Source organism: Mesorhizobium sp. M9A.F.Ca.ET.002.03.1.2 (genome assembly GCF_003952365.1).
In the GTDB taxonomy this organism is placed as follows: Bacteria; Pseudomonadota; Alphaproteobacteria; order Rhizobiales; family Rhizobiaceae; genus Mesorhizobium.
The window spans coordinates 2,764,006-2,821,676 of sequence record NZ_CP034443.1 but is presented as its reverse complement, the minus strand read 5'-3'; the positions used below and the strand labels follow the sequence as shown (position 1 = coordinate 2,821,676).

Annotated in this window: 42 protein-coding genes and 14 pseudogenes (2 of these 56 only partly in view); 21 read left to right on the top strand and 35 right to left on the bottom strand. The window is 59.0% G+C overall.

Going from position 1 to position 57,671, the window contains the following annotated elements:
* The 3 genes from sctV to EJ066_RS13720 all read left to right on the top strand — a co-directional run.
* A protein-coding gene (sctV, locus tag EJ066_RS13730) for a type III secretion system export apparatus subunit SctV (RefSeq protein WP_029354834.1) crosses the window boundary here: on the top strand, window positions 1-297 show its end. The gene continues 1,767 nt to the left of window position 1, outside the view; 297 of the gene's 2,064 nt are visible here — the last part of the coding sequence; its start codon lies beyond the left edge, outside the window; its stop codon occupies window positions 295-297.
* A 53-nt stretch (window positions 298-350) separates the two neighbouring features.
* Complete coding sequence (locus EJ066_RS13725; protein ID WP_101918715.1) at window positions 351-884, top strand: tetratricopeptide repeat protein; 534 nt, start codon at window positions 351-353, stop codon at window positions 882-884.
* Window positions 885-1,350: 466 nt separating this feature from the next.
* Entirely contained in the window at window positions 1,351-1,821 is a 471-nt protein-coding gene (locus EJ066_RS13720) for a MucR family transcriptional regulator (RefSeq protein ID WP_029354830.1), read from the top strand.
* A 222-nt stretch (window positions 1,822-2,043) separates the two neighbouring features.
* On the opposite strand, the gene EJ066_RS13715 is transcribed toward EJ066_RS13720, so the two are convergent.
* A complete protein-coding gene (locus EJ066_RS13715; protein ID WP_008874821.1) occupies window positions 2,044-2,256 on the bottom strand; it encodes a cold-shock protein in 213 nt (70 codons plus the stop codon).
* 1,689 nt (window positions 2,257-3,945) lie between these two features.
* Between EJ066_RS13715 and EJ066_RS13710 the strand changes: the two are divergent.
* The 3 genes and pseudogenes from EJ066_RS13710 to EJ066_RS13700 form a co-directional block, all read left to right on the top strand.
* A pseudogene (locus EJ066_RS13710) lies at window positions 3,946-5,250 on the top strand (pitrilysin family protein); the annotation flags it as partial.
* A 9-nt stretch (window positions 5,251-5,259) separates the two neighbouring features.
* The gene (locus EJ066_RS13705; protein ID WP_348629325.1) at window positions 5,260-6,525 is read left to right on the top strand and encodes a pitrilysin family protein; all 1,266 of its coding nucleotides are present in this window, start codon (window positions 5,260-5,262) and stop codon (window positions 6,523-6,525) included.
* A gap of 405 nt (window positions 6,526-6,930) precedes the next feature.
* On the top strand, window positions 6,931-8,406 hold the full coding sequence (locus tag EJ066_RS13700; protein WP_126043866.1) for an NAD-dependent succinate-semialdehyde dehydrogenase: 1,476 nt from the start codon (window positions 6,931-6,933) through the stop codon (window positions 8,404-8,406).
* Window positions 8,407-9,190: 784 nt separating this feature from the next.
* Here EJ066_RS13700 and EJ066_RS13695 read toward each other — a convergent pair.
* Window positions 9,191-9,706 carry a DUF2285 domain-containing protein gene (locus EJ066_RS13695; protein ID WP_245329899.1) on the bottom strand — a complete coding sequence of 172 codons (516 nt, stop codon included), beginning with the start codon at window positions 9,704-9,706 and terminating at the stop codon, window positions 9,191-9,193.
* Between the two features lie 938 nt (window positions 9,707-10,644).
* Between EJ066_RS13695 and EJ066_RS13690 the strand changes: the two are divergent.
* Both EJ066_RS13690 and EJ066_RS32425 read left to right on the top strand, forming a co-directional pair.
* Window positions 10,645-10,995 (top strand): annotated as a pseudogene (locus EJ066_RS13690) (transposase); the annotation flags it as partial.
* A 1,216-nt stretch (window positions 10,996-12,211) separates the two neighbouring features.
* A complete protein-coding gene (locus EJ066_RS32425) occupies window positions 12,212-12,334 on the top strand; it encodes a hypothetical protein (RefSeq protein WP_281035459.1) in 123 nt (40 codons plus the stop codon).
* Here the strand turns inward: EJ066_RS32425 and EJ066_RS31970 are convergent.
* From EJ066_RS31970 to EJ066_RS31965, 3 genes and pseudogenes are all read right to left on the bottom strand, one after another.
* On the bottom strand, window positions 12,297-12,929 hold the full coding sequence (locus tag EJ066_RS31970) for a hypothetical protein (protein ID WP_245455152.1): 633 nt from the start codon (window positions 12,927-12,929) through the stop codon (window positions 12,297-12,299). The two genes, EJ066_RS32425 and EJ066_RS31970, sit on opposite strands and share 38 nt — an antisense overlap.
* A gap of 189 nt (window positions 12,930-13,118) precedes the next feature.
* Window positions 13,119-13,434: pseudogene (locus EJ066_RS13675) on the bottom strand (ATP-binding protein); the annotation flags it as partial.
* Window positions 13,367-13,638, bottom strand: a pseudogene (locus EJ066_RS31965) (IS21 family transposase); the annotation flags it as partial. The pseudogenes EJ066_RS13675 and EJ066_RS31965, both read right to left, overlap by 68 nt.
* Window positions 13,639-14,154: 516 nt before the next feature.
* Between EJ066_RS31965 and EJ066_RS32420 the strand changes: the two are divergent.
* Window positions 14,155-14,277, top strand: a complete 123-nt coding sequence (locus EJ066_RS32420) for a hypothetical protein (protein ID WP_281035459.1) — start codon at window positions 14,155-14,157, stop codon at window positions 14,275-14,277.
* On the opposite strand, the gene EJ066_RS31960 is transcribed toward EJ066_RS32420, so the two are convergent.
* From EJ066_RS31960 to istA, 3 genes and pseudogenes are all read right to left on the bottom strand, one after another.
* Window positions 14,240-14,788, bottom strand: coding sequence for a hypothetical protein (locus EJ066_RS31960; protein WP_245455151.1), 549 nt, complete (start codon window positions 14,786-14,788; stop codon window positions 14,240-14,242). The genes EJ066_RS32420 and EJ066_RS31960 overlap by 38 nt on opposite strands.
* 276 nt (window positions 14,789-15,064) lie before the next feature.
* Window positions 15,065-15,353: pseudogene (locus tag EJ066_RS13660) on the bottom strand (ATP-binding protein); the annotation flags it as partial.
* A pseudogene (gene istA / locus EJ066_RS13655) lies at window positions 15,313-16,875 on the bottom strand (IS21 family transposase). The pseudogenes EJ066_RS13660 and istA, both read right to left, overlap by 41 nt.
* Before the next feature lie 343 nt (window positions 16,876-17,218).
* On the opposite strand from istA, the gene EJ066_RS13650 reads away from it, so the two are divergent.
* The gene (locus tag EJ066_RS13650) at window positions 17,219-17,899 is read left to right on the top strand and encodes a tyrosine-type recombinase/integrase (RefSeq protein WP_126038523.1); all 681 of its coding nucleotides are present in this window, start codon (window positions 17,219-17,221) and stop codon (window positions 17,897-17,899) included.
* 196 nt (window positions 17,900-18,095) lie between these two features.
* On the opposite strand, the gene EJ066_RS13645 is transcribed toward EJ066_RS13650, so the two are convergent.
* From EJ066_RS13645 to EJ066_RS13625, 6 genes and pseudogenes are all read right to left on the bottom strand, one after another.
* A complete protein-coding gene (locus EJ066_RS13645; RefSeq protein WP_126038520.1) occupies window positions 18,096-19,412 on the bottom strand; it encodes a HipA domain-containing protein in 1,317 nt (438 codons plus the stop codon).
* Window positions 19,402-19,740, bottom strand: a complete 339-nt coding sequence (locus tag EJ066_RS13640) for a helix-turn-helix transcriptional regulator (protein ID WP_245455150.1) — start codon at window positions 19,738-19,740, stop codon at window positions 19,402-19,404. The genes EJ066_RS13645 and EJ066_RS13640 overlap by 11 nt, the downstream gene beginning before the upstream one ends.
* Window positions 19,741-20,802: 1,062 nt before the next feature.
* Window positions 20,803-21,579: pseudogene (locus EJ066_RS13635) on the bottom strand (omptin family outer membrane protease).
* Entirely contained in the window at window positions 21,464-21,763 is a 300-nt protein-coding gene (locus EJ066_RS31955) for a hypothetical protein (RefSeq protein WP_245455262.1), read from the bottom strand. The pseudogene EJ066_RS13635 and the gene EJ066_RS31955 overlap by 116 nt, the downstream one beginning before the upstream one ends.
* A 136-nt stretch (window positions 21,764-21,899) precedes the next feature.
* Window positions 21,900-22,100 carry a hypothetical protein gene (locus tag EJ066_RS13630; RefSeq protein ID WP_236387758.1) on the bottom strand — a complete coding sequence of 67 codons (201 nt, stop codon included), beginning with the start codon at window positions 22,098-22,100 and terminating at the stop codon, window positions 21,900-21,902.
* A gap of 130 nt (window positions 22,101-22,230) precedes the next feature.
* A complete protein-coding gene (locus EJ066_RS13625; protein ID WP_091595874.1) occupies window positions 22,231-23,235 on the bottom strand; it encodes a magnesium transporter CorA family protein in 1,005 nt (334 codons plus the stop codon).
* A gap of 40 nt (window positions 23,236-23,275) precedes the next feature.
* On the opposite strand from EJ066_RS13625, the pseudogene EJ066_RS13620 reads away from it, so the two are divergent.
* The 9 genes and pseudogenes from EJ066_RS13620 to EJ066_RS13590 all read left to right on the top strand — a co-directional run.
* Window positions 23,276-24,012: pseudogene (locus EJ066_RS13620) on the top strand (KUP/HAK/KT family potassium transporter); the annotation flags it as partial.
* A gap of 124 nt (window positions 24,013-24,136) precedes the next feature.
* Window positions 24,137-25,373, top strand: a pseudogene (locus EJ066_RS13615) (IS256 family transposase).
* Between the two features lie 60 nt (window positions 25,374-25,433).
* Window positions 25,434-25,765, top strand: a pseudogene (locus EJ066_RS13610) (insulinase family protein); the annotation flags it as partial.
* An 82-nt stretch (window positions 25,766-25,847) separates the two neighbouring features.
* Window positions 25,848-26,186 (top strand): insulinase family protein, encoded by a 339-nt coding sequence (locus EJ066_RS32585; RefSeq protein ID WP_348629324.1) that lies wholly within the window; start codon window positions 25,848-25,850, stop codon window positions 26,184-26,186.
* Window positions 26,186-26,641 carry an insulinase family protein gene (locus EJ066_RS32580; RefSeq protein ID WP_348629320.1) on the top strand — a complete coding sequence of 152 codons (456 nt, stop codon included), beginning with the start codon at window positions 26,186-26,188 and terminating at the stop codon, window positions 26,639-26,641. Before EJ066_RS32585 ends, EJ066_RS32580 begins: the two co-directional genes overlap by 1 nt.
* A 268-nt stretch (window positions 26,642-26,909) precedes the next feature.
* Window positions 26,910-28,747, top strand: a pseudogene (locus EJ066_RS13600) (HipA domain-containing protein).
* Window positions 28,748-28,948: 201 nt separating this feature from the next.
* Window positions 28,949-29,005 (top strand): annotated as a pseudogene (locus EJ066_RS32575) (hypothetical protein); the annotation flags it as partial.
* A 19-nt stretch (window positions 29,006-29,024) separates the two neighbouring features.
* Window positions 29,025-29,522: a helix-turn-helix domain-containing protein gene (locus EJ066_RS13595; protein WP_245455149.1), complete on the top strand. Its 498-nt coding sequence runs from the start codon at window positions 29,025-29,027 to the stop codon at window positions 29,520-29,522.
* Between the two features lie 714 nt (window positions 29,523-30,236).
* Window positions 30,237-31,689, top strand: a pseudogene (locus EJ066_RS13590) (NAD-dependent succinate-semialdehyde dehydrogenase).
* On the opposite strand, the pseudogene EJ066_RS13585 reads toward EJ066_RS13590, so the two are convergent.
* A pseudogene (locus EJ066_RS13585) lies at window positions 31,686-32,007 on the bottom strand (hypothetical protein); the annotation flags it as partial. The pseudogenes EJ066_RS13590 and EJ066_RS13585 overlap by 4 nt on opposite strands.
* Window positions 32,008-32,765: 758 nt before the next feature.
* Here EJ066_RS13585 and EJ066_RS13575 point away from each other — a divergent pair.
* Window positions 32,766-33,914: a TlpA disulfide reductase family protein gene (locus EJ066_RS13575; RefSeq protein WP_126038514.1), complete on the top strand. Its 1,149-nt coding sequence runs from the start codon at window positions 32,766-32,768 to the stop codon at window positions 33,912-33,914.
* 400 nt (window positions 33,915-34,314) lie between these two features.
* On the opposite strand, the gene EJ066_RS31365 is transcribed toward EJ066_RS13575, so the two are convergent.
* From EJ066_RS31365 to EJ066_RS13560, 3 genes are all read right to left on the bottom strand, one after another.
* Window positions 34,315-34,455: a hypothetical protein gene (locus EJ066_RS31365; RefSeq protein WP_164783577.1), complete on the bottom strand. Its 141-nt coding sequence runs from the start codon at window positions 34,453-34,455 to the stop codon at window positions 34,315-34,317.
* A gap of 204 nt (window positions 34,456-34,659) precedes the next feature.
* Window positions 34,660-35,412 carry a DsbA family protein gene (locus tag EJ066_RS13565; protein ID WP_245455205.1) on the bottom strand — a complete coding sequence of 251 codons (753 nt, stop codon included), beginning with the start codon at window positions 35,410-35,412 and terminating at the stop codon, window positions 34,660-34,662.
* Window positions 35,413-36,248: 836 nt separating this feature from the next.
* Window positions 36,249-37,115, bottom strand: a complete 867-nt coding sequence (locus EJ066_RS13560) for a sulfotransferase domain-containing protein (RefSeq protein ID WP_126038507.1) — start codon at window positions 37,113-37,115, stop codon at window positions 36,249-36,251.
* Window positions 37,116-37,842: 727 nt separating this feature from the next.
* Here EJ066_RS13560 and EJ066_RS13555 point away from each other — a divergent pair.
* The gene (locus EJ066_RS13555; RefSeq protein WP_164891752.1) at window positions 37,843-38,631 is read left to right on the top strand and encodes a MurR/RpiR family transcriptional regulator; all 789 of its coding nucleotides are present in this window, start codon (window positions 37,843-37,845) and stop codon (window positions 38,629-38,631) included.
* 578 nt (window positions 38,632-39,209) lie between these two features.
* Here the strand turns inward: EJ066_RS13555 and EJ066_RS13550 are convergent.
* The 17 genes from EJ066_RS13550 to EJ066_RS13465 all read right to left on the bottom strand — a co-directional run.
* Window positions 39,210-39,749: a hypothetical protein gene (locus EJ066_RS13550; protein WP_051695334.1), complete on the bottom strand. Its 540-nt coding sequence runs from the start codon at window positions 39,747-39,749 to the stop codon at window positions 39,210-39,212.
* Window positions 39,746-40,426 carry a methyltransferase gene (locus EJ066_RS13545; protein WP_029354798.1) on the bottom strand — a complete coding sequence of 227 codons (681 nt, stop codon included), beginning with the start codon at window positions 40,424-40,426 and terminating at the stop codon, window positions 39,746-39,748. The genes EJ066_RS13550 and EJ066_RS13545 overlap by 4 nt, the downstream gene beginning before the upstream one ends.
* A gap of 630 nt (window positions 40,427-41,056) precedes the next feature.
* On the bottom strand, window positions 41,057-41,497 hold the full coding sequence (locus tag EJ066_RS13540) for a nucleoside-diphosphate kinase (RefSeq protein WP_245455148.1): 441 nt from the start codon (window positions 41,495-41,497) through the stop codon (window positions 41,057-41,059).
* Entirely contained in the window at window positions 41,391-42,272 is an 882-nt protein-coding gene (locus EJ066_RS13535) for an aspartate kinase (protein ID WP_245455147.1), read from the bottom strand. The genes EJ066_RS13540 and EJ066_RS13535 overlap by 107 nt, the downstream gene beginning before the upstream one ends.
* An 18-nt stretch (window positions 42,273-42,290) precedes the next feature.
* Window positions 42,291-43,577: a DegT/DnrJ/EryC1/StrS family aminotransferase gene (locus EJ066_RS13530; RefSeq protein ID WP_095521241.1), complete on the bottom strand. Its 1,287-nt coding sequence runs from the start codon at window positions 43,575-43,577 to the stop codon at window positions 42,291-42,293.
* Between the two features lie 1,025 nt (window positions 43,578-44,602).
* Window positions 44,603-45,322 carry a GntR family transcriptional regulator gene (locus EJ066_RS13525; RefSeq protein ID WP_029354792.1) on the bottom strand — a complete coding sequence of 240 codons (720 nt, stop codon included), beginning with the start codon at window positions 45,320-45,322 and terminating at the stop codon, window positions 44,603-44,605.
* 225 nt (window positions 45,323-45,547) lie between these two features.
* Complete coding sequence (locus tag EJ066_RS13520; RefSeq protein ID WP_126038502.1) at window positions 45,548-46,699, bottom strand: IS256 family transposase; 1,152 nt, start codon at window positions 46,697-46,699, stop codon at window positions 45,548-45,550.
* Window positions 46,700-48,225: 1,526 nt separating this feature from the next.
* Window positions 48,226-48,921 carry an HAD-IA family hydrolase gene (locus EJ066_RS13510; protein WP_091597848.1) on the bottom strand — a complete coding sequence of 232 codons (696 nt, stop codon included), beginning with the start codon at window positions 48,919-48,921 and terminating at the stop codon, window positions 48,226-48,228.
* A complete protein-coding gene (locus EJ066_RS13505) occupies window positions 48,918-49,700 on the bottom strand; it encodes a metallophosphoesterase (protein WP_029354781.1) in 783 nt (260 codons plus the stop codon). Before EJ066_RS13505 ends, EJ066_RS13510 begins: the two co-directional genes overlap by 4 nt.
* A gap of 573 nt (window positions 49,701-50,273) precedes the next feature.
* A complete protein-coding gene (locus EJ066_RS13500) occupies window positions 50,274-51,005 on the bottom strand; it encodes an HAD family hydrolase (protein WP_051695327.1) in 732 nt (243 codons plus the stop codon).
* Window positions 51,002-51,811 (bottom strand): phosphodiesterase, encoded by an 810-nt coding sequence (locus EJ066_RS13495; protein ID WP_091597850.1) that lies wholly within the window; start codon window positions 51,809-51,811, stop codon window positions 51,002-51,004. Before EJ066_RS13495 ends, EJ066_RS13500 begins: the two co-directional genes overlap by 4 nt.
* A 61-nt stretch (window positions 51,812-51,872) precedes the next feature.
* Window positions 51,873-53,123 carry an ABC transporter substrate-binding protein gene (locus EJ066_RS13490; protein ID WP_029354776.1) on the bottom strand — a complete coding sequence of 417 codons (1,251 nt, stop codon included), beginning with the start codon at window positions 53,121-53,123 and terminating at the stop codon, window positions 51,873-51,875.
* Window positions 53,124-53,166: 43 nt separating this feature from the next.
* Window positions 53,167-54,000 (bottom strand): carbohydrate ABC transporter permease, encoded by an 834-nt coding sequence (locus EJ066_RS13485; protein ID WP_029354774.1) that lies wholly within the window; start codon window positions 53,998-54,000, stop codon window positions 53,167-53,169.
* Window positions 54,000-54,848, bottom strand: coding sequence for a sugar ABC transporter permease (locus EJ066_RS13480; RefSeq protein WP_245455146.1), 849 nt, complete (start codon window positions 54,846-54,848; stop codon window positions 54,000-54,002). Before EJ066_RS13480 ends, EJ066_RS13485 begins: the two co-directional genes overlap by 1 nt.
* Before the next feature lie 103 nt (window positions 54,849-54,951).
* On the bottom strand, window positions 54,952-56,100 hold the full coding sequence (locus EJ066_RS13475; protein ID WP_126038499.1) for an ABC transporter ATP-binding protein: 1,149 nt from the start codon (window positions 56,098-56,100) through the stop codon (window positions 54,952-54,954).
* A gap of 74 nt (window positions 56,101-56,174) precedes the next feature.
* Window positions 56,175-56,999: a MurR/RpiR family transcriptional regulator gene (locus tag EJ066_RS13470; RefSeq protein ID WP_051695325.1), complete on the bottom strand. Its 825-nt coding sequence runs from the start codon at window positions 56,997-56,999 to the stop codon at window positions 56,175-56,177.
* A gap of 149 nt (window positions 57,000-57,148) precedes the next feature.
* Window positions 57,149-57,671 carry the end of a sulfatase-like hydrolase/transferase gene (locus tag EJ066_RS13465; RefSeq protein ID WP_245455204.1) on the bottom strand. The gene runs 902 nt beyond the window's last position, so 523 of the gene's 1,425 nt are visible here — the last part of the coding sequence; its start codon lies beyond the right edge, outside the window — the gene reads right to left on this strand; it ends in the stop codon at window positions 57,149-57,151.

Genomic DNA, 57,671 nt, shown 5'->3' with positions numbered 1-57,671 from the left:
GTGATGCGTGGCGCGGTTCGAGATTCGGATGCAGGCCCCTATCTCGCACTGGAGGATCGGCAAAGCGAAGCGATGCTATCACAGATACGTCAGGTCCTTTCGAACACAGAACCGGGTCAAACCCGCCCTATTCTGTTGACGTCAATGGATGTCCGACGTTTCGTCCGCGGCTTTCTGACGCGAAACGGGATCGATCTCGCCGTGCTGTCTTATCAAGACCTCGCCTCCGACTTTACAATTCGCCCGGCAGGATCCGTCAAACTCCCGCACGGATCGAACAGCGGATTGTTAGAGTAGTTCCACCTTTCCTAACTGAACGCGACCCGCCTCCCTGATAACCGAGAGATAATATGAAATTTGTTAGAAATACAGTTTCTCCATCGCCTATGTTTCTGCGCCGGAGCTCACTTCTTTTTGCCGTACTCGCCATTCTGCCTTTGGGCGGTTGCGCCAGCTGGCAAAAGCCCGCTCTTTCCGTGCAGGAGACATCTTCCCCAGAGTTGCTCAGCGCCGATCAAATCGATCCGGCTATGCGCGAACGCATTTTGCGCGAAGTTGGTCAGGATGTTCAAGAGCGGGCTTTGCGGGATGAGGTGAAGCAGCACCCGGACAATGTTGATGCGGCGATACGGCTTACAAAAGCCTTGGTGGCCCAGAAGCGCCCGCACGAAGCGGTTGAGGTGCTCGACAGCGTCTTGGTTGCAGCCCCAGCAAACGTACGTGCATTGAATGCGAAGGGCGTGATCTTGGACATTGAGGGGCGGCATGACGCGGCACAGGCCCTGTATCGGCGAGCTCTCGAAACCGAGCCAGGGAATCAGATGGTGCAGCATAACTTCAATCTGTCGCTTGCCTTAACGGCAAGTCCGAACAGCCAAGGTTAGCACGATCGCAATAGGTGGGCACAGCGCATGTGCAGCCTATTCCCCGGCTCGAGACGCGCTCGGCTCCCATCATAGATGGCCTCTGAAGAGAGCCATATCTGCGCAAAGCTGTTGCTCCAGATCTGGCCGGCAGAGGTCGGCAGGAGAGCCGGATGACATCTCTCGGCCACCCGCAAGGCCATCCGCCTCGCTTCGTTGCCAGAGCGCCTTCGTGGTTGCCACGCGAGATACGCTCAGGATGGATTTGATTAATTCACGCGCGAATGCCTGCCTCTAACTTGGGGCAGGCGCGACCGCTCCCATAATGCAATACGCTGCCTCTAGGCCGATGGACGATGACGGGATACGTCCCCGAGACTTCAATGGTGGGGAGCAGCGCACCCGTCGATCCATTTGCTTTCAGCGGCAACCGCCACTATGTAGCGACACTTCGCCCGACTGTGTTTCAAGCTGCCCGGAGAAGTTTATGACAGAAGAAGCCCACAACACCGACATCCTCATCGAGCTCACTGCCGATGTTGTATCAGCCTACGTCTCCAACAACCCCGTCCCGGCGGGGGAGCTTCCTGCCCTGATCGCCCAAGTGCACGGGGCTCTAAAAGGCACGGCCGGACTAATACCGGCAGAAGAGCCTGTGCCTGTGAAAAAACCTGCTGTCCCGATCAAAAAGTCGATCGAACCGGACTACATCATTAGCCTTGAAGACGGCAAGAAATTCAAATCGCTAAAGCGCCATCTGTCGACGCACTATGGTCTGACCCCGGACGAATATCGCGCCAAATGGGGTCTGCCGTCGGATTATCCGATGGTGGCGCCGAACTACGCCGCTACGCGCTCCGCCTTGGCCAAGACCATAGGACTCGGCCGCAAACCGAAAGAGCCGGAAGCCCCGGTGCCGGCGCCGGCGAAACGGACCCGCAAAAAGGTCGCAGCCTAAATCCGTATCAACAGTCGTTCGGGACGCGCGGCAGCCGTAGGCCCAATCTGCGCGGAATCAAAAGGCGGGGACGAGCCCCGCCTTTCCCGTCCAAGAGCCTCATTCCAGAGGAATTCGCGACGGCTCCAGCAATCGCTGCCGCGGCATTACCTGGTTGCATGCTCCGGCCGTGTTTCGAGCCGGTCAATGCGTCCGGAGTATGCCGCATCCTTGCCGCACGCGTTAGCCAGCCTTGCTGAGGCTGCCTGCAGAGGACTTGCCGGTGCGGCGATCCTGTTCGACCTCGTAGTTTATCTTCTGGCCCTCATTAAGGGTCGACAGGCCCGCTCGTTCAACAGCGGAAATGTGGACAAAGACATCCTGACCGCCGTTGTCGGGCTGAATAAAACCAAAACCCTTGGTGCTGTTGAACCACTTCACCGTTCCAGTCGCCATATATCCATTCCTTTGTAACAAGTCGCAACTTAGGCAGGCCATTCACGCCAGCCTGATTTGTACACGAGACTTTAGGCGCAGCAAAATCGGAAAATTGCAAGGCCCACTCGACCGCCTGATCTCCAGCAGCACCTGCCACACACGCGAGGCGCGTGCCAGACGAGGCGTATGCCAGACGTTTCGTCGTGCGCTGTCGCTCAAACGTCGACAGAAACAATGACCCAACCCTGCAAACTCGGCACATCTTGTGGACGTGCTTGGGTCGCTGCTCGACCGCAATACCCGCTCCCGACCGATATCGTCGGCCAAAATGACGACGTTTTTGTCATCAGACCGAAAGATCAGGCGCGCAGCGACACTGCACACTCAAACCGAGACCCGCGAACCTCGATTAGCTTCGGCCTGCTACGAAGCGCGGTTGCCTGCTTCTGAGGCGGGCCATTGTCGGTTTGAATCAACTGTCGGGTTCGGAACCCCAGACTGTCGGCAAGTTGACAATGCGCGTTCAGACGGCACAAACCACCCGATCGATTGTGAGCGAGATGGTTTGGCAGATTGAGCAAGGGCGGGACTCAGCTATGCCGCCCAGGCTGCTGACAAGGCCAAAGCAGCGTAGGTGCGGAGTGAAATCCAAGGTCCACATGGGTCGTCGCGCGTCCCGTGCGCCTGGGAAGGCGCCGGCCCGGCCAAGCTTTTCCCAGATCGTCCGGATGACGCAAGCTTCGCTGAGCGTCAATGAACGTTCGGGCGATGACCAAAGGCGTCGTGCGTTGCAATCTGGACTGTCCAGGATATCAGGAGTTCCATGGCCTCAGCCCGCTTGGCTGGCCACACTTGAAGCTCCAACATACCGGCTGGCACAGGCCAATTGGACTCTGCGCTGCCCTCAATGCGCTGGTGGCACGGTCAATGCTTGTCTATCGATCCGGCCGCCCATGCGTGATGCTGTCGGTCGACGTTCGCAAACCAGACCCTCGGCGAACCCAGCGAAGGGGCTCGCCGGTACGACGAGGGACCTTACCTCTTTATGCGCGGCATCATTGTCGAGGATGACATGTTGCCTTACACGTCGTCCCCTCGCGCTCGGGGCTTTGAGGGGCGGATGAAGTCCTGATGGCGGTGGCACTGCTGCATGTTTGCGTAAGACCCATCAGTCACGATCGCGTTGTCCTTCGATGTCGCGGTGCTGATAGGCGGGCAGATCGGTGTGCGCGGCGCCCGCCAAAGGATCGTCGTCACGCCGGAGGAGGCGAGCGCCGTAGCCGGCGCGCCGGCGAAAGGCGCTTTCTGTCGGATGCCCGACAATGTCGGATATCGCAAGTATCAAGGTTGGATCAAACCTTGCAAATCGGGGCTTTCTTACTTGGCACGGCGCATGCTCAGGTATCCGCAAACACCCAATGGATAACGAGCAGACTTCCCATGGCCTCACCAAAATACTGCCGAACGTTCCCCGGACGCATCCAAAGATGAGGCCCGCGTCAGGCCCGGCAACACGCTGACGGCTCATCTGGCTCGGCGTCGCGTGCCGATCCACTTTCTCCCAATAGGCGTCGGGAGACATAGAGCCTTCAAAATGAGGAACAAATCACTTTGCCAGGAACCCAGCCCATAATCCCACTCTCCCTATCAGAACTACCAAGCAAGCCCCGCACTCACGGGCTTCGCAGGACGTCCGTTGCGACCGAGTTGGGCGGCGCGAGGACGGCTCCGATCCCCGTCGCATGGGAGGACGGCAAGGCGACGGATTTCGTGCTCGACAACGGCATGGAGGTGGTCGTCATTCCCAACCACCGGGCGCCGATCGTCACCCACATGGTGTGGTACAAGATCGGCAGCGCCGACGAGCCGCCGGGCAAATCCGGCATTGCCCATTTTTTCGAGCATCTGATGTTCAAGGCGACGACCAACCATGCGGCCGGCGAATTCGACCGCGCAGTGTTCGAGATCGGCGGCTCGCAAAATGCCTTCACCTCCTCCGACTACACCGCCTTCTATCAGACAGTGGCGCCGTCGGCGCTCGAGCTGATGATGAGCTTCGAGGCCGACCGAATGCGAAACCTCATCCTCACCGACGATGTCGTCAAGACCGAGCGCGACGTGGTCATCGAGGAGCGCCGCTCAAGCACCGACACCAACCCGCAGGACGTGCTCCATGAGGAGATCGACGCGACGCTGTGGCAGAACCAGCCCTATCGCATCCCGATCATCGGCTGGATGCAGGAGATCGAGCAGCTGAACCGCGTCGACGCCACCGCCTTCTATGAAAAATACTACTGGCCCAACAACTCCGTGCTGATCGTGGCCGGCGATGTCGAGCCGGAGACGGTGAAGGTGCTGGCCGAGAAGACCTATGGCAAGGTGGCGCGCGGGCCCGACCTGCCGCCGCGCATCCGGCCGGTTGAGCCCGAGCAGAACACCAGGCGCACCGTCACGCTCTCCGACGCCCGCGTCAGCGTGCCCAGTTTTTCGACGCAGTGGGTGGTGCCGTCTTACCATACCGCCAAGCCGGGCGAGGCCGAAGCGCTCGACCTGCTGTCCGAAATTCTCGGCGGCGGTAACCGCAGCCGGCTCTACCAGGCGCTCGCTGTCCAGCAAGGTATCGCTTCCAGCGCCTGCGCCTATTTCCAGGGCACCATGCTCGACGACACCAGGTTCGCCATCTATGGCGCGCCGCGCGGCGATGCCAAGCTGGCCGATCTCGAAGCGGCGGCCGCTGCCGAAGTCGCTCGCATTGCCAAGGATGGTGTCAGCAGCGAGGAACTGGGCAAGGCCAAGGAGCGCTTTGTGCGCGATATGATCTTTGCCGAAGACGACCAGGACGACCTCGCCTGCATATACGGCTCGACGCTGGCCACCGGCGGCACCGTGAAAGATGTCGAGGAACGGCCGTCTCGCATCCGCAGGGTTACCGCCGCGCAAATCAAAGCAGTTGCCGCCCGCTATCTCGCGTTCGACCGTTCGACCACGGGCTATCTCTTGCCCAAGACGGAGAATGAAGAGATGACGCTCGGCGCTCAGCCCCATGCTGCGATGAACATCCAGGAGGTGAAGTCCGAAAAGGGCATGATCGCCTGGCTGGTGGAGGACCACACAGTGGAAATCGTCAACATCGGCTTTGCCTTCAACGGCGGCATCACGCAGGACCCGGTCGGGAAGGAGGGGATGGCCAATCTGATGGCCGGCCTGTTCATCGAAGGCGCCGGTAATTACGACAGCGATGCCTTCCAGATGAAGCTCGACGATGCCGGCGCCGAGATGGGTTTGGAGGCGCAAAGACACTACATCTGCGGATCGGTGTGCATGCTTCCCAAACAGCAGGACGCCGCGTTCGGCCTGCTTCGGCTCGCACTCAACGCGCCGCGCTTCGACCAGGGGCCGATCGATCGCGTCCGCGCCGAGATTGTCTCCGACATCGTCGGCAGCGAGCGCGACCCTGACGCAATCGCTCAGCGCAGATGGCTGCGCGCGATCTATGGCACGCATCCTTTTTCGAGGCCGGGAGAAGGCACAAAAGAGAGCCTCGCCGGCATCACGCCGTCCGACCTCCTCGCCTTCCACAAGGCGATTTTCGCTCGCGACGGGCTCCATATTGCCGTGGTCGGTGACATTGATGCAAACACGCTGAGGGAAAGGCTCGACCAGCTGTTTGGTGACTTGCCTGAGCAACAAACCCTCGCCCCCGTCGCCGATGTCGTACCGAAGCTCGGCCAACTGGTGGAGGAGAACTGCGACCTGCCGCAGACTTCGCTGCGATTGGCCTGGCCTGGCGTGAAGCGTAGCGCGCCGGATCACTTCGCCACCGTGCTGATGAATGACATCCTCGGCGGCTCGGGCATGACTTCCCGCCTTTTCGAGGAGGTGCGCGAAAAACGCGGCCTTGCCTATCACGTCAGCTCTGAACTGACCCTTGACAAGCTTCTGGTTACGACAGAGACACGCTCGGACTGCGCCGCCCAAACGCTGAGCATCGTGCGAGATGTGGTAAAGCAGATGGCGCAGCAAGGACCGACCGGGGCCGAGCTCAAGGCGGCGAAGAAGCACCTGATCGGCACCTATGCCATTGACCGTCTGGGCTCGACCAGCTCGATTGCAGACCGGCTCCTGGATTTGCAGATTCACAAGGCCGACGTCGACTACAACCAGCGTCGCGCCCGCAGCATCGGTCGGGTGACGCTCAAACAGGTCAAGGCGGCGGCCAAGAAGCTGCTTTCGGCCGAGCCCGCCATTTTGGTGGTCGGCCCGCCGCTGGGCGGCAAGGATGAGTAAAGAAACTCATCTCGCCTTCCTTCTTCCTTGGGGCTTCTCGTGGGAAGAGCGAATATGGAGGCCGGTGGGCCAAGCAGATCATGCAGACCCGCGGAGTCGTTTCGCGGGCCTTGCGCGGCATTGGCGGTCCAGGGGCCTCTCGCCGAAACGGCGCTCCTCAGCATGTATGCCGCCTTTTGCAGAATACACTCGCACGCCACCAGCAGGCAGCGGGTGGACGAAGCAAACATCCGGCTGCTCAATCCATCAACTGATGAACCGCGGGCACTCAAACTAACGGAACTGTTGTCGTATGTTTGGTCTACCAGCTGCTTTGCCGAGGCCCTAGGACGAACCCGCTGGTGCAGAATACACACCGACGGCCTGTCGACCTGGATGTTCGCTGCGTTGAGGAGGAATCCGGTATTGCCCCTGTGCCTGCCGATGATCCGCCGTCTGAAATCCCCGCACCTGTTTGGAGCCATCGACCGCCTGCCGGCACTTGGCAGACCGGTTGGCAATAAGACGTTCGAGGTCGTCAATCCGTCGACCGGCGAAGTTTTGGCAGAGCTTCCTGATATGGGCGTGGAGGAGACACGTGCTGCGGTAGACAAGGCCTATGTTGCGCAGTCGGGGTGGGCCGCGTTGACTGCCCGAGAGCGTAGCGACGTTCTTTGGCGATGGCATCAGCTGATCATCGACCAGGCAGGCGATCTCGCCGCGATTCTGACTGCGGAAATGGGCAAGCCGCTTGCCGAAGCCATGTCAGAGGTATCGCATGCGGCGGCGTATCTGCAATGGTATGCCGAGGAGGCCAATCGCGTCTATGGCGAGACGATCTCGGCACCCTCGACAGACCGCCGAATGCTAGTGATCAAGCAGCCCATCGGCGTTGTTGGCACGATCACGCCATGGAATTTCCCGGCCTCCATGGTGGCGCGCAAAATCTCGCCGGCCTTGGCTGCGGGCTGCACGATCGTGCTCAAGCCCGCTGAACAGACGCCGCTCGTGGCTGGCGCAATGTTCGCCCTTGCCCATCAGGCCGGCTTTCCCGATGGCGTGGTCAACCTGATCTATGCGTCCGAAGGTGATCGCGTCGGCCGTGAACTCTGCACCAATTCCAAGATCCGCAAGATCAGCTTCACCGGTTCGACCGAGGTCGGGCGGCTGCTGATGCGTCAGTGCTCTGACCAGATCAAGAAGGTTAGCCTTGAGCTCGGCGGCAACGCACCTTTCATCATCTTCGATGATGCCGACATCGACGCTGCTGTTGACGGTGCGATCCAGGCGAAGTTTCGCAATGCCGGCCAGACCTGCGTTTCGGCGAACCGTATTTACGTCCAATCGAGCGTTCACGATGAGTTCGTCAAGAAATTCGTGGAGAAAGTCCGGCACTTGTCGGTTGGCGACGGATTCGGTGCCGGAGTAGACATCGGACCGCTCATCGACAGGCATGCTCTGGCCAAGATCGAGTCTCACATCGCAGATGCCATTGCGAAAGGCGGCACAATACGATGTGGGGGCCAACGTATCGGCAAGAATGGCACGTTTTTCGAACCCACGGTCCTCACCGAGATTTCCAGCGTCATGGCAGTCGCGCAAGAGGAGACATTCGGGCCGCTGGCGCCGATCATTCGCTTCAACGATGCGGACCAGGTCGTGCGCGAGGCCAATGACACGATCTACGGCCTCGCCGCATACTTCTATGCCTCAAACCTGAAGCGGGTCTGGCGTGTGGCAGAGGCTCTGGAATATGGCATGGTTGGCATCAACACGGGACGCATGTCCTCGGAGGCGGCACCGTTTGGCGGTATCAAACAATCCGGCATCGGGCGGGAGGGTTCCCGCCATGGCCTCGAGGACTATCTGGAAATGAAATATCTTTGCATGGGCGGGATTTGAAACCTGCTGCACTGTCTCTCCGCCCACCGGGGGGCGGCCTGCGGTCAATGCCGCCACCTAATTTGAAGTTCAAACGCCGTTGACCTGAAACACGGATGCCCGGCAGGAGACTGAGCTCGCTGCCGGGCCGGACATGCCTTGGGAGGGCATAAAGTCAGCGCTCCTAGGGCCGATGGGCCACTCAGTTCGTGCGCCTTTTGCCGATTGCGTTGCATGTGCCGTGCCAAGCCAAAAAGCATTGATAAACAACCGATGGATCAGCTTTTGCCCTGTTGCGCACTCTACATTGTGGGATAGGCGACAATGCCCAAGCGGTTGAATCCTCGTGTTGCGGACCCCCCAGACGGGTCAGGATTGCTATTCTTAGGACAGTGCGCAGCAAGCGCTACTCGCTGCACTCCAGGCACACGATTTCCATAATCAAGCGGTGGGTGCTATGTCTGACCGAGCTGTCGATCCAGGGAACGGTGTGTAGCCTCAAATCCCTCCATATTGTTGCACCCGCCGGTCCAACAGGACTGCAGGTCCGGACTCGAAGGGTCTTGGCTGCTAAGGCGACATTGCGGTGCACGCCGCTTTCCGACCAATGATGTGGGTCCAGGTCGAGGCCGGCCCTAATGAACCATCGCCTTGGCACCCTCGCCGATCTCATTTCGGCATCGACAAGCTAGACCAGAGCGCACCTTGCAAGGCGCCATGCAGTCCAGTCGGCGGGCGAACTGTTGGTGACGGGTAGAGCTGCGAGCGAACGCTCATCCACCGACGCAGCGCGGACTGTCGCTTTTCAAATTAGGAAATCTCTGTAGCCACCATTCATGAGCGCGCGGCCACGCGAGACGGCCCGACGGATGCGGTCGCGCAGATGATCGCGAGGATCCGCCCAGTCAGCATGGACGCGCCGTTGACCGATGAGAACTTCGGCGAGCTCGCGATGAGGTGCTCCGGCGAGCGAACCGTCGAGCGCACGAAGAACGAAGGACAAACGGACGCCGCGCTTTTCCGGCGCAAACAAGCGGGGGGGCAACTGTTGCCCTAGACTGAGAGCATTGAGGCACTCCAGTCCCCTCAGTCGATGCTTTAAAAGCACCGCGGGCCAGATGGCTTGCGTATGCAGGCAAACAGGGTGGAGGATATTCGCGCCCGAGACGGCGAGCTGCAGCGCGTGGTCCGCATTGCGAAGAAGAACATGCTGGCTCTTGTCGGGCGCCAGCAGGACGGTTGCACGACAGGGCAATGCCGAGAGTTCGAACGGCGGTGTCGGCGACGAGGCAGGCAACCGTTCCGCAATGACCGGCAGCACATGGACGCACCAGAGCGGACACCAGAATACGACCGAAGCGCGGCCACAAGACTCCGCGAAACAGAACACCCCAGCGTGACAGGTCGCCGGCCGACGCGACCATATCGAGAAAGGGTTGGAGAGACCAAGTCTTGCAATGCTGGCGCGCAGCGGTCAGATCGCGCTGGAACGCTGGATTGCGGCGTAAGAACTCCCAAGCCCACTCCCGCAGCGTCAGGCCAGCGGTGTAGTCGTATGATCTTTCATCCCGCCAATCGGCCTGATCCGCGCCAGTCAGGAGATTCATGACTGGCACCCCCTGCCCGCGCCCGCGCGCGTTGAAACATTATGCGGCCTGGCAAAGCACCGGCGCCGAAGGCAGCAGACGTCGAAGACCCCGTTTCGTTGAAGCGTCAGCCATCGCCACTGTCGGCGACAGAAGATGTGCGCAAATTGCCACCAGACCGTTGAACCCGCACAGTGACGGCCAGCGCGACCTGAGCACGCCGAGGGAATTGATTCCGTCACCGTCGTCGGCTCCTGCGTCCCATCCAGACGTCCCTTGAAGGCGCAGAAGCGCGGCAGTGGATCGAGCTGCTTGTCGGCAAGTTGTCGTAGCGGCGGCGCCATAGGCACGGTCATCGGAGGGTCTCCTGCGGCAAGTTTTCGCCATTGGAGGCCAATCTCCCCGCTATGACAGCCTGTGCAGTTGCACAGGTGAAGCGGACCAATCAGGGGGAGCTATGGCGGAAACTGGGTATGACGGTTTGAGGAGAGCGGCGTATCGAGGCGGGTGATGAAGCCTGCCAGAACCTCTCAAGGAGAGCGATACGCCAAACGAGACTATCAACATTGTTCGCCTTCGTCAGCCCGACGAAATCGGTGATACCCTGACGGATGTACTTGGCAGCGGCGCGCGCAAATTGCTTGCGCAGGCGATCGAGATGGAAGCCGAGGCGTATGCTAAGGCGGTCGACTGCCTGACGAAAGATCAGAATGCGTCGCTGGCGTTCTACGATTTCCCCGCCGAACACTGGGATCATCTGCGAACGTCCAATCCCATCGAAAGCGTCTTTGCGACCGTTCGCCACCGCACGGTGCGTACCAAGGGCTCGCTATCCTGGAAAATCGCCCAGCTGATGGTCTTCAAGCTGGTCATGGCCGCGGCCAGGAGGTGGCGACGATTGAAAGGACAAAATCAGTTGCCGAAACTCATCGCAGGTGCCAGGTTCCTGGACGGAATCGAGGTCATCGAAAACGAAGCCGCAGAGCGCCGCTTGATCAGCCTCGTCACCCAAATTCCAGCATAGCTCCTCGGAACTGCCAGCCTTCCTTGCCGAATCAGGCGCAGATCAGCGCTGACGATACCGAGGACGGCGACGGCGATCACCTCCAGGCCGCCAAGTAGCGACCCTCAAAACACCGCCCTGGACCCGGCTGCCCCATCGGGCCTTTTCTGTTTCTGGACAAGGAGCAAACATATGTCCGCAAGCGACATTTACGAGAATGCACCACTCGGGAGCCTGATCAACTATGGTGATCGTGCCCCCAAACCGCTCGCCCGACAGGACCGTCTCATGAACGCCCTTCCCGCACGAGCCGCCGGCATTACGGCTGGCTTCCTCGATCAGACCGCGTCCGACCGGACCAGCCGCGCCACCCCGATTCTGCATGCCGCCGACCAGATCACGCCCTTCCTCGAACGGGGTCGGCCGATCGGCGCAAATGCAAGGGAGCGGGCTTGCAAAGACCGGCAAGGCAGAATGGGATTTCTGGGAACTGGTCGAGGCCAGCCTGAACCGGTATCTTGTGCCTGCCCTCGGGAGTCGCTCTATCCACCATGTGACCGACACCGACATTGCTAACATCACCAAGAAGATCGTCGCCGGGGGTCACCCGCAAGCGGCTAACACAGCCTTCTGTTATATGCGGCATTTTTCAACTGGTGTCGCAAACCGCCGCAACGGCTCATCGCGGTTTCCCCGCGAGGGATTGGAAAATCCGGTATCCGGCCCCGATCGTCAAGCGCAAGCGAGTGGTGAACGATGCCGAACTGGCGGCTAATGGACGGGCTGTGAGCCCGAACCGGGCGATAGCGGCTATTCGTTCGGCTCCATCGTCAAGCTGCCCATGCTGACCGGACAGAGGCGTACGGAAGTTGCCGCGATGCGTTGGTCTGACTCAACCTTGAAGCCGGAACATGGGAACTATCGGGTGACCGCACGAAGAACGAAGAGCCTACGCTTATTCCGCAGTCCACACTGGCGGTGTCGGTCCTCCAGTCGGTACCGAAGACCAATGACACGTTTGTTTTCCCTGCGAGGGGCAACGAAAAAAGCCACTTCTCAGGCTACGCGAAGGGCAAGAAGGCTCTAGACGGCAAGGTCAATATCGACGGGGTGGCTTTGGAGAACTGGACCCTTCACGATCTGCGCAGGACACTCGCGACAAATCTCGGCAGGCGGCAGGTATTGCCACACGTCATCGAGCACATACTGAATCACAAGGCGGGCGTCCCTGATAGACATGGGCGAAATCTACAATCTCTATACCTACGTCAAGGAAAAGCGCGAGGTGTTGCAGATGTGGTCAAATCACATCGAATGGCTGATCAAGCAGGCGGCGGAAATGGACGCTCTGGCGGCGTAGCTGCTGGCATGGGCGGAAGATGCGGCGCAACAATCGTCAGCGCCTCATCGAATTGGAGATCATGCTTGACCAGCAAATGCGCGGCCAATGCTTCGATGGCCGACCAGTGATCGAGTACTAGCCGGGCCGTGCGATCTTCGATCCGCCCCCAATCGGGGCGGCGCGGCATCAGGAACCGCAACTCACGATAGATTCGCTCGGCATTCGCGTAGTCGCTGCTCCCCTCATTCTCGTCGGACGCATTCATCGCCATATCGAACGGGTCCAGATAGCCTTTGAATGCGGATTCTGCAAAAGGACCTGCCAGATACGCAACTATCTGCCGGATCGCATCATCGCGTTCGAAATATCGATCCATATCGTCCTCGAAAATCGGCTTTCGCTTCGAGGTGAATCCTTGCGCTAAATAAAAAGCCTGGCCCATGACAACACCACAGTAATCTCCGTCACCGGGGTCGGGGTAAATAGTAACACTTGAGAAAGCAGGGAATTCACGGTCGTCGTCGAACACCTGACGCATCAAAACGATGGCGGCCACCGCGTGCCCGGCTTCATGGTGCGCCACAGGCGCGAGAGGTTGGGAGGCTACATTCATGCGGTGCGGCTCTCAGGTCTAGTTTGCTTTTGCGCATAGGACCGCAACCGTCGTGCCAACTGGGAAAATCGTTTCGGACAATGCGATCGCTCCGATAGCGTTGTGTCTCCTGTCTGACATGGTTGGGAAGTCGACACGCGCCCGTCGCAATGCGGTCGACCTTCCGCGCGAGTTGGGTGCCCCGTGGCGGCCGACCAGAACGATGTTGCGCTGATCGGCGACGAAGGCGCCGCCGGGCGAGATCGCGCATCAGGGGTTCGGTGACCGGCGTGTCGGCGAAGTCGAAGTCGTCGATGCCCTTGGCCAGCGGCAACTTGGCGACGGCGAACTGGTATTTGATGGAGCGGGCCTGCTTCTCCAATATCTCGGCCTGCAAGAGATCACCGACGATCCTGGGCGGCTCGTGCCGTCGCTTGATGGCGACGCCCATGATCTCGTCATAGGCGCTGCGCATTCCGTAGAGCTTCAGCGCTCCCATCAGTTCCAGTACCTCGGTGCGTTCCATGGCTGTTTGTCCTCCTGAGACTGTCATAGCGGGCGCAGTCGGCGACCGGCTCGTGAGGGCCTGGGGAATAGAAAGGATCGTGCCCGGCGCCGGATCGCGGCTGCGGGCCAGGATGTTGAGGATCACCGCCGCCGACGATGCGCCGTGCTCGAGCGCTTCCTGGCAGGCGCTCTCGACCGCGCTCAATCCGTCGGTCAGCCCGGACCAGCCGCGCCACCCGGATTCTGCATGTCGCCGACCAGATCACGCCCTTCCTCGAACGGGGTCGGCCGATCGGTGCGAGCGCTCTTCGTCCGATCATGACCCACGCCTTCGACGGCAGCGATGCGGAGGGATGCTGGGTCTGGAAAGTTGCCGCGATGCGTTGGTCTGAACTCAACCTTGAAGCCGGAACATGGGAACTATCGGGTGACCGCACGAAGAACGAAGAGCCTACGCTTATTCCGCAGTCCACACTGGCGGTGTCGGTCCTCCAGTCGGTACCGAAGACCAATGACACGTTTGTTTTCCCTGCGAGGGGCAACGAAAAAAGCCACTTCTCAGGCTACGCGAAGGGCAAGAAGGCTCTAGACGGCAAGGTCAATATCGACGGGGTGGCTTTGGAGAACTGGACCCTTCACGATCTGCGCAGGACACTCGCGACAAATCTCGGCAGGCGGCAGGTATTGCCACACGTCATCGAGCACATACTGAATCACAAGGCGGGCGTCCCTGATAGACATGGGCGAAATCTACAATCTCTATACCTACGTCAAGGAAAAGCGCGAGGTGTTGCAGATGTGGTCAAATCACATCGAATGGCTGATCAAGCAGGCGGCGGAAATGGACGCTCTGGCGGCGTAGCTGCTGGCATGGGCGGAAGATGCGGCGCAACAATCGTCAGCGCCTCATCGAATTGGAGATCATGCTTGACCAGCAAATGCGCGGCCAATGCTTCGATGGCCGACCAGTGATCGAGTACTAGCCGGGCCGTGCGATCTTCGATCCGCCCCCAATCGGGGCGGCGCGGCATCAGGAACCGCAACTCACGATAGATTCGCTCGGCATTCGCGTAGTCGCTGCTCCCCTCATTCTCGTCGGACGCATTCATCGCCATATCGAACGGGTCCAGATAGCCTTCGAATGCGGATTCTGCAAAAGGACCTGCCAGACACGTAACTATCTCCCGGATCGCATCATCGCGTTCCAAATATCGATCCATATCGTCCTCGAAAATCGGCTTTCGCTTCGAGGTGAATCCTTGCGCTAAATAAAAAGCCAGGCCCATGACAACACCACAGTAATCTCCGTCACCGGGGTCGGGGTAAATACTAACACTTGAGAAAGCAGGGAATTCACGGTCGTCGTCGAACATCTGACGCTTCAAAACGATGCCGGCCACCGCGTGCCCGGCTTCGTGGTGCGCCACAGGCGCGAGAGGTTGGGAGGCTACATTCATGCGGTGCGGCTCTCAGGTCTAGTTTGCTTTTGCGCATAGGACCGCAACCGTCGTGCCAACTGGGAAAATCGTTTCGGACAATGCGATCGCTCCGATAGCGTTGTGTCTCCTGTCTGACATGGTTGGGAAGTCGACACGCGCCCGTCGCAATGCGGTCGACCTTCCGCGCGAGTTGGGTGACCCGTGAAGGCGGCCGACCAGAACGATGTTGCGCTGATCGGCGACGAAGGCGCCGCCGGGCGAGATCGCGCATCAGGGGTTCGGTGACCGGCGTGTCGGCGAAGTCGAAGTCGTCGATGTCCTTGGCCAGCGGCAACTTGGCGACGGCGAACTGGTATTTGATGGAGCGGGCCTGCTTCTCCAATATCTCGGCTTGCAAGAGATCACCGACGATCCTGGGCGGCTCGTGCCGTCGCTTGATGGCGACGCCCATGATCTCGTCATAGGCGCTGCGCATCCCGTAGAGCTTCAGCGCCCCCATCAGTTCCAGAACCTCGGTGCGTTTCCGTTTGTCCTCCTGAGACTGTCATAGCGGGCGCAGTCGGCGACCGGCTCGTGAGCCAGCGTCAGGGCCTGGGGAATGGAAAGGATCGTGCCCGGCGCCGGATCGCGGCTGCGGGCCAGGATGTTGAGGATCACCGCCGCCGAACAGACGCCATGCTCGAGCGCTTCCTGGCAGGCGCTCTCGACCGCGCTCAATCCGTCGGTCAGGACGCAGGTGAGGATCGACACCATCTGCCGGTCGCCGTCATCGGCCGCCCCTAGCTTGCGGCGCACCTTCTCCATGGCTGATGGCAGAACCCATTCCCGGAAAGGCGCGCCGTTGCGCAGGCCGTCCGGTTTGCGGGCCAGCACCGGCACGTAGTGCCAGGGATCGTAGACGACCTCGTTGCGGCCGAAAGAGCGTGCGTGCTCGCCGACGACCGCGCGATCCTGGCGGATGACGATGCGGTCGGCATAAGCATGGATCTCGACCGGCCGACCGACGGCGCTCGACAGCACCGAGTATTTGTTGTTGTCGAAGCGCACCGTGCAGGTCTTCGACACCGACGCGGGAATGCAATGGTAGCCGTCGAAGCGACCGGCATAGGGAATGAAGCTGGCGCGTTCTTCTTCGAATACGTCCCAGATCGTGCGCTCACCCTGTTCGGGATGCCGACACGCCTTGGCATTAGGCAACGCATTTGTCGTCCAGCCAGCCGTTGAGATCCTCCAACGTCTTGAAGCGCAGCCTCGGTGTGAAGAAGCGCTCGCGCACCAGCCCGACCTGGTTCTCGACTTGCCCCTTCTCCCAGCCGGCCGCCGGTGTGCAGGCCTCCGGCTCGACAAGGTAATGCCCGCACATCTGCGCAAAGCGGCGGCTGTAGCGGCGGTCCCTGCCGATGAAGATCGCGTCCACCGCCGTCTTCATGTTGTCGTAGATGCCGCGCGTGCAGGCGCCACGGAAGAAGGCGAATGCCCGGTCATGCGCGTCGAACACCATCTCCTGCGTCTCGCGCGGATAGGCCCTCACGAAGAACATGCGGCTGTGAGAGCCGCATGTGCGCGACCTTCACTGTCACCGTCACGCCGTCGAGCAGGACGATCTCGTGACTCCAGTCGAACTGGTAGGCCTCGCCAGGTGCAAAACTCAACGGAATGTAGGCCTCGGCCACGGCGCTGCCGCGATCCGCCGCCGAGCTCTGCGCATGCCGCCACCCCGAACTGTAGCTGCCGTCATAGCCGAGGCCGCGAAGCTCCTCGAAGATCCGGATCAGCGTCAGCCGCTCCCGCTGCGGCTTGGCCGCATTCGCCGACAGCAGCCGGTCCAGCGTCTCACGCCAAGCTCCCATGCGGGAATAGGGCTGGTGCTTGCGCTCGTAGCGGAACTCCGTCTCCTCAGAACGCAGGACCTTGCGCACCACCTTGCGCGAGATCTTCAGCTCACGGCAGATCGCTTTGATCGACTTCCCCTGGACCAGCGACAGCCGACGTATCTTTGCAATCGTCTCCAAAACCAACATCCAAAACACAAATGCCTCCGATCAAACCGGAGGCATCTTGATGACCCCATCGTTAAGGGGTCCCGTTTGGACGAAAATCACCCCTTAAACAGCGTCCTCATTCCACGAAAAATCGATGCACTACCTTCCAAAGCTGAAAGAGATCGCCACCGACCGCTTTGAAGGGGCTTTCGGCGGTCTCGTCAGCGAGGTTGTGGCATGAAGAAACATCAATCCATCGCATTGGGCCGAAGCATGCCACGGGCTCATGCCGCGGAGAGCGGGAAGATATTCTTGAAAGAAGCGGTCTCCGACATCAATACCGACAGGATCGGCAGCTTTCTCACGTCACTTGAGGTCGAGCGTGGCAGTTGCGACCCGCAATGCAAGGCTGGCGGCGATGCATACCTTAGCGCGGTTCCTGATCTCGGAGCACCCGAATAATATGGATACGCTGCAACTGGTGGTAACACTTCCCTTCAAGAGGGCGCGCGGGTGGCACCTGTCGAATATCTCGAAGAGCCCGGAACTCAGGAGCGTCCTGGCGCGCATCGACCGCCGCACGCCTTCTGGACAGCGGGATTGCGCGCTGTTCTCGCTGATGTTCGATACGGATGCACGAGTTCAGGAAATCCTGAATCCTCGAATTTGTGACCTTCGTCTGGTATCGCCCTGTCCCGCCGAGCAAAAGGGGCTTTCTCAACGACCGCGGCACACCACTGACCCGGATCGGTGTCGATACTTGCTGCGCAAACATGTTGATACGGCTGCGGGGGAAGCAACCACCCTGGCGGAAAAAAGCATCCATCACCGCTCTTTGCGGCACACGACGGCCATCCACCTTGTCAAGGCGGGTGTTGACATCGCCACCATCAGTCAATGGCTAGGCCACTCGGGGCTGAACGTAACGATGCGCTACGCCCGGGCCGGTATCGATATGAAGCGGCAAGCGCTCGAACAAGTCTTTCCCGACGTGATGTCATCGGCAAAAGACCAGACGATCATCGCTCGATGGCGGGATGTTAGGCTGGCTGCACCGCTTTAGACGCTCAGTTATGTGGAGTTGTATCGTGGGAAGTCGCGCGTCTGTGGGCTCTTGCGGTGTCAGCTCCACATCTCTTCGCAGTGCACGTTGTCGCTGTCGAAGAGCAGTCTGTTCATGTCTTCGTGCTGGCACGGCAGGATTGTCCATATTGTGGGCGTCTTGCACTTGCCGAGCTTGTCCGAAATCCAGCGCCGGATCAGGCGTGAACACTGTTGCGTAGTTCGTCAGCCAGAGCGCGGAGAACGTCGGCGCTCCCTTCCAGCGCCGTAAAAGCGTAGGGATTGAGGAACTGTCGGCCCCAGAACAGATTGCGATCTGTGCCGGATAGCGTAGCTTCCTCGCTGACACGCGGCCAATTCTCCGCAATGCATCGGAGCTGGCCTTCAACAATCGCAAGAGCTTCCGGCGCGCTGAGCAGGAAGTGATGCGCGGCTTCAAGGCAGGAGGCGATCCGGCTCATGCGGTTATTGCCGCTGATGAGCATGGCCTGGCTGGCCTCCTGGCCACTGCGGGCCTGCGGACAGATATCGTAAGCAGGCGTGAGGGTGAGCTTAGCTCCGTCCCAGAATGCCGCATGGTTGCGGGCATGATCGTCGGTGTTGCCGCAAAGTATGTTGAAGACAATGCGGCTGAACAACTCGCGCAGAGTTTCCGACGGCGCGGTGAATCGGTGGCGAATGATCTCCGCCAAATCCTGGTAGCTGGCGTAACGCGCCATCATCTCATCGAGCGCGAGCATCGTCAGCGCTGAGACCATGGATTTGCGTTGCCAGCCGCCCGTGACCTTGATCCGGTCGAATCGCTCGACGAGCAACACGTCCTTGCCTGCGGCGCGAACGAGCGAGACGGATGCCGCTCTGATGCCGCACAAGGCGGCAAGCCGCATGGCTATGAATTCTCCTTTGACGACGCTGTAAAGGTCGGCAGACGAGGAAAATTTCGCGACATGCTTGATGGCGTCGTCCTCGATCAGCGCCTTTGGCCTTGCGCCGCCGATCGAGCTGCCGTGATGCAGCGCCTGATCTAATTCGGGGGTGAGCGGAATACCTTTCTCTACCCGCTCCGCCGATTGGACAAGCTCTTCGAGAGTGGCATTGGCCAGTGCGCGCGGCTCGTAATTCGTGGGCGAAAACTGAAAATCGAGCGCGCCGATGCGGTCCGAGCCTGATTCCAGCAGGAACGTCAGTTCTGAAATATCGAGCCGCGCGATTTCATCGCCCTTCACACCGAATTTGCGGTTTAGGATAACCCGTCGTCCCCAGGCATCGGGGGCAGCATCGCGGATGCATCCCGGCATGGTTAGGCCAGGAAGCAAAGGCAATTCGCCTGCCTTCAGGGGCAGTTCCGGGAGATAAAGCGGGATCGCGCTGCCCAGTTCACGAAAGCTCCTGCCATAGTTGAAGCTGACGAGTCCGTCATGGGCATATAGCCGCCCGGCGACAACCGGCGCGGTCTCGCCCGGCAGCCAGACCCAGACATAGGCTTCGTCGTACTTGGGGACCTTAGAACTCATCGACGATCTGCTTGCCGGCCTTGTAGACGTGCTTCGGCAGCAGCGCGATGCGATCTTCCATGCGGCCTGTGAGGGCTGTGATGCCCTTGCCGTCCGCATCGAACAGCTTCACACCGACAATGGCAGCAGCTTCGAACATCAGTCCGATTTCAACTTTGGGATCGCCCTTCTCGATGCGCTGCAGGGTGCTGCGTGAAACACCGATTCTCTCGGCTAACTCCTGTGCGGTTAACCGGTGCTGCATCCGGCCCAGCCGGATGGTCTTACCGAAAAGGCCAAGCGCTTCCATTGCGTAGCGCGAATAGGTGCGTTTATGCGTTGCCGTCATTCGGGTCTCCGTGACCTATCCAGGAGCCATATCACCTCATTTCGACCTTTATATAGGTAATGTCGCAGAGCGACTGCCAAAGTCAAGCCTCCGTATCGTATGATCCAAATCCCCCTGATTCGACTTTATATGCAGCAAGAGTTCGCATCACGGCTACGTTCGGAAAGCGAGGTAGAATGCGACGGGAGACGCAAGCGTTACCCATCCGAACAAGGACGGCGAATATTGCCTACGGCTCCTGCACAACCGGCCAGCTCTGCGCGCCTCGGGCGAGGCGGAGATCTGGCGCTGGACCGCGGACAGCCTTGAGATGCCTCGCATGAGTCATTCGATGGGCGGTCCCTGGTGCCACTACGCCAAGCGCGATGAAGCGTTGCGGTCTTCGTCGCGCGCAACGGCGAAAGCGTGCAGGAGGATGGCTCGGGTCAGGGTGGACAAGCATCTGCGTAACAATTTGCTTTTCGAGGACGGGACGAGTCCAGGTTGGCCGCTGCTCAAGGCGCTGGCTCCGCAGCAGAGCCGAGTGAACTGGAGGGTCTGGTCCGGCGTCGAGGCACGGCGCAAGGCCTGCCGCGACGGGCGCGGATAGTGCTGCTGGCCAGCGAGAGGATGTAGAACAAGGAAATTGCCTTACGCCTTGACACGACGTGATGCGGCGGTGTCGCACGGGTTCTCACGGTTTGTGGCTTCGGGATCGCGCGGAAGGCCACGCTTTTCTGGCGGCTCGCGCACCGGTGCCAGACGGCCGTCGGGACCTTAAAATCGACGGGATGACCGGCGGACAACACCTCCACGCCGGCCATACCAGGCCTGGCGGACCGCCCGGACAATCCTGAGATCCTGGCCGACGTCGGCGCCGCTTGGATAGCCGCGATTGAATGGATTGCGCGCAGAGGCATTGTGCGTCCTTAATGCACGCATGGTCTTACGTGCTCAGCGTCAGAAATGACTGCGCTTAAAACGTCAGCTTGAAGCCGGCCGACAGGGTCAAGGCATAGAAGTCCATGCCAGCGCTATCCTTGTGGGCTCCTTGTTCGCCGGTCGCGATGCTGTAGGCCGTTTTCAGCCTTTGTTGCGAAAATATTTGTCGACATTGCCGGCCAGGAAGACGCTGGCGCGGTCGGTCATCTGATAATCGATCTTGGCGCCGGCCGAGATGAACGGCACCGTGAAGAAGTCGTCCTCAAATCGCAGGCCGCGCCCCTCCTCGCGCAGCCAGTGATGGTCAACAGCGCTTGCATCAACGGTGAAGCCGCTGCGGAGCAGACCCGAGAGCGTCAAGTTCCCGAGCGTCGTGGTCGCTTTCGCGCCAAGGAACAGGCCGAAATAGCGCTGTTCGTAATCGATGACCGGTTCGCCGTCCGGGAACTTGCCGCGATCCTCGCGAAAGCCGAAGCCGTCCCCACTCTATATGTACGAACCGCCATAGGCCTTCCACTTCATGTTGGTGTATTTGAAGCCACCATGAAGGTTGATAACCGTGGCATCGTTGATCACGAAGTCTGGGCCTGCTGCCATGTCAAGGTTGATGTAGCGGTCAAGGCGGGTGTCGGGGTGGATTGACTGATCCGACCAATCCTGTCCGGCAATACGCCGTTGGCTGAGATGGTCCAGTTCTTCCAGACCTCGGCCTTTAGCCCGGTGGTCAGAACCGGCGCGCCGGTTTCCCAGATCAATTTGCTGATACGATTGCCCACTTCGTCGTAGAAAAGCTCGTTGCCCTTTAGCCAGGTGTAGCCAACGCCACCAAGAACACGACGCTCTTGTCGGGCGCTGAATAGGTGGTCGAATGCGCCGCCATGGCGATGGTCGACGATGTGCAGAACGTGCCGAAAGCAAGAATTGCAAATGCTGATGTGCAGCGATTCATGGGGCCTCCTCGGGACATCCGTTGGTGATCTTTCGTTGAACGACGGCGGCTCACAGCGCCCGTTTGCGGGCGTTGTTTGTCGCGGCGACCATTGCTGGGCATTGGTGCAAAGACGTTGAACTCCGATGCGATGTCCGGGACGGCTTTGGTCATTGCCCTTTGTCTGGTGCGCTGCATAGAACGGCTTGGTCCGCCCACTACCGCGTTGCCGGACCATATAAGAGATTTGGCCCGACGCGAGAGGCGGCACTCGTGGCCAGAGAACGGGATCGCACCGGCCGCCACGCTGTCAAAATGCCGAAGTTGGTGATCCGGCACGACGCTTAGCTTCTTCCCGCTCTTTGGCGATGAAGCGTTCCAGCGTGTGAATCTTGAGCACACCTGAAATCACTTCGTCGCCGAGAACCAACGCCGGCGTGACGTTGATGTACAGCTCCTTGGCGAGCGCGCAATTGCGCTCGAGGACGTTTTCGATGGCGCGGTCTTCCATGTCCCGCTTGAGCTGCTCAACCTCGAGGCCAACGTGTCGTGCGATAGTCAAGATGTCGAATTCGCTGAGCTGCGCGACCGCTCCGGGACGTGGGACTTTCAGTAAGCGCCCCGAACCAGCCTATTTCCTTTCACAGCCAACCGCGCCGCTTGAAAAAGAGATACGGAACCACGGCGGAGAGCACCATCAGACCCAGCGCAAAAGGATAGCCCAGAAGCCATTTTAGCTCGGGCATGGCATCGAAGTTCATGCCGTAGATCGAGGCAACCAGCGTCGGCGGCAAAAACACGACGGCAGCGACCGAGAAAATCTTGATGATCTGGTTCTGCTCCAGATTGATGAGACCCAGCGTCGCGTCCAGCAGGAAGTTGATCTTGTTGGACAGGAAGGTCGCATGGTCGCTGAGGAACGTGGCATCGCGCTGGACGAGCTTGATACGTTGCCGGATTTCCTTCTGCAACTTGCGACCGGACGACGCGACTGCCCAGCTGGTCGAGTCACTCGCGCTATGGTAGGAGACGAGCCGCGCGATGCTCACGAGACTCTCCTGAATTTTCGTCAGCAGCTCACCCTTCCGGCCGATTCGCTCGACAAGGGATTGAAGGTTGCGTGTTTTCTTCGAGGCGCTCGGAGACGTGTTGCGAAAAATTTCGCGTGAGAGTGCATCAATCTCGTCGCCGATGCGCTCAAGCGTGTCGGCCGCGCGGTCGATGATCGCTTCGATCAGACCCAGCATCACCAATTCGCCGGACGTGCAGGGAGGGCCGCTAGTACGCTGTGCTTTCGCCGCATAGATCAAGAACGGCTTCGGTTCGGCGTGGCGGACAGTGACGAGCGTCTGGCCCTTGATAACGAAGGTAACCGGCGCTTTGACAGGGTCCTCGCCCTCGATATTCGCGACCGCGGTGATCGTCATGAACTCGGCGCCGTCTTCATGATAAAGACGGTCCGACAACTCGATTTCCGCCATCTCGTCGCGCGTCGGGATATCAATGGCCAGATGCGCCTTAACAAGCTTCACTTCCTCAACAGTCGGGTTGAGGAGGTCGAGCCAGAGAGCACCGAGAGCTTCGGCCTCCGGCAAGCCGTCAATTGCTGTCAGATGGCCGTTCTGGCCGGTGTAGATGCGCAGCATTTATGGCCCCTTCGGCAAGGCAGTATGCCGCCCGCGGAGCCTTTCCGTAACCGGGGCTGAAGCGCTCTACACTGATCTCGGTCATTTTGGCCGCCGGCCGATTGTGCTGGCTTGGCTGGCGATCGCATTTCCGTGCCTGCTGCTTAACTATTTCGGGCAGGGCGCGTTCGTTCTTTCCCGAGGCGGGACGATCTGACATCCATTCTTCGAGATGACCACGGCTGGACGTTGGTGCCGATGGTGGTGATGGCTACGGCGGCAACTGTGATCGCCAGCCGGGTCGTGATTCCGGCGCTTATTCACTTGTGCGACAGGCCGTCCAGCTCAACATGCTTCCGCGCTTCGAAATCCGGCATACATCCGAAATGCAATTCGGGCAGATATACCTGCCGCGCGTCAACCTGCTGCTCGCATGGTCGGTCATGTTGCGGTCATCGGCTTTGGTGAGTCCAGCGCCCTCCCGTCAGCCTATGGCATATCGGTCACGGGCGAAATGGTTGTGACGACAATCCTGCTCCACATCGTGATGAGGCGTATCTGGAGGTGGACGCTCCTCCCGGCGCTCGGCCTTGCGCTCGTCTTCGGGGTGGTCGATGTCGGCTTCTTCTCGGCGAATATCATGAAAGTGCTCGACGGCGGCTGGGTCTCAATCCTTGTCGCCGGCGTGTGGTCGCGATGACTTGGGTTCGCAGAACCCGCCTCCTCTTCGAGAAGTCCCGCAAGAGCGAAGTCCCGCTCGATTTGATTGCCGAGCAGATGACTGCCAAGGTGCCGTCGCGGGAGTGGTTGGAATTGTGAGTTGGCGTAGTCTCCGGGGTGTCAACCTCGAATCATCCGGCCTTGCGGTGCCGGACAGGATACTACGCCATGACAAGGACTACCATGAAAGCCGAAGCCGTTCATCCCGGGGGATGAGGCGACGAGCTATCTTTTCGACAACTGGTTTGATCCGATCGAAGCTGGCCTGCGCGAGCGGGTGCGCGGCTTCATCGAGACGATGCTCGAGACCGAGTTGGAAGCGGTGCTTGCCCGTCCCCGTTATGGCCGGCAGCCGGCGGCGCGCCAGTGATGAGACCACCGGTGTCGCCGGCCACCGCCACGGCAGCCGGACGCGCACGCTGACGGGGACCTTCGGCACCACTGAGATCACGGTTACGCGGGCGCGCCTCGATGTCGACGAGGACAAGACGGTGGAATGGAGGAGCAAGGCTCTGCGCGCCTATCAGCGGCGCACGAAGGCCGCCGACGCACTGATCGCGTCGAGCTACCTGGCGGGCACGAACACGCGACGCGTCCGTCGTGCGCTTGCCGCCTTGTTCGGCGGCGCGATCGGCAAGGACGTCGTCAGCCGCACCTGGCGCAAGGTGAAGACGGACTGGGACGCCTGGAAGGGTCGCTCGCTGGCCGACGAGCCCGATCGTGCGCCTGATCCTCGACGGGACGGTGGTTCGTGTCAGGCTCGACCGCAAGGCGACCTCGATCCCGCTGCTCGTTGTCATCGGCGTGCGCGCGGACGGCCAGAAGATCCTGCTCGCGGTCAAGAACATGGGCGGCGAGACGACCGAGGCCTGGCGGGCGATCCTCGACGATCTCGTCGCACGCGGCCTCCGCCGCCCTGAGTTCCTCATCGTCGACGGCGCACCCGGCTTGGACGGGGCGATCGCTGGGCTGTGGGACGGGGTGCCGGTTCAAAGATGCACGGTTCACAAGCACCGCAACCTGCTCGCCCACGCTCCCGAGCGCCTGCACGAGGAGATCAGCGCCGATTACACCGACATGATCTACGCGGCCACGCCGGAGGAGATCGAGAGCCGCCGCAAGGCGTTCCTGCGCAAATGGCGGCTCAAGTGCCGGGCGGTGGCCGACAGCCTGGAGGAGGCCGGTGAGCGCCTCTTCGCCTTCACGCGCCTGCCGCCGAGCCAGTGGAAAAGCGCACCAGAACTACAAACGCGATCGAGCGTCTGCATGAAGAGTTCAAGCGGCGCATCAAGACCCAGACCGTGCTGCCTTCGGCCGAAACCGCGGCAATGTTGTTCTGGGCGTTGATTGCGTCCGGCGAAATCTCGATGCGAAAAATCGACGGATGGCACACGCTCCCCGCCAAGCCACTCGATCAGCAGATTGACCTCGCCGCATGAACCGATAACCTCAATTTACCGGAGGCTGCTCCGCCAAATTCCAACACGATCCGCTACGGCACCGACTCCAGAGCCTTCTATGACAAATATTACACGCCCAGCAACGCCGTCCTGGTGGTGGCCGGCGATGTCGAGCCGGAAACGGTCAAGGCGCTGGCCGATAAGACGTAGGGAACCGTGCCGACGGCTCCTGGTCTAACCCGCATCCGCCCAGTCGAGCCGGAGCAAAACGCCAAGCGCACGGTGACGCTGACCGGCGTGCGCATTTCGGTGCCGCGCTTTTCCACGCAATGGATGGTGCCGTCCTATCATACGGCCGCACCCGGCGAGGCCGAGGCGCTCGACTGCTGGCCGACATCCTCGGCGGCGGGACCCGCAGCCGGCTATACCAGCAGTTTTCGACCGCATACGCGCCCAGCTTCTCTCCGAAATCATTGCCGATGAGCGCGAACCTCACGCGATCCCCGAGCTGGCCTGGCGGCGCGGACTCTACGGCACGCATCCGTATTCGAGACCGCCCAAGGGAGCCTGACCAGCGTAACGCCCGCCGATCTAAGCGCCTTCCACAAAGCCGCTTTCGCCCGCGACGGGCTGCATGTGGCGGTCGTAGGCGACATAGATGCCAAAGCCCTGAGAGCAAGGCTCGACCAGCTGTTCGGCGATTTGCCTCAGAAACAGGCGCTCGCCCCCGTACCTGATGTCACCCCGAAGCGGCGAGCGGACGCAGGTCGCAACGCCCTCCCCCAGACTTCGCTCCAGCGGCTTTTCCCGCCATGGGACGCAACGACCCGGAATTCTACGCGGGACAGCTGATGAACGATATAGTCGGAGGCTCACGATTTACCTCACGTCTGTTCCAGGAAGTGCGCGAAAAGCGCGGCCTTGCCTACGGTGTCTCGTCCAGCTTGGAAGACTACCAGCCCAACATGCTTGTCGTGACGACGTCGACGCGCGCCGACAGGGCGGCCGAGACGCTCGACCTGATAAGACAACTAATCAAGGAGCTGGTGGACACAGGCCCAACAGCGGCCGAACTCGAAGCGAGCAAGAAGTATCTGATCGGTGCCTATGCTATCGACAATCTGGGTTCCTCCAGGCCGATTTCCGCCACGCTTGTCGGGTTGCAGCTCGACAAACTCGGCATAGACTACATCCAGCGCCGCCCGGCCCTCATCGAGCAGGTGATCCTCGAGCAGGCAGGGCGGCGGCGAAGAAGCTGCTTTCGGCCGAGCCCGCGATTATGGGCGTTGGCCCGTGACAGCGAATAATCCCACGCTCTACAATAGCTGAAGGACTCGCCGACCTACGTGTGGCTGATCCGACTATGGTGTGGCAGAATGAACGCCTTGAGTTCTGCCTGCTCGCCTTCGCAGACCAGGTTCTCTCCCGTGGTTCGATTCCCGACCCGAAGAACGCCGTCGTTCCGAGAAAGTATTCTAACTTTTGCGTATACCAAATACGGGAAAGTTAGAAACTCTTGAATATGAAGCCGATTATGCTAGCTTTCCCGTATATCAGATACGGGAAAGTTAGAAAATGGCCCTTCACCTCGTTGGGGAAAACATCGATAAAACCCGCAGCCACTATCAGGCTGAAACGGGCAAGCTCGTCCAGCTAATGCGCGGCATCTATGTCGATGCCGGGGAGGATATCGAGGCCACGATACTCAAGCACGCCGTCCGCATCGCCAAATACCTGTATCCCAACGCTTACCTCTCGGCGGCGAGCGCTGTGCTTCTCGGCCCGACCCGGGATGGCCGCCTGTTCCTGAGCGGGCGACGAATACAGCGCAGGCGCTTGCGCTTGCTGGAAATCATTCAGAACGCAGCTCCCGACCACCCATCAGTCGCTCAAGCGATTGTCGATGATGGAATGGGAGAAATCCGGATCGACGTCTCCTCGATGCGCCAGCGCTTCCTCGAAGCTTTCCGCCTGCGCAGCGAACACGCGGCATCCATCGACGAGACGATGCGCGAGGCAATCGCGAACCGCCTCATAGAACAATACGGCAGCGCCCAGGGCGCTGCCGACGCGACATGGGCGCTTGCCCGCGCGAACCAGTGGTATCGCGAGGGCGAGCACGCCGAGCGCTTTTTCCTCCGCCCTCCACTGACCACAGAACCGGCACGCAACGGAGCCGCGCTCGATCTGATCGTGGCGTGGCACGGCGCTCCGCTCGGAAATCTCACACATGATGGTTTTGAGTGGCGCTGGAATGCAGACGATCAGGGCCCGCCACTTGTTCGCCAGACCACGCCGGGCAAGCTCCCTCCTTTCATTCTGTCGCTGCTGCCTGAAGGCTGGCTTGAGTCAGTGTTGAACGACCGCGACGAGCGCGCGACGCTACGCTCGGGCAAACGCTACATGTCCAACATCACCATCGTCGAGCGTGCGAGCGATCTCTCCGCCCTGCCGCCCGACATCCTGTTAACCCGGCTCAATGGCTTCACTAGAAACACTGTCTTCACTGGCCAGTATGCAGGGCCGGGTCGCGGCGACCTGGAGCAGAGTTTCGAACGCAATCTCGCACAGATATTCGAGCGTACTGATACGCCTCGCCTTTCGGGTGTTCAGATCAAAGCGCCTATGTTCCTCAGTGCGGATGGCACCCTCTCTCCCAGTATCGGCCGGCCTTTTACCCACATTCTCAACCTGCGGGTACGGGCGGATTTGAGGCCCTGCCAGTTATCGAATGGCAGTCGCTCGCTTTGGGCAGCGCGGCCGGTTTCAAGACGCCCGCGACAGCGCTCGTCCCGATGCCTGACGGGATGCCTCCGGCGCTACTCGTGGAGCGGTTCGATATCAGAACGAGCCTCGAGGACAAACACCTGCTCGCGCTTGAGGACTTCTGCTCGGTACTTGGCGTGCCCACCGAAGCAAAATACGACGGCACGATGGAGCGCATCGCGCGGGCACTAAGGCCGCTATCGACCTCTCCCGAAGAAGACGTCCTGCTTGTCCTGAAGCGATCCTTATTCGCCTGGCTGATCGCCGATGGCGACATGCACCTGAAGAACATGGCACTGCTGGAAATCGCAGAGCCCGGCAGCACGCAATTCAGCTCAGTTCGCATGGCTCCGCTCTACGACGCGGTCACGACTCGCGTGTTTCCACGCCTCGAAAAAGACCGGATGGCCCTCAAGCTGAACGGCAAGGACGATCGTCTGCGGCGCGCCGACTTCAAGGCTTTCGCGAGCACGGCTGGCCTCAAGGCAGCCGATGCGGATACCAGCATCGACGATCTTGTTGCAGCCCTCTCACGCGCGCTCAACCACCTCGAATTGCCGCCGCCTCTATCAGACGGCTCTCAAGGCGCGAAGATGGCGGAGCAAATGCGCGCGATTGTCCACGAACGCATCGAAGGGTTTGCATAGATGATCGATCTAACTGATACGCCGGTTTCCATGGACCGCACTTCCCAGCCGTGATGGGCGAGACCGCCCCGACAAAGCTTGGCAAGGGCTCGAAAGTTCAGGCTAATGATAGATGCTCAGTGGAGGGCCTATTTTCTAGCGCCGGCGACGTAACCGCTCGATCGTCTGCACAATCCCTTCGGGCGTCGGCTGGCGCAGTCGATGCGGTCGAGATCTCTGCTCGTCGTGGCAATGTTCACGGTGGTCTTTTTGGAGATCCATCCATTCCAGGACGGCAATGGAAGGCTATCGCGTTCTGACGACGCTTCTGCTGATGCGCAGTGGCTATGCTTATGTGCCTTACTCTTCGCTCGAAAGCGTGATCGAGAACAGCAAGGAGGGCTACTATCTGGCGCTTCGGCAAACTCAAAAAACGATCCGCAGTCCGAGGCCTAATTGGCAGCGCTGGGCTGTTTATTTCCTGCGCGCTCTTCAGCAGCAAAAGCAGCGGCTTGAGAAGAAAATCGAGCGCGAGCGTCTCGTGCTCGGTACGCTTCCGGAACTCTCCCTTCAAATAGTTGAAGCCCTCAAGGAGCGCGGGCGAATGACCATTGGCGAGATCGTCAACCTGACCGGTGCAAACCGGAACACCGTCAAAAAACATGTGGCAACCCTGGTCGAAATAAACCATCTAGCCCCAACATGGAACCGGCAAGGGAACGTGGTTTGGCAGACGTTAACACAGACTACTTTATGTGATTCAACCCACGAAACGCACCACGTCCATTTACTTTGAACACAATATGATAAGGAACACTCTTTCCGAGCTTAAGCCCCCGGGCAAAAAGTTTTCGAGGGGTGGTTGCCGCCGCCCTCAGTGCAATTAACCGGTATTGAGTTCCAGCTTGCCAGCAGCGGTTATCAGCGTGGCGTCGATGGCAAGTCCTCCTTTGAAGGCGGTCGCATTCGAGGGGAATGCTCTACAGGGACGACCCGCCGTAAACGACGCTCTTTCGAAAATCCCCGACCTCTTCCACCACAACGACCCCCCTTCTCGTTTTTTGGGGCGCGACCTGCACGGTCCCGAGCCCAGCTGGCAGATGATCTGCGTGCCTACGGTCGCAAAGAAGGCATCACCGTGCTGATTCTCGATTGTGGTCCCTTTTGATTTTCCACGCCCGTTTGTGGCGCTCGCGATGGGGGGCGGCAAGATCGAGGACTTTTGAAAGCAATTTCAATCCGATGATGCTCAAAAAAGGCATTTGGCTGCACTGCTGCTATTCGGACCGATGGCCGGTACGCGCGGTCGGGAAGCCGATGTCCATTGTTCAGTTTGCACCTGATGAGAACCGCAAGCCATCGACCAGAAGCGTTCAAGAATTCTCCCTTTCAAGTTGAGTGGATGGTCTACCAGCCGTATGGCCGAGGCCCTATAAGGACCCGCAGGTGCGGAGTACACGCCGAGGCTCTGCCGATTATACATATCAGCTGCCTTTGAGAGGAACCCGGTTTGCCCCTGTGCCTGCCGATGATCCGCCACTGAAATCCCCGGACCTGTTTGGCGCCGTCCATCGCCTGCCGGCACTTGGCACGTCAGTTCGCGAGCGGTCATTTGTGGTCCTCAACCCGTCGAGCGGCGAAGTGCTGGCAGGACGTCCGACATGGGCGTGGAGGAGACACGGGCTGCGGTAGACGAGGCCTATGTCGCGCAGCCTGGATGGGCGGCGCTGACCGCCCGAGAGCGCAGCGACCTTCTTTGGCGATGGCATCAGCTGATCATCGCCATGCAGGCGATCTCGCCGCGATTCTGACTGCGGAAATGGGCAAGCCGTTTGCCGAAGCCAAGTCGGAGGTTTCGCATGCGGCCGCGTATCTGCAATGGTACGCCGAAGAAGCCAATCGCATCTATGGCGAGACGATCTCCGCACCGTCTACAGACCGTCGGATGATGGTGATCAATCAGCAGATCGGTGTCGTCGGCACGATTACGCCATGGAATTTCCCAGCGTCGATGGTGGCGCGCAAGATCTCGCCGGCCCTGGCGGCGGGCTGCGCGATCGTGCTCAAACCTGCTGAACCGACGCCGCTCGTGGCAGGTGCAATGTTTGCCCTCGCGCAGCAAGCCGGCTTTCCTGACGGCGTTGTCAACCTGGTCTATGCGTCCGAAGGTGATCGCGTGGGGCCGCGAACTCTGCTCCAATGCCAAGGTCCGAAACATCAGCTTTACAGGCTCCACCGAGGTTGGCCGACTGCTCATGCGCCAGTGCTCGGACTAGATCAAGAAGGTCAGCCTCGAGCTCGGCGGCAATGCGCCCTTCATCGTCTTCGACGACGCGGATATTGACGCTGCCGTTGACGGGGCGATCCAGGCGAAGTTCCGCAATGCCGGCCAGACTTGCGTTTCATCGAACCGGCTTTACGTCCAATCGAGCGTTCACGATGAGTTCGTCGAGAAGTTCGTGGAGAAAGTCCGGCACTTATCGGTTGGCGACGGCTTCGCTCCGGGAGTGGACGTCTGACCACTCATCGACATGCATGCTTTGGCCAAGATCGAGTCCCACATCGCAGATGCCGTTGCTAAGGGTGGGATAATTCGATGCGGGGCCGAACGTTTTCAACCCACAGCCTTCACCGAGATCTCCAGCATCATGGCGGTTGCGCAAGAGGAGACTTTCGGGCCGTTGGCGCCGATCATCCGCTTCCACGATGCGGATCAGGTTGTCTGTGAGGCAAACGACACGATTTACGGGCTCGCCGCCTATTTCCATGCCTCGAACCTGAGGCGTGTCTGGCGCGTGGCCGAGGCATTGGAATATGGCATGATTGGCATCAATACGGGGCGTATGTCTTCGGAAGCGGCGCCCTTTGGCGGCATGAAGCAGTCCGGCATCGGGCGGGAGGGTTCCCGCCACGGGCTCGAAGACTACCTCGAAATGAAGTACCTCTGCATGGGTGGAATCTAAATGACGTCGCCCCGAGTTTCTCCAGTTTTGGGTTCGTTTCCGGCGTGGGTTGTGCGCTGCTGGGCGGGTGAAGCGACGGGGGCTGGCGCGGAGCCTTTCGCATAGCGCAGCGCGAGCGACCGTCGCGGATTGAAGGTGGTGGCGAACTTGGCCGGTGTCTGCCAGGCGATTTGGGAGTGCGGCCGCGCGGTGTTGCAGTCGGCGCGCCACAGGCGATAGCGATGCTTGCCATGCGCATGGAATGCCATTCGACCGGTTCTGATCCGCGCAGGAGAGGATGGCGTTCGAGATGAACTGGCTGGCATTATCACTGACCAGTGATGAGCCGGTTCAATTCCCGGGCAACCAAGTGCCCTCGACCGTGCTGAATAGTGCGCCTTTGCCATACCGGCGGATTAGCGCGGCCGACCTTACTTCGGCATGATGCGAGCAATTTCTGCACCAGGCGCGCAACGTATGCCACTCCCTCAGATCGCCCAGCGATACGTCTGGGCCTGCATGTTTGCTGCCTTCTGCGATGGCTTGCCGACACTTTCGGCTCGCCGGGTGTGATGATCTTCTTCTGCGTCTTTCCCTCTCGGCGATATTGCCGTTCGGCCGTCCCGACCAAGGCCAAACCTCGGGCCGTTTTCCCGTTCCCGGGTCGAGCTTGAACGTCTCGTCGATGATGTTCTGGCGTGCTGCGAGCTCAACGCCGAGGCGCTTGGCATCGATGCATGGCACGACATATTGCGGCGGTGTCGCACGTGTTCGACCGTTTGGGCTTCAGGATCGTGCGGATGGGCCACGCTTTTCTGGCGGCGCGAAACACGGGCAATGCGCGTTCAAAACCTGACAAAGGCAGAAACTTGTCAGGTTCAATCCAACCGCCATCCGGGCACTGCGGAGGGTTTTCAAAGCATATTCATGCACTTGCGCGCTGAGCCCGCTGGCATGGACCTTGCAACGCTTGCAGCAGGACGGTATGCAATGGAGCAGACGAGGATGTTCTCTCCCCTGAACCGTGTGCCGTCTCTGAGAGGGAAATAAGCTCATGCAGAAAATCTCACAACCTTTCAACGGCTTTGGAGAACAACGTGGTGTTGCAGATCGAGTCCCCGGCTCCTTCGATTCAAGCGGAAACCTGGCTGCGTGGCGAGCCCCTCACCAGCTTCGAGCCCGGCAAAGTGTACATCGTCGAATTTTGGGCAACTTGGTGCGGTTCGTGTGTGGACGGGATGCCCCATCTGATGCAGCTGCAGGAGAAATACAGGGAAAGCGGCGTTGAGATCGTAGGAGTCGCGGCTAGTGAACGCGCTCCAACGGCCGATGAGGCCCGAAGCACGTTGGACGCTTGGTTGACGGAAAAGTTCCCGAATCTGAACTATCGGATCGCATTCGACTCCACAGGCGAAATGGACAAGCTTTGGCTGGAGCCCAGCTTTTCTTTCTGGATTCCCACCAGTTTCGTGGTCGACCGAGACGGCTGCATCGCCTTTATTGGTGAACCGACGAAACTCGATGAGGTCTTGCCGAAGGTGCTTAACGGCAGCTGGCGCACCAGCGATCAGGCAAAATCCGCCGATGCGGAGCGGATCGCGGAAGGCGAACCCATAGCGCGCGAACAAGCGCTGAAGAAGCCGATCAAGGACAGATATCGGGCGGCGGTGGAGAAAAAGGATTGGAAGACGGCGCTCTCGGCGATCGAAGAAGGCATCGCCTTGATGCCGGACAACCTCGGTTTCCGCCGTTCTCATGTGAATCTGTTGCTTCACAAAATGAAGGACATGCAGGTCGGCTTGCCCGTCATGCGCCAATTCGTTCGCGACGCGATCAACAGAAACTCCGAGAATTGGATGGTTGCGGCGTTAGACGAGCTCTTCTTTCCGAACCTTGACCATTCGCACTTTCCGTCTGCTGAGCGCTTGGCGATGGGAAAACAGCTGTCCGAACACATCCTGGCACTGAATCCCCCGGAAAGCGACAAACGTAAGCTCCTGCCTTATCGTTTGGCAGCCCTGTACTATCACGAGAGCGGCAACAAAGATCGGGCGATCGAGTTGATCGAGCTGGCACTGAAGTCGCAGGGCGGTCCGGAGCTTATCCGGGACGAAGATGAACAGCGCGAAATATCGCATTTACTGCAGTTCCTGGCCTACTTCAAGGGTGAGAAGGTTTGTTACGGCGCTCTGTGTGCGGTTCCAAACAATGGCCGATTCGACAGCTGGTATACCGTTTGCGGCTGATTGTCAGGTTTATGTAAGGGACAGAATTGGCCGGGCGGACAGCTCTTGATGCGAACGGCGCAAACCCCCGCCCGGCTTGCGAAATCACCTGGGCCGGTCTTTTGGACCTAAGTCCGAAGGACTGCGGCCTTCTAAGATGCCCGCCTTTGTTTAGGCGGGCTATGAGCTGAGCTACGGGTTTTGCCCGCTTCTAACCGTTCGCCAGCCTGGCGCAGGTGCCTCTCAACACCTCCACCACACCGAGGTTTCATGCGGGTAGCGAATTCGATCTTGGCGGCATGGCCATTAAGCACATGGGATGGCCTCGCTGGCGGCATGCCTGTGATCTGGTGCTGCAGCCCACGCTTGCCTCCGCCAGCGGTTCGATGAGGCAGCCTGTCGCACAATTGATATCAGGACTTCAATGCCGGAACGCCGGCGCCACCCTCAATTCAATAAATGAGGTGTCGCGCACCACGATTGGCTGCTTGATCCAGGCAATTCCGGCCGCCGTCATCCTCAATGAGGTGACCTCGACCAGAGCCTCGGCCTTGAATGGCATGATCGAGGTGCATGGGTGCGGCCACCGTCATTTTCGTCAATCCGAACGGGATTTCTTGCAACCGCTTTGCGGCTTTATCCAACACGCCAAGGGCCGCGCTGTCGACAGGTGGCGCGAGCTTGGCGCCGAGGCGTCCACGTCAACAGATTCTTCTGACAATCGGGACTTGTACGATCACCCCAGGGGGGCGAGAGCCCATGACGATCATCGTCGCGCCGGCCGCGATCTGAAGCAGGCGTCGGCGCGCCTCCCGCCTATCTTCTGGCGAGGCTTCGGTGAAAGACGCCGATGGCGGAACGGAAACACCAGGACCGGCTGAATAGATCCCGAGCTGTGCGATCGCGTTCGGCCAAGTTGAGGAAAGCGAGCTGAATGCAGGACTTTGCACGCTAGCACCGCGTTGCCGGGCCATATAAGAGATTTGGCCCGGCGCGAGAAGCGGCACTCGTGGCCAAAGAACGGGATCGCACCGGCCGCCACGCTGTCAAAATGCCGAAGTTGTGATCCGGCACGACGCTTAGCTTCTTCCCGCTCTTTGGCGATGAAGCGTTCCAGCGTGTGAATCTTGAGCACACCTGAAATCACTTCGTCGCCGAGAACCAACGCCGGCGTGACGTTGATGTACAGCTCCTTGGCGAGCGCGCAATTGCGCTCGAGGACGTTTTCGATGGCGCGGTCTTCCATGTCCCGCTTGAGCTGCTCAACCTCGAGGCCAACGTGTCGTGCGATAGTCAAGATGTCGAATTGGCTGAGCTGGCCGCGAGCAGCCATAAGGGCGTGATGGAACGCCTCATATTTTCCCTGTTTGCTGGAGGCGAGCGCCGCCAGTGCGGCAAATTTGGAACCCGGTCTCTTGCCCGGACAATGTTTGTAGACAACCTTCAGCATGGGATCATGCTTGAGGGCTTGCTGGATTGTACGGTCTTCCGCCCGGCACCGCGGGCAGTTGTAGTCCAAAAATAAGACGAGAGGGACGTCGCCATTCGGGTTGCCAGCAGTTGGCGCAGCGGCGTCGTTAAGAGTGCGTCGCGCCGCTCTGGAATGAGCTTCCGCCAAAACGCGACGAGCCGGCTATGGTTTTCATGCTGGCGCACGTAGTCTTTGGCAACTGGACCATATTGCGTCGCCAGCCCGAAAAAAAGCAGGGCTAGGGCTGAAAGAGCGATAAGGCCGGCTTTTGGCGTAAGGCATGGTTAGGCTCCAATTAACAGTGAACGGCAGGGCGGCAACGGCTGGCCTTTTGACGTCAAAGGGGGCACCGCTTTAATGCCTCACCCGCTGTTCGCGGATGACGGGAGGTCAAGGGGCTCGTGCTATTCGAAGAGATGCGGTGGGATGGCTGGGCCCAACAGCCGACCCATCCGTGAGCGGCGCTGTGTGCGTGCGAACTGCCCCCGCGGTCGCCGTTCGCCGAGCGACTTCAGGCGGCCGAGTGCGATGGCTGAGCGTGACTGCAGCAAACACCTGCACGTAAAGCTGGGATAAGAGGGCTTAGGGCGCGCGGGACTCGCGCTGCGGTGTGCGGGATTATATTCAACAATTCTTGTCTCCTAACCGGATCGAGGCAGGTTCCTCCCTCCCGGGCATCTCCCGTCGCTGCGCTCCGGTCGAACGTTGCACCAAGGGTCCTTGCAAGCCCCGCGCCAATCGCGATGTCGGCACTTCAGGAAGTGATTGCGCGGGCGGCAGGTGGGCAGTGGTCAGCGCGCCTTTCCAGAATATCGCTCGCATAAACGTCCGGCGAGCGGCTCCGAGCGTACCTGCCATCGCCGGGCTCTGCGACAGCCTGAAATCTATCTCGAACCAAATCCGAATCGCTCGTTGAGTCTCGTCCCTCCCAGCGCGGTAAACCGCGCCTCGATCTCGGCATTCCAGCAAGCCTCCCACGAAGTTCGCCCGCTGGACAGGGTGAAGGTCTGCTGTCCGATTAGCTGGTTTAAGATCAGCTCAGGCTGCGGCGGCCGCTCGATCTCGCAAAACTCTACAATTCTGCGAATGGTCTCGAACTGAACTTCGCGTCCTTGGTCGCCTATGATCTGCTCATAGCTCAATCCAAGAACATTCTCCTGATCCGCCCACGGTGCCACTGGATGGCAGCGATCATTGAAAATGAAAGGCGCGATCTCATCGAAGTACTTCAGCATTTTGTCAGGTCCGTCCGGCTCATTGCGCCACGTAATCTCAGCCCTCTCAGGCGGGCACCAATCGCTGTCACCTACATATCGCATCTGCGACACAATTGCCGCACGCATTTCGCGCGAAAGAAAGACGATCTTGAAATCCGCTAAACAATGGCGAGTGCCGATGTCGCACGGTAGATGCCCATAGCCAAACTGACCGGGCTGAATAAAGCGCGAGGATATCTCGATCGGTATCCATAGAATATTTTCGGAATGAGTGAAGCGAGCTCGCTCGACATCCACAAAGCGGAAGTCTCCAAGATAGTCTTTATTAAAGAACACATCGGACTGTACAAGCCCGAGCAGTCCAAGCAGACGGGCATATAGGTGGGTGCCCGCCTTCGGAATGGAACATATCATAACCCGCGAGCTTGAGCGGCCGGCCGTCGGCTTGATTGACCAAGATTCATTCGAGCAGGGATAAAGTGGAAAGGGTTGACCCGCGATATCGCGCAGCTCTTCTGGAAGCGGGTGAAACATTGTGGTTTCCTCACTGTTGCAGCGGCTTTTTTAAACAGCCGGAGCCAATGCGCGACAGGACAAGTTCCTGACCAGCTTGACCCCAAGCAGTCGCGCCCTCTGTTGCCGTACCAGAGAAGTAAAGCCCGTCGCATGCGCTAGCCGCGAGACGAACCGCTAGTACGGGTGGATCGGCAAGCTCGTGGCCAACTTGCTGAGATGAGCTATTTACCAAACGCCACGTCGGCGTTCCCTAGAGATGTAGTCACCTTGTCATGCCCCCGGTTTCGATCGGACGATGAACCTAATCATAGAAGAACGCAAGTAAGATTGGTTATGTCGCCAATATGCTAATGAATATATTTTCCCAGACGGCACCGCTTGCGTTGCCGTGCAGTCGTCCCCACTGCCCTGACGACGAGGACACCACGGTTTGCGCGGCGCATGCGCAGCCAGTAAAGTAAGCTCCATTGACAGCATCGGGCCAGGAGGCGTCGTTAAACGAGGCCACTCGCAAGACCGCCTCGCGAGCGGCCGAGCGCATGCCCTCGCGTCCATTGCCCCGACTGCCGAGACATGGGCGCGAACGGAGCGGCAGCCGGAATCCGATATCGACCTTGTCTATGATCTGCGTCAGTGAACCGTCAGCGAGACTCGAATATGCAGGGCTTTGCTAGGCCTTCGCGGGTCGACTGCCAGCTTGGAACGAACACTAAGACACATGCGGAAGCCCCGACATACACAGAAATTGCTGCTAGACATCATCTATGATGCAATTAACACGGCTCCGAATGCGCTCGCACGTATAGCTCTGTATGTTGCACAAGACCCCGAGGCTGTTCTGGCGCTGTCCATTGCCGACCTTGCGCGCAACACCGCTACCGGTTCTGCTTCAATTGTAAGATTTTGCCGAACCTTGGGACTCTCGGGATTTCGCGAGTTTAAGATTGCGCTCAGCGGCGAAATTGAGCGGCGGAAGTTGAGCGGCGAACTGGCTGAACGCGCGCCATCAGAAGCTGTAGACACAGCTCCTCGGATCGCCATCCTCAGTTCTGCTTTACAAAACTCAATTTCCGTGTCCGCTCGTGGTTTTGACGACCTTCAAATTAGTGGGTTTGCCAACCGCATCCGAGCGGCCCGACGCGTCGAACTGTTCGGCACGGGGCCGTCATCCGTCTGCGCTGATATTCTGGCCATGCGACTGATCTGCCTAGGTTTCCCCGCACATTGCTCGGGGTCCGCCACCGTGTCTCACGCTCTCGCGCGAGGGCTTGGCTCGTTGAGCCTCGCCATTGGCATTTCGTCGCGTGGCCACACTGTGGAAACCAAGGATTTTCTGGCTATTGCGCGCGAAACCGGAGCATACACGATTGCCATTACGACCCGCGTTGACTGCCCGATCGCCCGGACTGCGGACGAGGTGGTATTGTTTACCTCGGCTGAGGCTTGGCCACAGGCCGGGTCGGCGATGCACGTGCCGCCTCTGGTGTTGCTGAGCGAATATCTTTGCCAGTGTCTGCAGATGGCGGAAGTCTGAATCCCCACCAAGGCCAATTCGGGCAGTTCCGAGGTTATTTCCGGATCCCACCTCGGTCTTCGTCGCGCGTGCTCGCGTGCACGAGCCATTGAAGCGATAAACTTGAACCGCACTTTCGACTGTGCGTACTGCGTGCTTGTTACATGGAAACGACGAACTCACCGAGCAACCCTCTTGCCACGGCGCGCGGGTGTTTGGTGATCATAGGGGAAGCTTCAACAATTGAGAAGCTGACGAACTACTACACCGGGATCAAACCGGAGGACAAGGCAGGTTCCTCGTCGTTGGGCAAGGCTGCAGCACCAGGTCGACTCCGTGACCTAGGCGGTCCATGCGCAAGGTTCGACGGCGCGCTCGCCGACTGAGTGGCGCTGGAGGGCCTCGAGAGGGCATGGGTCGGCCGCAGCAGCGTGGGACGCAGGAAGGCAGGCAAGATCCTAGCTTCCTTCTTCACCGACAGCAAGTCAGCGGCTCCTTTTGCCGGTCGACAGATCGGTGGACCAGGTCGAGCTTCTTCCATGTCCACTTCTACGTTTGCCACGGTGTTCGGGAATTCCTGGGAGATTGGGGGCTGACATCTATCGCGTGCTGCCACGAAGGTTGGTATTGACGTATTTCGCGAGGTCTAGCGCGGAGATGCTACCAACCAATTGGTCCAGACTCATTTCGGCCGAGATTGAGGCGGAATGCTCCAGGAGTGCAAGGAGATCATCCCTGTGCTTCGAATGGTGGTTCTCCAGGTGCATCTCGACCTTTCGCGCGATGACGTCCGCGAAACTCGCCCTTGTCCCAAAAAGCGGATCGTTGATTAACGCCGTCGGTCGTTCCTGTTCGAGAACCCAATTTATCGCCAGGGTCCCGTTCGATCTCAAGAATACGATCTCCAGCTCCGCGTCGGCAGGTCGCGATGTGGCAATGGAGAACCCCGCGTCCGCCAGAGCCCTGGTATCCTTATCCACAGCCTGATTGAATGCGGCCAAATTGACATGATGAATGTCAATGTCGTTCGGCGCACGCTGGATGAACTGCGAAAGGACGCTACTGCCCGCTACCCAGCTATCTTTGCTCCGATTGCGCGAAATGGCGACCAACGCAATGCGCATCAGCTCGGGCATCATGCGCTTGTGGCCTTCTTTGATATTGAGAACAGCCTGTAAGTTACGTTGACGTCGGGATAGGTCCCGGCTCGCAGAAGCACAGATGTGAGATCATTTGAACCCGCAATCTTTTCAAGAAGGTCGTCACGGGCATTAGTGCCGAACCCAAGAACGATACGACCTGATTCCGTAAGGAACCTTGGGCCATCTGAAAGAAATCTCTCGAGCAAGTTGTACCCTGGATCGATCGCACCACCTTCGAGGTCGTGGACAAACTCGTAATCTTCTGGAGCGTAGCTCGACGGGTAGTTCCAAAATATGATGTCGAACCTTCTGCCAGGTGGAACATTGTTAAATATATCGCTTGCGATGACCTCGACGTTACTAATTCCGTTTCTTGCAGCATTCTCCAACGTGTTCGCGACGGCCCTCGGATTGATGTCACAAGTCAGCAACGACAGCGCGCCAGTCTTTGCCAACAGAAGGCCGGGAAGACCGAAACCGCAGCCGATTTCTAAGACGGTCTTTCCGTCGAATGGGGGAAAATTCTCGCTAATCCAACGCCAACTCTGGAAGTGCTCTGGAGGAAAAACCCCTTCCTGTACGACCAGATCCAGTCCGAATGCCTGCATCTGACGCGGGAAAGTGGCTTGTTGACTTGTCCGAAGCGTTGTCCTGATACGATCAAGTTCGCTCATTGTTCTCCGGCCTTCCGGCGCGGTGCCATGCCTGGTTGTTTTCCCGGCTCGACGGCATCAACGGTTCGCTTCAGTAAGCAATTCCAAAGAGGCATTGAAAACAGACCGGCCTCAAGAATGAGGCGGTCCCAAGATGAGCGGAGGGGTGCATACCGGAAGAGGCCTTCTAGACCGGCTCGATCCCCCTGGAAATACCGCTGGACGGCTGTCGTTAGGCCCGACTTTGCTGCGGTTAGGAGTGCTCTGTCGTAACAGAATCTTGCGTGGGCAAACGCGCTACCATCACTCCGATTGTCCGGCATCGGCGCAGCTCCCCTGTCGCCGAGAACGTTTAGCAACATTTGGGAAATGAATGAGGAATGGGGCGCCGCGCAAGATGTCAGCCAGATGAATCGAGGAGGAAATCCAAGCAGGTCGCTTCGTCGCCCAACGACCGGCCCTGTATCCGCCGTCAGAATCGCGTACACTCATTGTTCTCCGGGCCTTCCGGCGCGGTGCCAGCCTGGTTGTTTTCCCGGCCACGGCACACGGTTCGCTTCAAAGCGAATTCCAAAGAGGGCCATTGAAACAGACCGGCCTCAAGAATGAGGCGGTCCCAAGATGAGCGGAGGGTGCATACCGGAAGAGGCCTTAGCCGGAATCGAGAGAAATCCAAGCAGTCGCTTCGTCGCCCAACGACCGGCACCTAAGTATTCTCAGCTCAGCATCCATTACTTGATGACTATCGCTCACATGAAGGAGGTTCGTCACGGGATTATCGCAGAAAAAGAGACTACGTACGGTGCCGGATAAAGCCTGGGCCGGCTGTGTGTTACCCTTCAGTTTTTGCGACAAGTGCAGCGCATTAGGTCCGCTCCAGATCGTGGCGCAAACCGGACGCATGTCGAATAAGTCCAGCACCAATGGCCAATGCTTCCCGCCGGTGGAACAGGTAAGGGTATAAAACGCATCAATGGATTTGCGACTATGAATCGAAAAGAACCGTTCCGAGAGTTCCAAACCGGTTCGCCGGCGAATAAATTCGTCGAGCAGCGAGGTTAGGCCAGAGCGCGCGACTTCCGGGCCATACACTATCAGCGCCGTGGATGACATCATGCCGCCCCCCCAAAGGGTCGCTTGTGATATGGGCCTTCCTGCTCGCGACGGTGATCCTAGTCGCTCTAACGCGTCTCCCTTCCAGCCAATCGGCGAGACGAGCGGGATGACGGGCATTAATCACAACGCCGGGAAGGCTTTTCTTCGCCATGAATTCGACCGCGCAGGCGTCAATCGAGGTGTGGCCGAGAAGGACAAGATCTTGAGCAGCGATCTGCTCTATAAGTGCAGCGGGATCGTCGGTTGCTCCACCGCGATGCACGCCATCGACATCTGTCAAAATCACCAGCTGTGGTGCCCCAGTTAACCAAGCGATCCACGCGGCAACGGCGTCGGATGTGACGTCCCAACTCCATTCCACTGGGTCAGCCGCAAACAGCAAACGGGAAGGCAGCAGCACTGGAATCTTCCCAAGTCTCGCGAGAGTTCGGCATTCGCCTAGGCTGGCCGATGGAACTAGTTTGGAAGAGAAGGCGGCATCCGCAAGCAAATACCCCGTTTGGTCCTGTGCTAGAGCACACGCATGATGCGCGGTACACGGATCTAATCGCTCGGCTGCATCAATCGCCTCAATTGCTTTGTCCGGGATGCCGCCGCCTGGAACAAGTAGGATTCGATGGCCCTTATCGGCGAGACGCTCAAGTTCAGCCAGTGCGAGCTTACACACGGCAAGATCACGCATGATGCTCCCGCCGAATTTGAGAACAATCGAAAAGCCATATGGTGGAAAACCTTTTATTGAGCAGTCCATCGGCTTGCCATCCCGCCCTCAGGCAACAGATACGATCTCAGGAATTTTTGAAGCTAGGTTTGGAAGCGCTGCCCAGACCTTTTGAAACGCGGCCGCGTACAATTTCATCACTTCAACGTCGTTTGGTGGAGCGATCTCCGACACGTAAAACATGGTGTTCAATATCTTCATGGCGTTTGGAAAATCGGTCCTTGACCATTGGCCGCAGATATCCGGCAGATATTCAAAGACGGGCTTCGTCAGCCAGACCGCAACGGGAACTCCCTCGGCTTGAAGAAGCTTAATGATGAAATCCCTGGCCGTAGGGCCAGGTAGAAAACCGAGCTTTTCCGGCTCAAGACGCAACGGGAGATTCAGCATCGATTGTTGATGATCTGCTGGATCGAAAAGAGGCAGAAGCCCTGAGAGGTGGCCAATCTCCTGCCAAAGGAACCTAGCATTCCTTCGCCTTTTTTTAAGCTGCCGGTCAAGCTGCTTGAGCCTGTGATTAGCAATGGCAGCAGAGAATACATTGGGTCGGTAATTGTAGCCTTTGGAGTTCGGGGAGAATATCCTAGCTCCACATCGCGACGAGCTTGTCAGCGAAACATTATCTACATGGTGGATCAGAGCAGGGTCCCTCGTCAGGACAAATCCAAGCTCACCTGCCCCGAGGTGTTTAGCTCCGTTGCCGGAGAGAGAGAGTGCATCGCTCTCCAAGTAAGCTCCATTGACAATATCTTTCGCAGCGCCAATTGATTGGCAAACATCATCGATAATCGCCACGCCTCGCGCTCGCGCCGCGAATCTCAAGCTGGGAACCAAGAGGTTATTTCCGAACAGATGAGTTATGAGCGTCGCCGCGTCACCTGGCTTGATGAGGGAGGCCGCCATCTTCTCATCAACTCCGGCAAGGTCTGGCTCAACATCGACAAAGACCGGTTCGAGTCCACTGATCGCGATTGGGCCGACGGCTCCCGGCCAGTTCAAAGCCGACGTAACGACTCGGCGACCTCGGTTCCGGTAGTAGTCGAGAGCCACGTGAATAGCGGCTGTGCCGCTTCCAACGGCGCGCACAGACCAGTTACCCGACCAATCCGCTAGCCGCTTTTCGAGCTCAATCACCATAGGGTGATTGACGCGATGATATTTGCCGCTTTCGACAACATTTGCGAGCGCCTTCAAATGTTTACGTTTCGCAGCTGGCCAAAGAACAACTCGCCCAGCCGGCACCGTGGGATCTCCTCCAAAGAGCGCAAGAGAAGTGTCCTTCTGGTGGACGCATCGTGTGCTTGCTGCCGTGGCTAAGCTTACATCCTTGGTCATATGATCAAGCCTGGTTGTGTTACATCGGCCATCGGCCACTCGCGAAGTCACGAGCCGAACCGAACCGTCTCTCGCATACTTTTGCGTCTTGCAACGAGGCTCGGCTAACCCACAAGAGCAGAGTCGCTCCTGAGAACAGGCTGGGCGCCGTAGCGCCCTCGCTACGTTGAGTTCAGGAAAGAGCTTTCAAGCTCGCAACCGGCGTATGAGGCGTCAACCTCGTCGGAAATGAACTCGCTGAACGATTCAGTCCCTCCTTCGTAAATCAACACCTAATAGCCCCTGACAAGAATGGGAAGTGGTCCTCTGAAATATATTTATGGATATATTATTTATTCTCCGCCTACCTTTAGCCCCCTATCTGAGATATTTTAGTATCGGAAGTGACAACGCGAGGTTGCTTTTTCAGCCTCTCGTGCCGGCACCATTTAAAAGATAAAAAGCGCAGCGCGGATGCGCAGGAATATCATCCCGCCAAAGCCGCGGGCCAGATAATCAGCCAACCTTGGCGAGCTGGGAGCACCCCGAGCTTCCGTAATTGGTTGAAGCACTCGCCGGACCGAGGGCCGGCGTCCAATGTTAGTAGCCCCTTTCGCGAACACTCCGGCTAGTGGGTTTGTGTCAGAATGACCTCTCCCGGGATCGTATTCTGAGCGCTCAGTGAGGATGTATCTCGTTGTAGTCATCCCACCGGGCGATCTGGCGGAGAACCATGGGTGATCATGCAAGGAGTGATGCGAACGCAATCACGCTGAAGGTTTTGACCCAGGCTTCCGACACGTCGCTGGAGTGGGGCGCTTCACGGGCGTGGAGCAAGTAACGCGGTCAGCGCAGAGGCGAAGGCGCGTGTTCCTTGCCGGTGTAGGGGTGCCATTTTCCGACAGGTCTCGATCGGATGAGGCACCCTCGTCGATCCGAAGCGTGTCTTGACCGCCTCCAGCATCATATCGCACGGGACCCGCAGCCCTCCTGCGACGGCCCAAGCCGAATGGCTCAGCTACTCGGCTGATGTCGGCGAAAATCGCTCACCAATACTTCTTTGTAAACGTGAAGTTTGCCAGCTGTCTCCTGCTCATATTTTGCAAAGCGCGCGACACTGCGCGCTGTTCTACATCAAGGTGGTTAGTCAATGCGGATGCCACTGCGCTCGTAGTCTTGCCGAGCTGAGGCATTGCGTCAGTTAGCCTTGCAAGACTGGTTCGAAAAGCCGGGGAAAGCTCAGACGCGGTTATTTCCATGCGAAGGGCATGAGAGCAGAAACAGAACTTGTCGATGATATGGCAGATTTCGCAATTACATGCCCCCAGAGCTATGTCAGTGAATATTTCTTCCGCTCGAAGAGCGAGCTCCGTTGGAGATAACTCACCAGAGGGGGCGGTTCGGTCGAGAGGGTGAGTCCGTGTACGAGTTAGGGCGAAGGTAAGTGTTTCGCGCGCCACCACATACGAGTCCAATAGAACCCACTCGACCAGAGGTCTCGTAAAGTAGCCCCTTTGAGGAAAGGACACGATCTTCCCTTCCGCTGCAAGTCGGATAAGTGCTTCGCGTATAGGAGTCCGGCCGATGTTGAGGTCGGACGCTAGCTCTTTATCGCTGAGATGCTGCCCCGGCATGTGGGATTTGCTGTAGAGCAATTGAAGTACCGCGTCGTAGGCTGCATCGGCTTTTGCGTTCTTCTTGGCTTCAATAGCCAAACTGGGCATTTCTGTCCGACGACATTGGGCCGCATTTTTGCAGAACCACATCTCTACGCTTCCCCTTTTTTCGACGTCCTTTGAACGTTCGATTAGCAGAATTTGAGTTTCTGCGGCGTGCTATTTCTCGACATCCGGACATGACGCATGCACCGCGCGACGCCTCAGCTGCATACACCATGCGTATGAGGTGTGACCATGGCCAGCCGCGGCGCTCGGATGCGGAAGCCGGTTGTGTGCGTCAAGTTCTGCAAAAAGGGGCGGCCATGGTGCTGGTCATGCGGCTTGGCGCAGAGTGAGCTTCTTGTGCTCGCGCAGGTCGTCCATGTTGATGTAGCGGTTGGCCTCCATCCAGTTTTCGTTGGTTTCGACGGCCAGCGCCCTGACGAGGCGTAGGCAGCTCTGTGAGTTTGGAAAGATGCGCACGATATAGGTGCGGCGCCGGATTTCCTCGTTGAGCCGTTCAAGCATGTTGGTGCTCTTGAGATGCTTGTGGTGCTGGCGTGGCAGACGAAAGAAGGTCAGCGTGTACTCGATGGTCTCCTCCACCCATGTCGTCAGTCGTGGGTAGCGGGCCGACCATTTGGAAAGCCATGCGGCGAGATCGGCCTTGGCCTCGGCGAGATCGCGCCGGTCGTAGAGCCAGCGCAGTTCCTGCAGGCAATCGTCGCCATGCTTTCTCGGCAGGTGATCGAGCGCGTTCCTGAGGAAGTGCACGTAGCAGCGCTGCCATGCCGCTTCCGGGATCACCTCGGCGATCGCCGCGACCAGGCCGGCATGATCGTCTGACACGACCAGCTCGACGCCCTTGAGGCCGCGCGCCTTCAAGCCAACGAGAAAGTCCCTCCAGGCCGAGCGGCTCTCACGATTGGCCATCTCCACGGCCAGGATCTGACGCCGGCCGTCCCAGTCTATGCCGACAGCGATCAGCACCGCCTGGCTCATGACGATGCCGGCCTCGCCCACCTTCTCGTAGCGAGCATCGAGGATGAGGTAGGCAAAAGGCTCTTGAAGCGGGCGCTCGGCAAACGCTTTCAGGCTCTCGTCCAGGCGTTTGTTGATGGCCGAGATGGACGAGGCCGAGAAGGCATGGCCGCACAGCTCTTCCGTTATCGCCTTGACCTTGCGGGTCGACACGCCCTGCACATACATCTCCGCAAGCGTGGCCACCAAGGCCCGCTCCGAACGCTGGTAACGCTCGAAAAGCTCGGTGGAGAAGCGGCCGGCCCGGTCCTGCGGAACTCGCAGCTCAAGCTTGCCGACACGGGTGACAAGAGTGCGGCCATAATAACCCGAGCGATAGCCGAGCCGCTCCGGTGTGCGCTCGCCTTTCGAAGCACCCAGAGCCTCGTCCATCTCGGCCTCGAGCACCTCCTGCATCACCGCCCGGATCACTTCGTGCAGACCTTGCGGGTCCGAAAGCAGAATGTCTTTGACGGCGGCGCTGGCGGTCTTACTTTCAGTCTTGGGTTATGGTGGCGTTCCTTCGCGGGAATCAGGTGACGTTGAACATCACCAGCCTGCCATGACCGCCCCCTCTCAGCGAATTTGCAGAACTCTCAGCACACTACCGGGAAGCCTCAGAGGACCGGACGCGGAAAGATCTAGGAGGCGTTAGGCGCTCGACGCACCTGAGCTGCGCGCAAACCATTTCCTGCGCTCGTCGCTTCGCCACGCTAGACTAGCGGACTGCGCAACCCTGACCAGTTCCGCCCGGCGAGCGCTTACCACGGGGGCTTTGACCCACTCTCGGTGACATTTCTTTACAGCGCCGACTAACGGCCCTTAGCAGATCCAACTTGCCGCGGCCGTACATCTGTCGTTTCACCAGTTTGCGCTTGGCCCTCGCTTTGTTCGTAGACCATACTTCGGTGGTCGCCGCACGACGGCCGTCGTCACTAACGGAGCGACCGTTCTGACGGAACTTCCCGGGGTGGCATCTCTTGTCATTGCCCTCGGAGAGGCCCGGCTCCGACTAAAACTACACTTGGCGATCTGAAGAGCGAAAGGAAGGCTTCGCTGAAGGCGGTGTTGGCACCAACAGAGATCTTACCAAGCGTTCGCACAGCTATGCTTTGGTTCGCGAGGCATTGGGATTTCTGTGCCCCTTCAGACACTCGGCGATGCACTCACTCAGAAGAGCCATTGAAGGCATAAGCGTTGCCGGTCCAGGTTCGGCCAGGGCCCGCGCCGGAGCTGAGTAGGAGCACCTCATGCGCCACCCCAGAGACTGGCGATTTGTCACGCGTCGTTATTGCAAGCGTATGCGCTCCTCGGTCGCGGCCAGTTCTGAGAAAGGCGACGGCCTCTCGCTCATATCTTTCATAGGAGATGCCGATAGCATAAGCCGAAGCGTCCAGCCCATGAGCCAGACCGCGAGCGATGTTCACAATCCGGGGTCCCCAGCCAGATCAGGCGGCTGTGACAGTAGCTCTGCGCAGATTGCGGAGACGCCCATACCAAGAGCTTCGACACGCGTAGCACTCTGTAGTCGCTCCGTCAGGCGCTCGATCTGGGCGTAGTCGAGAAGGCGAGCTGAGGCCTCAACCGAATGTAGGAAGGCCGCGCTCAGGTTCGCAATTTCCGGTCTTACATGCGAGTTCAGTGGCGAGGTGCTGTGTCAGTCGCCGGGCTTTATCGCGCTCAATCTCCCCGGTAACGCCACCCTGAACTCGCGAAACCCAGAGAGGCCAAGAGTACGGCAAAAACGCAAAACCGACGCTTCTCCGCTGTTTGTTTGACTTACGAGTTTGGAGATAGATAAGTCCCCAAGAAGCTCGGGGTTTTAGGCAACAAAATGCGCGATTCTGGATTGTGAGCTAGGCCCGCTGGCGACCAGACCGCATACCGCATCCCGCACCAAGCTTGATGACCTGTCCGCCATTGCACTGCCCGCCGGGGTATGGTGTTCCGGATGCAGGCGCGGGCGGACCGTCCACGCCGCTGCCCTCTTTCTACATTGGGCAAAGCAAACCTTTAAGTTCCGCCAAGTTCAGCAACAATGCCTCCGGCTCAAAGGTCCGGAGGTCATTCCTCAGTCGACTCGTATGGTGGCGGGCGCCCCCGAATGCGCAGTAGCGCATATTTGCATTTCGCGCGGCACTAAGACCGATGACGCTGTCCTCAATGACAAGGCACTCTCTGGCAGACACGCCCATGATTTCCGCCGCCAATAGCAGCACAGAAGGGTCAGGCTTCCGGACACCGATGTCATCGGAGGAGAAGAACCGTGAGCCTACAAGCCCCAAGAGATTGGCGGCTCTCATGCGGTGGATGAGTTCGAAACGAGATGTGTTCGATGCGACACAAAAGGGAATGGAAAGCCACTGGAGCAGTTCAACCGCGCCAGGTGTCGCCGACAGGATCCCAGAGGCGGCCAGCTGGATCTCAGCCGCGGCCGTTTCCATGAAGTTCTTCGGCAGGCTTACACCGACAAGTCTTTCCAGATGCCGTTGTTGATCGTCTCGCTCAACACCGGAGAGCGTTGCCGTTATTTCATCTGGATGCACCTGGAAACCTTCCGCGGCAAGTTTTGCCGAAATCACCTCCGATGCTACGATTTCCGTCTCCGCAAGGGTGCCGTCAAAATCGAAGATGATCAGTCGAGGCCGCGACCGATCGGACGTTTTGATCGATGGTGAAGCCATCATTTCGGATCACCGGGACGAATGACAGGCAGCTGATCAAGTCCCTCGTGACGATGGACAACGACATCCGATCCGTCCAACATGACGACATCGTATGATGGCGCAGCCGCCACAAATATGGGCTTGCCATATTGTTCCCAGTCCAGAACGATATGCTGCGCCGTGCCACGGCTGGCAGTAAACGATATGCCCGACAAACTGCCTGCTGCAGCAACATGCCGGTGACCAAAGAGCATGTGGCGGACCGATGCGTTTTTCCGAAGGATGGAAAGGAGCCGATCGGACTCCTTCATATCGCTCGTCTTAAAACAAGGCACATGCAAATCCGCCGGCGTATGGTGCATAGCAACCACGACTGGTCGGCCGGCGGCACGGAAAAGCTGGTCCTGCAGCCATTCAAACCGGCCACCGTCAAGACAACCGAAATGGCTGATGTCGTCCTTTGTGTCGAGCAAGACGACGAGCCAGTCGTGCAAGTCGACAGCCGCCTGAACGAATCCTTCCCCGCCGAATACGCCTCGAAATGCGCCGCGGTCATCGTGGTTGCCGATCGTCAAATGGACCGGGAGCCGGACCTCCGACAAGATCTCGCGCAAGAGTGCGTAAGCGGCTGGATCGCCTGTATCAGCAAGATCGCCAGTAATAAGGATGAGCTTGGCATCTGCGTGTACGCGCGAGACATGGTCCAAGGTGTCGCGCAATCTCTGCGCCGGATCGATGCCGTAAAGCGTCTTGCCAGGGGCAACAAAATGAGGATCCGTGATATGAATGATTTTCTGCATTGCTCCACACTCAGATTGGGCCCGACCCTGGGAGGAAGTGGGACAAGAGACCGCTGCTGCGTCAGGCCACTTGATTGTCGTCGTTGTGGTGACCATCTATTCCAGGCGTCTGACAGCGAACCGTGAGCAGTGAGGGGTCGACCCTCTCTGCCGCCCGGAGGTGTTCGATTCCAAGCAAACAGTTGACCGACGAACGGCCAATAAATGTCGCGAGTTGTAAATGCTCGGGCCGCATAAGGGACCTCGGTCGCTATCGCTTTCGGTTGATCATGAAGTAACTCGTCCATCATCGAAACGGTGCCACGGGCCTGTGCTTCGAGCTCCGGTGAGTTCCCCCACGCAGACACGAATGCTCCTTCTTGACCCTCAATTGTAATTTGTGAGCAGCTCGGTCGAACACCGTTGAGTGTCGCTTGCGCGCGCCCGCCCCATGCCGCATCCGCCTGTCAGACTTCGCCGTTATCGAATGCAAGGGAGCTTTGTTCGGATTTATGTCAAGTGGACGGAATCGCCGGGACAGTCGGTATAGGAAGACATTTTTGTGGGGTTGAGTGGATGGGAAGCTGCTGCAGTTCACCTTACGGCACCTGCTGCCACCGGGTCCGCCTCCTGCCATTTTGTATTGGGCTGGACTTCGCTCGTCATCAGCAGGACGCTAAGTTCTTCGGCTGATCGCGCGACCACCGCAGCGCCGGCTGACAGCAATCGTTGACCGTGGTCGTCGTGGCAGTGGCCGCCCGCGGTGAAACCGATCACCATCATCCCCGCGGCCACACCGGCTCGAACGCCTGCAATGCTGTCCTCGACAACGACGCAGCGCGCTGCCTTAGTGCCCATCTGGGCGGCAGCGAACAGGAAGAGGTCCGGTGCAGGCTTACCGGCCTTTACCATGGCGGAGCTGAACACGTGGGGATGGAAGTATGCCCAAAGTTCCGTCAGTTCAAGACCAAGCCGCAGCTTGTCGGGGGCGCTGCTCGATGCGACGCAGCGCGGCAATCGCAACTGATGCAGGAGTTGGTCAATGCCGCTGATCGCTTGCAGTTCCGTCTGGTAGCTTTCCTTTATCCGGGATTGCACGATGACGTCGAAGTCGCTGGGTAGAGGGCGGCCCCAGTCTTCTTCGATCATTTTCCGCATGGTGGCTGAGGAAAGGCCGGTAAACCGCAGAATCACATCAGAATACGACATGGGATAGCCAATGCGGGTAAGTTCTTCGGCATCGATTCGACTTGCCAGCGTCTCGCTATCGATCAGAACGCCGTCGCAATCGAAGATGACCAGTTCATAAGAGGCCTGTTGATTCATTGCATGCCCTCGGGAACCCAACCTTCTGCGGAGACCTCGACCACATGTCGGTCGCTAACTTCGAAGCGATGCACCAGGACCCCATCAACGTCGATTATCGCGATGTCAAAAGCGGGCGCATCCTCGACGAAGTCCGCGTCTCTCCGCGTGAAATGTGGAATGATCTGATGCGCCACGCCGCGGTTTGCACTGAAAGGGATGCCGCTCCAGGTGCCGCCAACATCGACATGCACATGGCCGTGGAAAATGTGCCGCACATTGCCGGCGCTGACAATCGCCTGCATGATCGGGCGCCAATTCTCGGTGCTCCAGGGTTCGAAATGCGGCAGGCCGATCGGCTGCAGCGGATGATGGACGAAGAGGTAGGCCCGCACATCCGACGCCTCGGCCACCCGGGCCAGCAGCCACTCGAGCCGACCATCGTCCAAGGAGCCATGACCGAAACCTTCCACCAATGTGTCGAGAAAAATGAGGCGCCCGGCAGATCCGTCGTGAACCGACTGGATAAAGCCGTTCTCATCGCGCGGCTCTCCAGGAAACGCCCGAACAAAATTCTCGCGGCTGTCGTGATTGCCGAGCAGAAGGCGGGCGGGCACGCGCAGTTCCTGCAGCACCTCGCGAAGTAGGACATAGGAAGCGAAATCTCCCTCGTCAGTGAGATCGCCAGTCACGACGCAAAGCTCGGCGTCGGCGTGATCGCGGTTGATGCGCTCAATGGTCTTGCGAAGCCGTTGGGCAGGATCGAAGCCGAAGAGCATGGCGCCTAACGGCACAAGATGGGGGTCGGTCAGATGAATGAGTTTCATGGATAATCCCGAAAAAGGGAGGGATGCCGCACAGGAGCGTGCAGCGTCTCGGACGAGGCGATCAGTTCGTTTTCGGCAGGAGTGCGCGAACCTCGGACACCATGTCTGCGAGAGCGGCTTCCGGTTCCTTGGATCCAAGCGCAATAGCCGTCATCTCGTCGCGGAGGACCTCCCCGATCTGCACGCCGTTATCACCAGGCCAGGAGAACCACGGGCGGGCGCGGGGCGTCTGAAGCACGCTGGTGTACCAGTTCGGGTGCTTATCGTAGAAGCCGGCGAGATGATCCTTGTCGAGGGCAAGCGTGTTGGTCGGCATATAACCAGTATTCGGCACGACAATGCTCTGGCCTTCAGGACTTGTGGTGAACTTGACGTAGTCCCAGGCGGCGGCGCGCTTGGCGGGATCGTCGGTAAGGATTATCGCAACCATGCCGCCCGTCGGCATCGTCGCATCTTCAGCGCCGAGCGGCTGCTTGGCTGTGCGGAGCTTGAACCGATCTCCAATTTCACCTTCGAAACCGCTCACACTGCCGGCAGAGGCGAAGAAGAAGCCGAGCTTGCCAGAGGTGAAGAGCTGCCGGGCGGCATGGGAGTCGATCGCCGGCTGAGCGCCGTCGGTGTGGAACCGCTTGAACAGCTTGACGGCAGCCTGGCCTGCAGGACCGTCAAAAGCGATGTCGCTCTCCTTGTCGTTCATCATCTGGCCGCCGAAGTTGCGTACCAGGTTCTGCGTGGCCCAGTCGTCCGAGCCGAGCTGGTAATACATGCCGGACGTTCCATTGCCGAGCGCACCGACCTTGCCGGCCAGTGCGACGAAGCTGTCCCAATCGGTCGGAACCTTGTCGGGGTCGCCGCCCGCCTGCTTCACGAGATCGGCATTGTAATAAACGACCGGCGTCGACATGGCGAAGGGAAGTCCGTACAGATGGCCCTCGATTCTTGCCAGAGACAGGATTTGTTCCGTGTAGCCCTTATCGGCCAGGTGATCGGCGGCAACGAGATCGTCGATGGGCTTTACGAGCCCGCGCGTGACGAGCGGACGGAGCACGTTAAAGCCGACATAGTGAACGTCCGGCAACTCGCCTGCCATGCTCTGACGAATCAACGTCTGGACAGCTTCGTCATAACTCGGCGCAGCAGCGCGGAAGCTGATCTTGATTTCCGGGTGGTCCGCCATGAAGCGGTCTGCAATCGGCTTGTGGATCACTTCGTGTTCGGGCCAGGCGTAATAGACATTGAGTTTCGTCTCGGCTTGCGCTGGCATGGCTGCCGCTGCGACACCGGCAGCAAGGATCATTGCAACTGTTTTCACATTGCTCTCCTGAGTTTTGAGATGGGGGTTTTTAGAGACGGAGCTAGTGTCGGCCGAGCACCAGACCTCGGATGAAGTGTTTCTGCATGAGAAGGAAAAAAGAGACCAAGGGAGCAGTTACGAGAACGCCCCCCGCCATCAGCGCACCGACATTTCCGGCGCCCTCGCCGGCCTGCCGGAAATAGGCAATGCCGAGCGAAGCCGTCATCATGTCGGGATTGGTTATCACCACCATTGGCCAATAAAGATCGTTCCAATGGGCCACGATAGAGAAGATCGAGAAGGAGACGACGGCCGGCCAAGCTGCTGGCAGCATGATCCGCCAGGCGATCGATAGCTCGCTGAAACCGTCGAGCCGCGCCGCGTCGAGCACCTCATCCGGAAAGGTCACGAAGAACTGCCGGAACAGGAAGATGGCAAACACCGAAATGATCCAGGGCAGAACCAGAGCGGCATAGCTGTCGAGCAGTCCGGATTTTGCGAGGGCTATGTAGATCGGGATGGTTGGTATCTGCACCGGCACCAGAAGGCCGAGCAGGACGCCGACAAGCAGAATAGGGCGGCCCGGGAAGGACAGCTTGGCCAGCGCATAGCCGCATGGGATGGCGATCGCGATCTGCAACACAAGAATTGCCAGACACACGACAAAGCCATTTGCCATGAACCGAAGCAGCGGAATTGCCGAGAGCGCAGTGCCGTAATTGTCGATTGCGCCGTGAAGGGTCGGCGTTGGAAGCAGGCTGCCGTCAAAGATCTCGCTCTGTGGCGTCAGCGAGGCAAGGATCATCCACAGAAACGGAAAGACCATGATGATCGCGCCGGTGACAAGCACAGCATGCGAGACAATGCGGGAAGAGGAAGATTGCCCCAGGATCATCACTGGCCTCCATTTGCTTTCCAGCGCGCCCGACGCTCGGAGACGCGCATCTGGACGAGCGACAGGAAAGTCACGAAGACAAAAAAGGAAACGGAGATCGCAGAAGCATATCCGACGCGGAAGAAGCGGAAACCTTCTTCATAAAAAGTGTAAAGAACGACGGAGGTAGATTTCATCGGCCCTCCCTGTGTGAGGACCGCGACCGTTTCGAAAACCGAAAAGGCGCGGATAATTGTCATCACGGTGACGAACACCGTAACTGGCGCCAGCATCGGCCAGGTGACCAGAAGGAAGCGCTTCAGTCCCCTGTCCGCCCCGTCGATAGTCGCAGCTTCGTAGAGCTCCTCTGGAATGGTCGAAAGGCCAGCCAGGAAAAGGATCATGTTGAAGCCAACCAACTGCCAGACGCCGATCGCCGCGAGCGCATATATGGCCGTCGCCGGGTCGGACAGGAACCTGACGGGCGATGCGCCCAGGAGCTGCAGCAGCGTGTTGGCAAAACCCAGACTTGGATGCAGGATTGCTTCCCACGCGGTCGCGAGAGCAACCAAGCTTGCAGCCACGGGCAGAAAGTAAGCGGTTCGATAGAGAACTGCGAACCGTGATCTAGCGATCAAAACGGCGACGAGCAGCCCCCACCCGATTGCCGTCGGCACGACCACAGCCACATAGAGCGCGGTGTTGCGCAGACTCTGAGCAAAGCCAGGGTCGGTCAACATGCGCGTATAATTAGCAACCCCGATGAATTGGATTCCGGCCAAGCCGAGCGACGCATTCGTGAAGGACAGAAAGAAGACAAGAATGGCGGGCCCGATGACAAGGGCAACAAGCAACAGCGTCGCCGGCACGGACAGAATTATGCCAGCTTGCGCCTGGGCCCGAGCCGGCCGGTACCTGCCTGCAGTGTTCGGAGCTAAGGAACTGAGCGGAATGTCGTTGGCTAAGGCCATGTCAGACTGCCCCGCTGTGATCGCCACGCTGGCGCGAGCCGTTGGAAGGAAAGAACCATGCCCTTTCAGCGTCGATGGTCAGTCCCAGATTGTCGCCGTCACGCAGTGATCGCGCGCGCTCGGCGGAAATGCGGGCGACGAACTGAGCGCCGGCCTCGGCATCGACAAAGACGTGAGCGTCGATCCCTGCGTGCTCAATGCGCGTGACGCGAACCGGCAGGGCTCCTGGATGATCCTTCTCAGCCAGGGTCGCATGCTCGGGGCGGAAGGCCAGCGTTCCGGCCAGCCCGGATCCGAGCGCGTCGCGAATGATGATCCTGCTGCCGCCGATCATGAGCCCGCCGCCTATAGGTGCGGCCACTGCCAGCTCGTTCAGGAATGGCTGCGCCAGGAAGCGCGCTACGTCTAGATCGACGGGTTCGCGATAGAGATCGGCAGGGGCTGCGACCTGACGGAGTTCGCCGCCAAAGATGACTGCGACGCGGTCTGAAAGCGCTGCCGCCTCGGCCTGGTCATGGGTAACGAAGATAGTCGTCGTTTCCATTTCCTTGTGAAGCCGTGCGATCTCGCCACGCGTATGGATGCGCAGCGCTGCGTCCAAGTTTGCCAAGGGTTCGTCCATCAGGAAGATCTTCGGCTTGCGCACCATGGCGCGTCCCAAAGCCACGCGCTGGCGCTGCCCGCCCGACAGCGCCGACGGTCGACGCTCGAGCAGCGCGTCGAGCTTGAGAAGCCCTGATGTCTGCCGGACCCGCTCCTGGATCGAGCGTTTGCGTTGGATGGCTCCGGGCAGCAGCGCGCCAATCACAGGAAGCCGTTCCAAGCTGCTTAGCTCACGCATGACCAGCGGGGCTGCAATGTTGTCGTGCACGCTCAGATGCGGATAAAGGGCGTAGCTCTGGAACACGAAGGCTAGGTCGCGGTCCTTCGGCGCCACCGCGTCCAGCCCCCTGCCTCCTGCACGCACATGGCCCTGGTCGGCACGCTCCAGCCCCGCGATGATCCGAAGAAGCGTTGATTTACCACACCCGGACGGCCCCAGCAGTGTCACAAACTCCCCCGCAGCAACCCTTAGACAGATGCCGCGCAGGACATCAATCGCGCCAAACCGCTTGCCGATGTCGTCGATGTGAAGGTCTAACGCTGCCATTCCGAGTTCCCTTTCGGTGGGCGTGACTTCTATCGGTGCTTTATTTCATTTTCGTGACAATATGGAGTTTAATTTCATTTGGCAACCGGTTTATCCATCGCCTTTCCGAGCGCCAGCATGAGGCTTTCGATCACAAAGATCTTGCCGATCGTCGATGTTAGGGTGCCGCCGATCGGGTGGTCTTGAAGGCCGGAGGCCTGCAGGGTGAAGTCAGCCGCTTTCTCGAGCGGGCTGCGGGCGCGGTTGGTGATGGCGACGGTCAGTGCCCCCGCAGAACGGGCGCCCTTGAGGAACTGGACGGTGTCAACCGTGAGGCCGGAGATCGAAAGGCCGATCGCAACGCATCCGGGACTAAGCCCGCTGGCGACTTCGTGAGCCATGTTGGAATTCCTGAACGCAAAGGCCGTTAGCCCGACACGCAAAAGCCTATAGGCAAGCAGTTCTGCCGTTATACCGGACATTCCGGCGCCGTAGAGGTCGATCCGTCTGCTTGCCGCAAGCGCGGCGGCGACCTTCGCGAGAGTTTCGGAATCGGCATTGTTGTGTGCGATGCTGAGGTTTTGCGCCATGGTGTCGTGCAAGGATTGCAGAGCGCTATCCGCAGTTCCAGCAGCAGTAGGAGGCAGTCCCGGGCGGCCAATCTCGGCCGCCAATGCCAGCTTGAAGTCGCGGAAGCCGGAAAAGCCTATCTGCCGGCAAAGCCGCAATATGCTCGCTTCACCACTGGCCGCGAATTCACCTAGCTCCGCGACCGATTGGTGCAGCACCTTTTCCGGGTTTTCCAGAATGTATTTGGCAATGCGAGCGAGCGCATTGGGCAATCGATCGATGTCGTCCTGCAGGCGAGCCAAGATGCTCTCGTGCGATGCCGCTTTCATTGCAGGTGAGTTGACGCTCATTTCCACAATCCTCACCCCTTATGAATGAAGGAAAGAGCAGCGAGATACCATAAATTATCGATCAATTTCTGGACAATCGACCGAGGGCGGCCCCAAGGTCGCGAGAACAATGCCTCGCTCGTGACCATCCTGGCGTCGGTCCGCCAAGGTCAATAGTCCTCAATTCTCTCCGGGCCGGATCCACTTCTAAGCATCATTGCGGAAAAGCTGCGGCCTAATAGGTCGTATTTCAATCCCCTGTGATGGTGGCTATCCCATAGGTCATAATGCTCATTGGGGTCCTCTTTATGATCGAACAGCTCTCCTATTCCAACATCGTGATATACATTTAGTTTGTGACGTCCATCATAGTACATCGATGCGCGAGACCCTCGGCTGCCGCGGAACCTGAGGGAGTTGTGATACTCACTGACAACGTATGGCTTATGGCAATCCAGTGAAGTGTTCCCAAGCAGCATCTGGTCGAGTGACAGCCCCTGCATGGCCTTTGGGACCTCAAGCCCCGATAACGAGAGCAATGTGGGCGCAATATCGACCAGCTCGACAAGTGCATTCGACACCGATCCTTGGGCTGGGCTGCCAGGCACGGAAATCACAAGTGGGACATGCACCACACCCTCATAGAACCGGCAGCCTTTGTAGAGCAGGCCGTGGTCGCCCATCATATCACCA

Coding starts and splice junctions, on each gene's coding strand:
- EJ066_RS31960 (WP_245455151.1), bottom strand. CDS start 14,788: ATGTTCGACGACGACCGTGAATTCCCTGCTTTCTCAAGTGTTAGTATT.
- EJ066_RS13645 (WP_126038520.1), bottom strand. CDS start 19,412: ATGAGTTCTAAGGTCCCCAAGTACGACGAAGCCTATGTCTGGGTCTGG.
- EJ066_RS13500 (WP_051695327.1), bottom strand. CDS start 51,005: ATGAATCAACAGGCCTCTTATGAACTGGTCATCTTCGATTGCGACGGC.
- EJ066_RS31970 (WP_245455152.1), bottom strand. CDS start 12,929: ATGAATGTAGCCTCCCAACCTCTCGCGCCTGTGGCGCACCATGAAGCC.
- EJ066_RS13560 (WP_126038507.1), bottom strand. CDS start 37,115: ATGTTTCACCCGCTTCCAGAAGAGCTGCGCGATATCGCGGGTCAACCC.
- EJ066_RS13545 (WP_029354798.1), bottom strand. CDS start 40,426: ATGAGCGAACTTGATCGTATCAGGACAACGCTTCGGACAAGTCAACAA.
- EJ066_RS13530 (WP_095521241.1), bottom strand. CDS start 43,577: ATGACCAAGGATGTAAGCTTAGCCACGGCAGCAAGCACACGATGCGTC.
- EJ066_RS32425 (WP_281035459.1), top strand. CDS start 12,212: ATGGGCGAAATCTACAATCTCTATACCTACGTCAAGGAAAAGCGCGAG.
- EJ066_RS13550 (WP_051695334.1), bottom strand. CDS start 39,749: ATGATGCCCGAGCTGATGCGCATTGCGTTGGTCGCCATTTCGCGCAAT.
- EJ066_RS13505 (WP_029354781.1), bottom strand. CDS start 49,700: ATGCAGAAAATCATTCATATCACGGATCCTCATTTTGTTGCCCCTGGC.
- EJ066_RS32580 (WP_348629320.1), top strand. CDS start 26,186: ATGAACGATATAGTCGGAGGCTCACGATTTACCTCACGTCTGTTCCAG.
- EJ066_RS13475 (WP_126038499.1), bottom strand. CDS start 56,100: ATGGCAGCGTTAGACCTTCACATCGACGACATCGGCAAGCGGTTTGGC.
- EJ066_RS13510 (WP_091597848.1), bottom strand. CDS start 48,921: ATGATGGCTTCACCATCGATCAAAACGTCCGATCGGTCGCGGCCTCGA.
- EJ066_RS13625 (WP_091595874.1), bottom strand. CDS start 23,235: ATGCTGCGCATCTACACCGGCCAGAACGGCCATCTGACAGCAATTGAC.
- EJ066_RS13715 (WP_008874821.1), bottom strand. CDS start 2,256: ATGGCGACTGGAACGGTGAAGTGGTTCAACAGCACCAAGGGTTTTGGT.
- EJ066_RS13525 (WP_029354792.1), bottom strand. CDS start 45,322: ATGTGGTTCTGCAAAAATGCGGCCCAATGTCGTCGGACAGAAATGCCC.
- EJ066_RS13630 (WP_236387758.1), bottom strand. CDS start 22,100: ATGGAAGACCGCGCCATCGAAAACGTCCTCGAGCGCAATTGCGCGCTC.
- EJ066_RS13595 (WP_245455149.1), top strand. CDS start 29,025: ATGGAAGGCTATCGCGTTCTGACGACGCTTCTGCTGATGCGCAGTGGC.
- EJ066_RS13535 (WP_245455147.1), bottom strand. CDS start 42,272: ATGGACTGCTCAATAAAAGGTTTTCCACCATATGGCTTTTCGATTGTT.
- EJ066_RS31955 (WP_245455262.1), bottom strand. CDS start 21,763: ATGACCAAAGCCGTCCCGGACATCGCATCGGAGTTCAACGTCTTTGCA.
- EJ066_RS13640 (WP_245455150.1), bottom strand. CDS start 19,740: ATGACGGCAACGCATAAACGCACCTATTCGCGCTACGCAATGGAAGCG.
- EJ066_RS13485 (WP_029354774.1), bottom strand. CDS start 54,000: ATGATCCTGGGGCAATCTTCCTCTTCCCGCATTGTCTCGCATGCTGTG.
- EJ066_RS13495 (WP_091597850.1), bottom strand. CDS start 51,811: ATGAAACTCATTCATCTGACCGACCCCCATCTTGTGCCGTTAGGCGCC.
- EJ066_RS32420 (WP_281035459.1), top strand. CDS start 14,155: ATGGGCGAAATCTACAATCTCTATACCTACGTCAAGGAAAAGCGCGAG.
- EJ066_RS13705 (WP_348629325.1), top strand. CDS start 5,260: ATGACGCTCGGCGCTCAGCCCCATGCTGCGATGAACATCCAGGAGGTG.
- EJ066_RS13720 (WP_029354830.1), top strand. CDS start 1,351: ATGACAGAAGAAGCCCACAACACCGACATCCTCATCGAGCTCACTGCC.
- EJ066_RS31365 (WP_164783577.1), bottom strand. CDS start 34,455: ATGCCATTCAAGGCCGAGGCTCTGGTCGAGGTCACCTCATTGAGGATG.
- EJ066_RS13470 (WP_051695325.1), bottom strand. CDS start 56,999: ATGAGCGTCAACTCACCTGCAATGAAAGCGGCATCGCACGAGAGCATC.
- EJ066_RS13725 (WP_101918715.1), top strand. CDS start 351: ATGAAATTTGTTAGAAATACAGTTTCTCCATCGCCTATGTTTCTGCGC.